The organism is Micromonospora sp. RTP1Z1, from assembly GCF_033804685.1.
GTDB lineage: Bacteria > Actinomycetota > Actinomycetes > Mycobacteriales > Micromonosporaceae > Micromonospora.
The window spans coordinates 1-57,226 of record NZ_JAPFQV010000030.1; the positions used below are offsets into that span (position 1 = coordinate 1).

The window sequence follows — 57,226 nt, forward strand, 5'->3', positions numbered from 1 at the left end:
CGGCGGCGTGGGCGGCGATCGCGGGGCCGGCGATGCCACCGGCGGTGGCGGCGAGGCCGGCAGCGGTCAGGGCGGTCTTACGGATCAGATCGGTACGCATGTTGGCGTGCTCCTCTGCGTTGGGGGACGGGGCGACGTCCGCGGGGGGGTGCGGACGCGCCGCGCACAAAAAAGGGGGGAAAGAAGTTCAAGGGGATCTGCCCGGCGGCGGTGGCCTGCTCGGGTGTCCGAGGGGGTGTAACCATCCGGGCCGGCGACGCATTCCATCCGGCGTCCGGGGGGCGCGACCCGGGGGGGTCTGCGCTGGGGGGTGTAACCATCCTCGGCGGGCCGGTGTTCCCACGGCCCGGGGGGCGGGCGGGGGCACCGGGCACGGGTTCCTCGGTGGTATGCCATGTTCAACGACCCGACCCCGGCCGGCATTCCACCCCCGGGGTGGCCCTACCCACTGGACGGCACGTCACAGACCGGACAATCTGCCCGCCGGGGCGCATCCCGATCCGGACACCCGGCACGCCACCGGCCGGGCGGCGAACGGCCTCACGGACGGCGCGCAGTGCGAACGTCGGGATCTCTCAGCCCGCAGCGGTCGTGGCCTCGGGGTTTGACGCACCCCGTACGCGCGGGATTTCCCACGCCGGGGGCGCGCCACGGACGGTAACTTGAGGCGGCGCATCCCCTCCAGTTCAGCCGAGGAACCGGGCTTCCTCGGCCGCTCAGGAAGTCGGGGACGTCCGGGTGCTGTCGTCCAGGGCGGCCAGGATCGCCTCGGCGGTCCGCTTGCCGACCCCGGGGACCTCGGTGATCTCCTCGACCGTGGCGGCGGAGAGCCGCTTGAGCGAGCCGAAGTGCCGCAGCAGCGCCTTGCGCCGTACGTCGCCCAGCCCGGGGACGTTGTCCAGCGCCGACTCGGTCATCCGCTTCGAGCGCCGCTGGCGGTGGAAGGTGATGGCGAAGCGGTGCGCCTCGTCGCGGACCCGTTGCAGCAGGTAGAGCCCCTCGGAGGTGCGCGGCAGGATGACCGGGAACTCGTCGTCGGGCAGCCAGACCTCCTCCAGTCGCTTCGCCAGCCCGCATAGCGCCACGTCGTCGATGCCCAGCTCGGCGAGGGCCTGCGCGGCGGCGGCGACCTGCGGCGCGCCGCCGTCGACCACCACCAGCTGCGGCGGGTACGCGAACTTGCGCGGCCGACCGGTGGTCGGGTCGATGCCGGGGCGGTCCGGGTCGCCGGCGGTCTCCTCGCCGATCTCCCCGGTCTCGGCGCGGACGTCCAGGTAGCGGGCGAAGCGCCGGCGCAGCACCTCGGACATGGCGGACAGGTCGTCCGTGGCGCCCCGCACGATGAACCGACGGTATTCGTTCTTGCGGGGCAGCCCGTCCTCGAAGACGACCATGCTGGCCACCACGTCGGTGCCCTGGATCTGGGAGACGTCGAAGCACTCGATGCGCAGCGGCGACGTCCGCATGCCGAGCGCGTCGCTGATCTCGTCGAGCGCCTTGCTGCGCGTGGTCAGGTCGCCGGCCCGCTTGAGCTTGTGCCGGGTGAGGGCGTCCTTCGCGTTGCGCTCCACGGTCTCCAGCAGCGACTTCTTGTCGCCGCGCTGGGGCACCCGCAGCGACACCCGGCTGCCCCGATGGCTGGAGAGCCAGTCGGCGAGCGCGTCGGCGTCGGCGGGCAGTTCGGGCACGAGCAGCTCGCGGGGCACGTCGCCCTCGCCCTGCTCTCCGCCGTAGACCTGGGTGCAGAAGTGATGCACCAGGTCGCCTGCGCTCAGCTCCTCGGTCTTCTCCACCACCCAGCCGCGCTGTCCGCGGACCCGGCCGTCCCGGACGTGGAAGACCTGGACGGCGGCTTCGAGCGGATCGTCGGCGAAGGCCACCACATCGGCGTCGGTGCCGTCGCCGAGCACCACGGTCTGCTTCTCCATCGCCCGCCGCAGGGCGGCGACGTCGTCGCGCAGCCGGGCGGCCCGCTCGAACTCCAACTGCTCGCTGGCCTCGGTCATCTCCCGTTCGAGCCGTCGGACCATGGTGTCGGTGCGGCCGGCCATGAAGTCGCAGAACCCGTTGACGATGTCGCGGTGCTGCTCGGCGGAGACACTGCCGACACACGGCGCCGAGCACTTGCCGATGTAGCCCAGCAGGCAGGGACGACCCACCTGGCCGGCCCGCTTGAACACCCCGGACGAGCAGGTCCGCGCCGGGAAGACCCGGAGCAGCAGGTCGAGCGTCTCGCGGATCGCCCAGGCGTGCGAGTACGGCCCGAAGTAGCGCACCCCCTTGCGCTTGGCGCCCCGCATCACCTGGAGCCGCGGGTACTCCTCGTCGAGGGTGACGGCCAGGTAGGGGTAGGACTTGTCGTCGCGGTAGCGGACGTTGAACCGCGGGTCGTACTGCTTGATCCAGGTGTATTCGAGCTGGAGCGCCTCGACCTCGGTGCCGACGGTGACCCAGTCGACCGACTCGGCGGTGGTGACCATCTGTTGGGTGCGCTGGTGCAGGCCCCACAGGTCGGCGAAGTAGGAGTTGAGCCGGCTGCGCAGGTTCTTCGCCTTGCCGACGTAGATGACCCGGCCGGTGCCGTCGCGGAAGCGGTAGACCCCTGGCGACTCCGGGATGGTGCCGGGCGCGGGACGGTAGGTCGAGGGGTCAGCCACGCCAGCAAGCCTAGTCCGCACCCCCGACACCCGGCTCCGTCGCCACACGCGCCTCCAGCCTCGGCCGTCCGGCGATGTCGATCATGGAGCTGGCGGCGGTCGATCAGGTCGACGACGCCCGCCAGCGCCCATGACCGACGGTCAGGCGAGGGAGATCTGTTCGCCGTTGACCTTGACGTTCTTGGCGGCCAGCGGGCGGGTGGCCGGGCCCTGCTTCACCGAGCCGTCGCTGATCGAGAACCTGCTGCCGTGGCAGGTGCAGTTGATGGTGCCACCGTCGACGTTCGACACCGGGCAACCCTGGTGGGTGCAGATCGGGTCGAAGCCCTTGAACGTCCCCGGCTCGGGCTGGGTGATCACCACGCCCTTGCTGGCGTACACCGCGCCACCCCCGACCGGGATGTCCGTGGTCCGGGCCAGCGGTCCGGAGGTGTCCCGGTTGCCGCCCTCGGCGTCGCCGGCCCCGGTCGCCCCCGGGCCGCCGCTGGTCGGGGCGGAGGTCCCGTCCCCCGAGCCGTCGTCGCTGCCGCAGGCCGCCAGCACGACCGACACGCCTACCGCGCCGGCGCCCGCGAGCAGGGCCCGGCGCGTCTGCGTACCCGGCCCGGTCAGCACCTGATCGTCACTCATGTTCGCCCTCTCTGTCGGCCGCCGCCGTCGTGATCTGCGGCCACGTTCCTGGACACGGATCACTGTGCCGCACGGTTCATACCGGCGCGTCACTAAATGGATATCGGAACGGGCGGACCGGTTTCCCGACCCGCCCGCGTCGTACCGTCGGCTCAGCGCGCCGCCGCCGCCACCTTGCGGGTACGCGACTTGGTCGCCACGCCGTTGGCCTTCGCCGCCCGCGACGTGGCCGCCCTGGCCCCCTTGGCCTCGCCGTCGAGCTTGAGCACCTGGCGCAGGAACTGGCCGGTGTGGCTCTCGGTCACCTCGGCGACCTCCTCCGGGGTGCCGGTGGCGAGCACCATGCCGCCCCGGTGGCCGCCCTCCGGCCCCATGTCGATGAGCCAGTCGGCGGTCTTGATCACGTCGAGGTTGTGCTCGATGGTGATCACGGTGTTGCCCTTGTCCACCAGGCCCTCGAGCACCATCAGCAGCTTGCGGATGTCCTCGAAGTGCAGGCCCGTGGTCGGCTCGTCGAGCACGTAGACCGTCCGGCCGGTGGAGCGCTTCTGCAGCTCGGACGCGAGCTTGACGCGCTGCGCCTCACCGCCGGAGAGGGTCGGCGCGGGCTGACCGAGGCGGACGTAGCCGAGGCCCACGTCGACCAGCGTCTTGAGGTGCCGGTGGATGGCCGGGATGGCGGAGAAGAACTCGGCCGCCTCCTCGATCGGCATTTCCAGCACGTCGGAGACGGTCTTGCCCTTGTAGTGCACCTCCAGGGTCTCCCGGTTGTACCGGGCGCCCTTGCAGACCTCGCAGGGGACGTAGACGTCCGGGAGGAAGTTCATCTCGATCTTGATGGTGCCGTCGCCGGAGCACGCCTCGCAGCGGCCACCCTTGACGTTGAAGGAGAACCGGCCCGGGCCGTACCCCCGGACCTTGGCCTCGGTGGTCTCGGCGAAGAGCTTGCGGACGTGGTCCCAGACCCCGGTGTAGGTGGCCGGGTTGGAGCGCGGGGTGCGCCCGATCGGCGACTGGTCGACCCCGACGACCTTGTCGACGTGCTCCAGCCCGGTGACCCGGGTGTGCCGGCCGGGGACCAGTCGGGCGCCGTTGATCTGGTTGGCCAGCACGGCGTACAGGATGTCGTTGACCAGCGTCGACTTGCCGGAGCCGCTGACCCCGGTGACCGCGATCAGCTGGCCGAGCGGGAACGAGACGGTGAGGTTGCGCAGGTTGTGCTCGCGCGCCCCGTGCACCATCAGCTCCCGGTCGGGGGTCTGCGGACGCCGCTGCTTCGGCGTCGGGATCGACCTGCGCCCCGACAGGTACGCCCCGGTGATCGACTCGGGGTTTTCCAGCAGGGCCGGCACCGAGCCGCTGTGCACGATGTTGCCGCCGTGCTCGCCCGCCCCCGGGCCGATGTCGACGATCCAGTCGGCGACCCGGATGGTGTCCTCGTCGTGCTCGACCACGATCAGCGTGTTGCCCAGCCCGCGCAGCCGGATCAGGGTCTCGATCAGCCGGTGGTTGTCCCGCTGGTGCAGGCCGATGGACGGCTCGTCCAGCACGTAGAGCACGCCGACCAGGCCGGAGCCGATCTGGGTGGCGAGCCGGATGCGCTGCGCCTCGCCGCCGGAGAGGGTGCCGGCCCCACGGTCAAGGGAGATGTAGTCCAGGCCGACGTCGAGCAGGAACTTCAGCCGGGCGTTGATCTCCTTGAGCACCCGCTCGGCGATCATCTTCTGCCGGTCGGTCAGCTCGATGCCGGCGAGCAGCTCCGCCGCCTCGCCCACCGACAGGTTGCAGACCTCGGCGATGCTCCGGCCGGCCAGGGTGACCGCGAGCACCTCGGGCTTGAGCCGGGTGCCGCCGCAGGCCGCGCAGGGCACGTCCCGCATGTAGCCCTCGTACTTGTCCCGCGACCACTCCGACTCGGTGTCGGTGTGCCGGCGCTCGATCCACTGCACCACGCCCTCGAAGCCGGTGTAGTAGGAGCGCTCGCGGCCGTACTTGTTGCGGTAGCGAACGTGCACCTGGTCGTCGGAGCCGTGCAGGATCATCTTCTGCGCCCGGGACGGCAGCGCCCGCCACGGCGTGTCGACGTCGAAGTGCTGGCTCTCGCCGAGCGCCTCCAGCAGGCGCAGGAAGTATTCCAGGTTGTGCCCGGTCGCCCAGGGCTGGATCGCGCCCTCGCGCAGGCTGCGCTCCGGGTCGGGCACGACCAGCTCGGGGTCGATCTCCTTCTTGGTGCCCAGACCGGTGCACTCCGGGCAGGCGCCGTACGGCGCGTTGAAGGAGAAGACCCGCGGCTCCAGGTCCTCGATCGCCAGGGGGTGGTCGTTGGGGCAGGCCAGGTGCTCGGAGTAGCGGCGCTCGCGGTCCGGGTCGTCCTCGGGCACGTCGACGAAGTCGAGCAGCACCAGACCGCCGGAGAGGCCGAGCGTCGCCTCCACCGAGTCGGTCAGCCGCTGCTTGGCGCTGGCCTTGACGCTGAGCCGGTCGATGACCACCTCGATGGTGTGCTTTTCCTGCTTCTTGAGCTTCGGCGGATCGGTCAGCGGGTGCACCACGCCGTCGACCCGGGCCCGGGCGTAGCCCTTGGCCTGGAGCTCGGAGAAGAGGTCGACGTACTCGCCCTTGCGGCCACGGACGACCGGCGCGAGCACCATGAACCGGGTGCCCTCGTCCATCGCCAGGACCCGGTCGACGATCTGCTGCGGGCTCTGCTTGGAGATCCGCTCGCCACAGACCGGGCAGTGCGGCTCGCCGATGCGGGCGAATAGCAGGCGCAGGTAGTCGTAGACCTCGGTGATGGTGCCGACGGTGGAGCGCGGGTTGCGCGAGGTGGACTTCTGGTCGATGGAGACCGCGGGACTGAGACCCTCGATGAAGTCGACGTCGGGCTTGTCCATCTGGCCGAGGAACTGCCGGGCGTACGACGACAGCGACTCGACGTAGCGCCGCTGGCCCTCGGCGAAGATGGTGTCGAAGGCCAGGCTCGACTTGCCCGAACCGGAGAGCCCGGTGAAGACGATCAGGGCGTCCCGGGGCAGGTCGAGACTGACGTCACGCAGGTTGTGCTCGCGCGCGCCACGGATGATCAGTCGGTCGGCCACGGTCCGTGTACTCCCGGAAGAAGAATGTGAGGCGGATCTGTCCGCTCCGAGCGGAGTCTGAGCGGTTTGCGGGCGCAGAAGAGACGCCTCGGCAACTTTAGCCCCGAGGTACGACAACATTCCGCGCCCGCACATTCCCCCAGCTCACACCGGTCACGCCGACCCGTCCGTGGTCGACGCGCGCCGCTGGTCGGCTCAGAATCCGCCCGGGGACGGCGGCGCCGTCGGACGGGCCGTCCGACGGCGTCCGCCGCGCCAGCCACCGCGACGGTCGGCGGCCAGCCGAACCTCCCGGCGGCGGCTCTCGAAGGCCACCTCCCGCTGCAGCCGGCGCCAGCTCTCCCAGCGCCGCGTCGACAGCTCCCCGCTCTCCAGCGCCTCCCGCACGGCGCAGGCGGGCTCGCCGTCGTGCGCGCAGTCGGCGTACCGGCAGCCGGTGGCCAGCTCGACGATGTCGGCGAAGGCCCGGTCCAGACCGGCCGAGCCGTCCAGCAGACCCACCGCCCGGACACCCGGGGTGTCCACCACCGCGCCCCCGAGGGGGATCGGCACCAGGGCCCGCCAGGTGGTGGTGTGCCGGCCCTTGCCGTCGACCCGACGGATCGCCTGGGTCGGCATGACGACGGCGCCGGCGAGGGCGTTGACCAGGCTCGACTTGCCGGCGCCGGAGGGTCCGAGCAGGCCGAGCGTCCGCCCGGGGGCGACGAACGGCCGCAGCGGCTCGAGCCCGACGCCGTGTTCGGCGCTGACCGGCAGCACCGGCACCCCGGGCGCGACGACGGCGAGTTGGCGGGCGAGCGCGGCCGGGTCGGCGGCCAGGTCGACCTTGGTCAGCACGATCAGGGGCCGGGCCCCCGACTCGTGGACCAGGGACAGCGCCCGCTCGATCCGGCCGACGTCCGGCGCCGGGTGCACGGGCTCGACGACCGCGGCGGCGTCGAGGTTGGCGGCGAGCACCTGCCCGCTGGCGTCCTTGCCGGCGGTCCGGCGGACCAGCGCGGTGCGCCGGGGCAGCACGGCCTCGACGGTCCTCCGCCGGTCCGGCCAGGTGCCGACCATCACCCAGTCGCCCGCGCTGGGCAGCGCGGTCAGATCCCGGGCGGCGGCGGCCACCACCCCGCCGCCCAGGCTGGCCCGGACCGGGCCGTCGGCGCAGAGCACGGTGCAGACCCCACGGTCGACCCGGGCCACCCGGCCCGGACGGTGGTCGCTGCCCCGTCGTACGTGTGCCGCCCATCCGGCATCCCAGCCGAGGGCGGTCAGATCGATGGTCATGGCATCCTCATCGGTGTCGAGGCGGAACATGGCGGAACACGCGTGCTACGACCGGCATGATCACCACCTCCACTCCGTCGTTCCGGTGCCGCGTTCGAAACCGACGGTAGGGCCCGGGCCGACGCGCCGAAAGCGATTTCCCCGGCGACGCGCGGGCGGCGGACCGCTAGGGTCGACGGGTGACCAGCGATCCCCTGTTGCTGACCGGCGAGCTGGACGACGCCACGGCCCGCCTGCTGCGTACCGTGGCCGCCTTCGACGCCGCGGACGTCGCCGCCGCTTCCCTGCTCCCCGGCTGGACCCGGGGGCACGTGCTGAGCCACCTGGCCCGCAACGCCGACGGGTTCGTCAACCTGCTCACCGCCGCCCGCACCGGCGAGCGGATCCCGATGTACGCCAGCGCGGACGCCCGTACCGCGGACATCGAGGCCGGCGCCGGTCGCCCGCCCGCCGCCCACCTGGACGACCTGCGTCGCAGCTCGGAGCGGTTCACCGAGGCGGTCGACGCGATGCCGGTCGAGGCGTGGGCGGCGACCGTCGAGACGCGGCGCGGCCCGTGGCCGGCGGCCTTGCTGGTCTGGGGCCGGCTCCGCGAGATCGAGGTGCACCACGTGGACCTGGCCGCCGGCTACCGGCCGGCCGACTGGCCGGAGGCGTTCGGCCAGCGGCTGCTGCACGAGGTGGCCACCGGGCTGGCCGGTCGGCCCGACGCGCCGGCCATGGTGCTGCGCTTCGACGGCGTCCGCCGCGAACTCGTCGTGGGCGACCCCGACGGCGCGCCCACGATCACCGCCCCCGCACCCGAACTCGCCGCCTGGCTGATCGGCCGGAGCGCGGGTGAGGTGCTCACCATCACCCCCGACGGTCCCCTGCCGACCCCACCGGAATGGATATAGCAGACCCATGACCTACAGCGGAGACGTCACGCCCGGCGGCACGCCGGCCGTACGCGAGCTCGACGGGCTCACCATCACCAAGGTGTCGGTGGGCCCGATGGACAACAACGCTTACCTGCTGCGCTGCCGGGACACCGGCGAGCAGGTGCTGATCGACGCCGCCAACGAGGCGCCCCGGCTCCTCGAACTGGTCGGCGACGGAGGGCTGGCCGCGGTGGTCACCACCCACCAGCACATGGACCACTGGGTGGCTCTGGAGGAGGTGGTCGCCAAGACCGGCGCCCGCCCGCTGGTGCACGCCGACGACGCCCTCGGGCTGCCGATCGACGCGGAGCCGCTCACCGAGGGCGACACCGTCGCGGTCGGCGACTGCGCCCTGGAGGTCATCCACCTCAAGGGGCACACCCCCGGCTCGATCGCACTGCTCTACCGCGACCCGGCCGGCATCCCGCACCTGTTCACCGGCGACAGTCTCTTCCCCGGTGGGGTCGGCAACACCGACCAGGACCCCGAGCGGTTCGGGCAGCTCGTCGACGACGTCGAGCACAAGCTCTTCGACCGGCTGCCGGACGAGACCTGGTTCTACCCGGGCCACGGCAAGGACAGCACCCTCGGCGCGGAGCGTGCCTCGCTGCCGCAGTGGCGCACCCGCGGCTGGTGAGTCCCCCGCCGGTGCGGCCGGTCAGGCGGACGCGCCGACCCCGGCCAGCGCCCGGAGCCGGCGCCGGGTGGCGAGCAGCACCGGGCCGGCGAGCAGCAGGCCGACCGCCATGGTCAGCACCGTCGGGTTCGGCGCCCCGGGCAGCAGCCCGGTCAACGCCCGGGCCGCGGTGCCGAGCAGCACATAGAGGCCCGCCCAGGCCGTCGCGCCGAGCGCGGCACAGGCCGCGAATCGCCGGTACGACATCCGCAGCCCGCCCGCGGCCAGCGGCAGCAGCGCGTTGAACACCGGCAGGAACGGCGCGACCAGCACCATCCGGCCGCCGCCGCGGCGCAGGATCACCTCGGCCGCCGCCCACCGCGACTCGCCGATCCAGCCGCCCAACCGGCTGCGCCGCAGCCGGTCGCCCCAGCGTCGCCCGGCGAGGAAGCTGAGCGCCCAGCCGGCGAGGCAGCCGGCCACCACCGCCGCCACGGTCGCCAGCCCGGTCGCGGGCCGACCGGCGCCGACCGCGGCGAGGACCGCGGCGTCGCCGGGCACCAGCACCCCGAGCAGCGGTACGGCGTCGGCGAGCATGACCATGCCGAGCGTGCTCATCAGCACGGCGGTGGGCAGCTCACCGAACTGGGCCAGCAGATCCGTCATGCCCGTACGCTATGGCCGCCGCACCGCGCGCACATCGGGTCCGATCCCCCACCGGCCCCTGATCCCGGCTCGGGGTGGACCCCGACGAGCCAACCCGGTCAGCTCGGTCGAAGCACCTGCACCCGGCGCACCGGGGAGTCCACGGACGGCTCGGTGGTGGGCACCAGATAGCTGGCCACCACCTCCAGCCGTCCCGGGGGCAGGTGTCCCCGGTCGGGGTCGCCGACCAGCACCTCGGCGCCGTCGGCGGCGGCCCGCTGCAGGAACGGCAGCACCCGTTCGGCCAGCGCGGCGTCGTAGAGGATGTCGCCGGCCACCAGCAGGTCCGCGGTCACCGTGGAGTCCAGCAGGTCGTCGGCGGTGGCGGCGACCAGCACCCCGTTGGCGCGCGCGTTGACGGCGACCGCCGCGACGGCGTACGGGTCGATGTCGTTGGCGACCACCTGGTCGGCGCCGGCGAGCGCGGCGGCGATGGCCACCAGACCCGACCCGGCCGCGAAGTCGAGCACCCGGCGGCCCGCGACCAGCTCGGGGTGGTCGAGCAGGTAGCGGGCCAGGGCCTGCCCGCCGGCCCAGGCGGAGGCCCAGTACGGCGCCGGCAGGGGATGACCCGCCGCGGCCTCCATCCGGGCCCACCAGACGATCGCGTCCTCGGCCAGGTGCAGCCGCACCTCGGGCACGAACGGGGTCTCCACCAGCCGGAGCCGGTCCAGACCGGAGCCGGGCAGGGCGATCTCCCCTTCCAGGTCGGCCAGCGCCGCGCGATCCCTCACCGGGGCAAGCATGCCCCGGGTCGGTCCCGGCCGGGTGGCTTTTCGCGCTCCGCGCAGATTCAGAGAGGGATCGCCGGCACATCCGGCAGCGGATCGCGCTCCGGGCGGCTACTGTCGTGGGGGTACAGGGCGATCATCGGCCGCGCGGTCGGTGCTCACCCGCATTGAACAGATGGAGAGATTGCATGGCAACCGGCACGGTCAAGTGGTTCAACTCGGAAAAGGGCTTCGGCTTCATCGAGCAGGACGGCGGAGGCCCGGACGTGTTCGTCCACTATTCGGCCATCGCGAGTAGCGGTTACCGGGAACTCAACGAAGGCCAGAAGGTCGAGTTCGACGTGACCCAGGGGCAGAAGGGGCCGCAGGCGGACAACGTCCGTCCGATCTAGCTCCGTGCCGGTGGCGGCGGTCGGCTTTCCGACCGCCGCCGCAGCGCATCTCAGGCCGGTTCCGGCGCCGCCGGCAGGTCGCGTCGCCGCCGCAGCGGCCCGACCAGCAGGATCAGCGGGGTCACCGCCAGCCAACCGGTCATCACCCAGATCGCTCGACCAGGCCCGTACGCGGCGCCGATCGCCCCGGCCAGCACCGCCGACAGCGGGATCATCCCGTAGTTGAGCAGTTGCATGCTGACGGTCACCCGACCGAGCAGCGCCTGCGGGGTGTACGTCTGCCGGAAGCTGCCCTTGACGACGTTGCCAACGGCGACGGCGAGGCTGACCACGACTCCGCCGAGGAGCAGCCAGGCCACCCTGAGCCCGGGCCCGGCGAGCGGGATGAGCAGGGCGGGCGGCCCGGCGCCCAGGGCGGCCAGCAGCATCGCGCGGGCGGTGCCGAACCGGCGGGCGACGGCCGCCGCGATGGCCGCGCCGACGATCCCGCCCAGGCTTGCCAGGCCGATCAGCAGCCCGACCAGACCCGGTGACAGCCCCGCCGAGCGGATCAGGAAGACCACCAGGACCGCCTGGTAGCCGGTGAGCCCGATGTTGCTGGCGGCCCCGAAGACGGTCATCACCCGCAGGTACGGGTCGCCGCTGACGAAGCGGATCCCGGCCGCCACCTCCCGGCGCAGCGACGGCGGCCCGTCGACGCGGGGTGGCCGGTGCTCGACCGCGCGGATTCGCCCCAGGCAGGCCGCGGAGACGAGGAAGCTCAGCGCGTCGAGCAGCAGGGCGGTGACCGCCCCGGCGAGCTGGGCGATCAGGCCGGCCAGCCCCGGACCGACGACGTAGCTCGCCGTCTGCGTGGCCTGCAGCTTCGCGTTCCCCTCCGGCACCTCCCCCGGATTTAGCAGGGTCGGCAGGTACGCCTGGTCGGCGGTCTCGAAGAAGACCCGGGCCAGGCCGGCGCCGAGCGCGACGGCCAGCAACTGGGCGATGGTGAGCACCCCGAGCGCGGCGGCCACGGGGACGCTGAGGAACAGCAGGGCCGACACCAGGTCGCAGACGATCATCACCGGGCGGCGGCGCAGTCGGTCGACCCAGGCCCCGGCCGGCAGACCGACCAGCAGCCAGGGCAGCCACGCCGCGGCGGTGAGGACCGCGACCTGGAAGGTGGTCGCGTCCAGCACGGCCAGGGCGACCAGCGGCAGCGCCACCGTGGTGACGTTGCTGCCGATGCTGCTCACCGCCTGCCCGGTCCAGAGCAGCCGGAAGTCCCGGTGCCGGAACAGTCCGCCCCGTCGCCGTGCGCGGGTGGGGGCCGGGGTGCGGCTCGTGGTGGGCGCGCTCACGGCTGCGCCGGGACGCCGTACGCGAACAGGAAGACCGGTTCCCGTCGCCGCCCGTCGTCGGGCACCTCACGATCGCCCCACCGGGCGAGCAGGTCGATCACCTCGCGCCCCAGCTCGGCCAGCTCGTCGGGGGTGAGGTGCAGCCAGCGGTCGGTGGAGAACGGCCCGTCGCTCCAGGCGGCCTGCGCCTCGTCGGTGGCGGCGTGCCAGGCGCGGGCGAGGGCCACCTGCCGGTCGAGGTTGAGCGAGGTGGCGGCGTCGGCGACGGCCCGGGCGGCGGGGTCGGCGTCGAAGTCGGCGTTGGACCAGCGCACGCCCCGGCTCTGCAGCTGCCACCATCGCTCCCGGCGGTCCCGGGCCAGCTCGGGAGCCTCGGTGACGAGTTCGGCGGTTGCCAGCACCTTGAGGTGGTGGCTGACGTTCGCCGACGCCTGGCCGGTCCGCTCGGCGAGCAGGCCGACCGTCGACGGGCCGTGCACCTTGAGCACGTCCATCAGGCGACGGCGGAGCGGGTGGGCGAGCGCGGCGAGGACAAGGGAGTCGGTCACCTGTCGGACATTCGGGTTCGGCATGCACCCACCCTGACACCGGCAACGGTAGTTCCGCAATAGTTATTGCGGAACTACCGTTGCATAACTGGGAGCAGACTGTGGACCGACGTCGACGAGCGGCAGGACGAGCGCCGACGGGTGCTCCGGATCGTGCAGGATCTCCCGCCTCCCGGCACGCAGTGTGACGGCCGTGCCGAGCGGCTCGCTTGTGCCCGGGTTGCGCGCGTACCGCGGGTGGGCGCCGCCGGAGACCTGGACCCGCAACCGGTGCCCGGCGGTGAACCGGTGCGCGGTCGGCCAGAGGGTCACCGGCACCCGCACCACGCCGGACGGACCGGTCGGGAAGCGGCCCGGCGCGACCCGGACCAGACCGTCGCAGACGTTCCAGGAGCGCCCCCGGCGGTCCACGTCGCACAGCCGCACGAAGACGTCCAGGTAGGACAGTTCGCTGCGGACGTGGATCTCGGCGTGGACCGGGCCGACCACTTCGACCGGCGCGTCGAGCGGCGCGCTGGTGTAGGTCAGCACGTCCGGCCGGGCCTCCACGGGCCGGTTGTCCACCGCGCCGGCCCGTTGGGCGACCAGGAGCGGACCGCCGAGCGACGGCGTGGGATCGGCGGGGTCGTACCAGATCGGGTCCGGCGCCGACGGGGTCGGCGGGTCCGGCGCGAGGGCGCCCGCCGGGTGCAGGTGCCACCGGGTCGCCACGGCCGGCGGGGGCCAGTCGGACAGGTCCCGCCAGCCGCCGCCCGCTCCCCCGACATGCACCCGCACCGGCGCGGTACGCGCCACCGGGTGACCCGCCAGGTGCTCGTCCAGCCAGTCGAGGCCGTCCCGCAGGGCGGCTACGAAGAGCCCGGGGCTGCCGTGGGTCCAGGGTCCGATGGTCAGCCGCGGGTCGGCCCCGGCGGCCCGCAGCGCGGCGTAGTCGTCGAGCTGGGCGGGGAGGAAGATGTCGTGCCAGCCGCTGATCATCGCCACCGGGGCGCGCACCTCGGCGATCCGGTCGCCGAAGATCCGGGGCCGCCAGTAGTCGGCGTCCGGGGTGTGGTGGCGCAGCCACTCCTGGAAGAAGGGCACGGTGGCGCCGGTGGCGATCCGGTCGGCCTCGGCCAACGGCAGGTGGGCCAGCGCGGCGGTCAGCCGGGGCTGCCCCCGCTTGAGTTCCCACTGCCGGGCCAGCCACGGCACGGTCTGCGCCTGGAGCAGCTCCGCCCAGGTCAGCACCGTGTCCAGGGCGAACGACTCGCCGGCGTACGTCGAGTCACGGGTGCCCGAGGCCGTCACCACCGCGACCATCGCCCTCAGCTCGTCGGCCGCCTCGGCGGCCACGGCCCACTGCACGAAGCCCTGGTAGCTGGCGCCGAACATGCCGAACGCCCCGGACCACCAGCGCTGCCGGCGCAGCCACTCGACGGTGTCCAGGCCGTCGTCGCGCTCGTGCACCAGCGGCGCGAACTCCCCGCCCGAGCCGTACGTGCCCCGGCAGGACTGGATGACCACGTGGAAGCCGCGTTCGGCGGCGAGCCGGCCCAGCAGCCGTACCGGCCCACCCCGCCCGTAGGGCGTACGGATCAGCACGGTGGGCGCGCCGGGCAGGTCCGGGGCGTAGTGGTCGGTGCGGAGCGTGACCCCGTCGCGGACCCGGACCGGGATGTTCCGGGTCACCGTGACCCGCCGGCTCCGGGCGGCGGGCAGCCGCAGCACCGCGGTGGCGAGTCGGGCGGCGAGCCGGGCGAACATGTCGGTCAGTCCGTGGTCCGGCGTGGCGACTCCGGGCGGGCCGCCCGCACCGCGTCGCGATGTTCGCGCACTGAGGCGCTCATCTCGGCCATGAACCGGTGGACCACCGCCAGCTCGTCGTCGCTGAACCGGGCCATCACCTGGTCGGTCCGCGAGCCGAGCGGCTGGAAGAACTCCATCGCCAGGGCGGCGCCCCGGTCGGCGCAGTGCAGGAAGACCTTGCGCCGGTCGGCGGTGTCCCGGTCACGCCGGATGTGCCCGGCCCGCTCCAGCCGGTCGACCAGGGCGGTGACCGAGCCGGAGGAGAGGTTGAGCTGCTCCCCGAGCCGCCCGGGGGTGATCGGGTCGCCGGCCAGTTCGGCATCCATCACGGCGATCAGCGCGTGCAGGTCGGTGGCGTTGAGCCCGTGCAGTGCGGCGAAGGCGTGGCCGACGTGTTGCGCGTCCACCGAGTAGCGCCGCAGGTCGTTGGTGATGTCCGAGGCCATCCGCCCGCGGGGGTCGTCCCGCCGCCGATACATGCCGTGCGATGCCACGGTCGATTCCCCCTGTCGAACAGGCCGGGTCAGCAGCATAGAACGCTGCCGACAATCTCGCCGGTCAAGATGCTTTGATTTCGAGTTGCCGGGCTGGACCCGTCGTCGGCACGACGTGCTGCTCGACACCATGCTGGTGGGCCGAGCCGGCCGTCGCGCGGGACTGATCGGCTCCGGGCACGAAGGAACCGCGGCGAGGTGCTCGCCGCGGCCCCTGCTGAGGCGTCAGTAGGTCAGGCAGACGCACTCGGTCATCAGCGCGCGCACGTTGCGCACGTACTGCGGGTTGGGGATGGTCAGCGGCTCGCCCTCCCGGGCCACCGCGTTGTGCCCGTAGTTGTATGCCGAGATGACGGCGTTGAGCAGGCAGGAGTTCAGCTCGCCCGTGCAGAGCGAGGCGTCCAGCCGGTAGTCGGCCTCGAAGTACATGTCGCCGATGTACTTGGTCAGCCAGGCGAGGTAGTTGGCGCCCAGGTAGGCGTTGTCCCGGTAGTCGGCGATGTCGTACGACTGGCCGAAACGCTGGTTCATCCAGTCCGCGGTGGCCGGCATGGTCTGCATCAGCCCGATCCCGCCGTCGCAGGCCACGATGTTGGACTGCCAGCCGCTCTCCTGCCAGGCGGTCGCCTTGAGCAGATCGAGCGGGATGGCGATGTCCGGCGCGGAGGTCGGCCAGTAGGTTCGGGCGGCGGCGTCACCGAGTGCCGACTTGACCTGGCTACGGGTCGCCTGGGTGCCCTTGTAGGTGGGCTGGCAGCCGCTCGGCGCCGGCTTCGGCGGGGGCGGCGGGACCCGCGTCTCGGTCGGCGGCTTCGGGGTGGACAGCGGTCCCGCCGCCGTCCTGCTGGGCTTCGGCTTCGGCTTCACCGTCGGCTTGCCGCTCGGGCTGGCCTTCACGCTGGGCGCCAGGCCCATCGCCTCGACCGCCGGCGGCGCCTCGCTCGGCCGGTCGGCGGGCGCCCCGACGGACGCTTCCGTCGGCAGCGCGACGGGGGCGGCCACCTCCCGGGGCACGGATTCCGCTCCACCGCACCCGGTGATCCCGCCGGCCAGCATCAGGCCGGCCACCACCGTGGCACCCACCCGACCCATCCCTCGACGCATCTGAATCCTCCCGTGGCTGTGCGCCGGACCATAGCAAGGAGCGGCCGGGTCGCGGGGACCCCGAAGTCGTTCACCATCCTGGCCGCCGACGCCCGTCCAACCTCGGCGCGCCGGCCCCCGGCGGCTCCCCTGCCGGCTGTTCCTACCGTGCGTGCTGGTCGGGAGCCGCGATCGGCTCGTCGCCGGTCGGCCCGGCCGCCGACCGTCCGTCGCCGACCGCCCGGTCCCGGGTCGCCCAGGCGACCATGAACACCGCCGTCCAGGCCATGCCGAGCAGGACGGCTGTGGCAGTGCCGCTGGCCGTGCTCCAACCGAGATAGAGCCGGGCGCCGCCGATCGCCACCACACCCGCGACGGCGACGGTCCAGGCGGCCACCGTCGCCGGCCACGGCGCTCCCCGGGAGAACAGCCAGGCCAGCGTGCCGAGGCTCGCCGTCACCACCGCGTTCTGGGTCGGAAACAGGACAGCGGCGTCGCCCGACCCGCCCGGTCCGGTCAGGTCGGCCACCACGGCCAGCACCACCAGCGGCACGAACGCCCCCGCCGTGCCGACGACGCTGAGCAGGTCGGCCCGCCAGGGCCGGTGCCGCCAGGCCAGCACGGCGGCGACCAGCGCGACCACGGCGATCAGGAACGACCCGCGCAGCACCGAGGCCGCGGTCGACGCGGCGTGGACCACCCCGGGGGTACGCCGGTCGGCGAACCAGTCGGCGAGGAGGCCGTCGACCACCGCGAGCCCGCTGTACCGCACCCCTGCCTCCAGCGCGAAGGCGATGGCCAGCCCGGCGGTGAAGAGCAGCAGCAGGCCGGCGGCGAGATTGAGCAGCAGCGTCCAGGCCGGTCCGATCCGCGTGGTGAGCAGGAAGAACAGCACCCCGTAGCGGGCCCGCAGCCAGCGCAGCGGCGGCAGCGCCGCGGCCCGCGCCGCCAGGGCCCGCGCCGGGTCGGGGTTGCGGCCCAGCCACCGGCCGGCCAGCACCACGGCCACCAGGCAGAGCAGCAGCACCAGGACCGCGCCGGTGGCCTGGCCGAGCAGGTGGGAGACCCGCTCGTACGACTCGCCGGCGAGGTAGCCGAGCAGGACGGAGGCGCCCACCCAGGTGATCACCCCGCCGAGGCTCCACGGTGCGAACCGCCGGTACGGCAGGCCCGCCGCGCCGGCCAGCCGGGGCGCCAGGGTGCGGGCGAAGGCCACCCAGCGGGCGGCGAGGAAGCCCCGCCCGCCGAGCCGGGCGAGCAGCGCGTCGGCCCGGCGCCAGCGCTCGGGACCGATCCGGGCCCCGAGGCCGGAGGCACGCAGCCGGGGGCCGTACCGGCGGCCGGCGCGGTAGGCCAGTGTGTCGCCTATCACGGCAGCGCCCGTCATCACCAGCAGCGCCGGAATAATCCGCAGCGTCCCCGCGTACGCTAAGAAGCCGACCAGCAACAGGGTCGCCTCTCCCGGCACCAGCAAGCCGAAGATCACCGCCGTCTCACCTGCGACGATCGTCGCGGCGACCAGGTAGATCAGCAGGGACGGTAGGCCCTGCAGCGACATCAGCAGGTCAGGCATCCGGTCCCCAGCAGCACGGGGGCCAGCATGCCAGCCGCTGGAACGGTCGGAACAGCAGTTTCGGCATAGATCCGGGCGATCTCGGGGTGACCCCGACGCGCGTCCCGGCAACCGTAGACAGGAGTATGGAGGGTATGCAGCTTCGCACCGACCTCCGCAACGTCGCCATCATCGCCCACGTCGACCACGGCAAGACGACCCTGGTCGACGCCATGTTGCGGCAGGCCGGCGCCTACGGCGCCCGCGGCGAGACGACCGAGCGGGTGATGGACTCGGGGGACCTGGAGCGGGAAAAGGGCATCACCATCCTGGCCAAGAACACCGGCGTGCACTACCTGCCGGCGGACGGGTCCGATCCGGTCACCATCAACATCATCGACACTCCCGGCCACGCCGACTTCGGCGGCGAGGTCGAGCGGGGCCTGACCATGGTCGACGGAGTGATCCTGCTGGTCGACGCCAGCGAGGGCCCGCTGCCGCAGACCCGGTTCGTGCTGCGCAAGGCCCTCAAGGCCCGACTGCCGATCATCTTGGTGATCAACAAGGTGGACCGGCCGGACGCCCGGATCAAGGAGGTCGTGGACGACACCTACGAGCTCTTCCTCGACCTGGACGCCGACGAGGAGCAGATCGACTTCCCGATCGTCTACGCCTGCGCCCGCGACGGCATCGCCTCGCTCACCGAGCCCGCCGACGGCTCGGTGCCGAACGACAGCACCTCGCTCGAGCCGCTGTTCCGCACCCTGCTCGACACCATCCCGCCGCCCGCGTACGACGATGGCGCGCCGCTGCAGGCGCACGTCACCAACCTCGACGCCTCGCCGTTCCTCGGCCGCCTCGCGCTGTGCCGGGTCCGCCAGGGCACCATCCGCAAGGGCGCGACCGTGGCCTGGTGCCGCACCGACGGCAGCACCCAGCGGGTGCGCATCTCCGAGCTGCTGATGACCGAGGGCCTGGAGCGCAAGTCGGCCGACTCGGCCGGTCCGGGCGACATCATCGCGGTCGCCGGCATCCCGGAGATCATGATCGGTGAGACCCTGGCCGACGCGGAGAACCCGATCCCGCTGCCGCTGATCACCGTCGACGAGCCGGCGATCTCGATGACCATCGGCACCAACACCTCGCCGCTGGTCGGCCGGGTCAAGGGCGCCAAGGTCACCGCCCGGATGGTCAAGGACCGGCTCGACAAGGAGCTGGTCGGCAACGTCTCGCTGCGGGTGCTGACGACCGAGCGGCCGGACGCCTGGGAGGTGCAGGGTCGTGGCGAGCTGGCGCTGGCCATCCTGGTCGAGCAGATGCGCCGGGAGGGCTTCGAGCTGACCGTCGGCAAGCCGCAGGTGGTCACCCGGGAGATCGACGGGAAGACCTGCGAGCCGGTGGAGCGGCTGACCATCGACGCCCCGGAGGAGTACCTCGGCGCGATCACCCAGCTGCTGGCCACCCGCAAGGGCCGGATGGAGCAGCTGGTCAACCACGGCACCGGCTGGATCCGGATGGAGTGGCTGGTCCCGGCCCGCGGCCTGATCGGCTTCCGCACCGAGTTCCTCACCGACACCCGGGGCACCGGCATCCTGCACCACGTCTTCGAGTCGTACGAGCCGTGGTTCGGCGAGCTGCGCACCCGCCAGAACGGCTCCCTGGTCGCCGACCGGACCGGCGTGGTGACCCCGTTCGCCATGATCAACCTGCAGGAGCGCGGCCAGCTCTTCGTCGAGCCGACCACCGAGGTGTACGAGGGCATGATCGTCGGGGAGAACTCCCGCTCCGACGACATGGACGTCAACATCACCAAGGAGAAGAAGCTCACCAACATGCGGGCGTCGAGCTCCGACGAGACCGAGAAGCTGATCCCGCCGCGCAAGCTGTCGCTGGAGCAGGCCCTCGAGTTCTGCCGCGAGGACGAGTGCGTCGAGGTGACCCCGGTCGCGGTGCGCATCCGCAAGGTGGTGCTCGACCAGGCCCTCCGCGGCCGCGCCGCCGCCCGCCGCAAGCACGCCGGCTGACCCACCCGCACCACCTCCGGAGCCCGGACCGCCCCAGGCGGCCCGGGCTCCGCCGTCTCCCGACCCGCCCCCTCGCCTCCAACCCGGCCGGGCCGGGGTGCCCGACGGGGGTCAGCTGGGTTTGGTGGCGAGGAGGGCGAGGACGTCGGGGACCGGGCCGGAGCCGGACTCCGACACCCGGGTCAGGGTGAGGCCGGCGTCGGTCACCGCGTTGAGCAGGTCGGCGAGCGGGACGTGCCAGGCGCCCACCCTTGCCCGGACACCGTGCGGCGACCAGGCGCGGAAGCTGCGGCGACGCTCGGCGTACCCGCCGTCGATCACGATCCGCTCCGGGTCGGAACGGTCGGCGAACGCCCCGGTGAAGCAGGGGTGCACCCCCACATGGACGAAGCGCCCGCCCGGGGCGAGCACCCGGGCCGTCTCGGCGATCACCGCGGGGTAGTCGGGCAGGTCGGTGTGGCCCAGCACGCAGGTGACGGCGGGCACGGTGGCAGCGGCGACCGGCAGCGCCGCGACGTCGCCGCGGGCCACCGGCAACCGGCGCCGCGCGTGGCGTAGCTGGCCGGCCGACAGGTCGACCCCGAGCGGGTCCCAACCGAGCCGGCGCAGCTCGGCGGTGTGCACGCCGGTGCCGCAGCAGAGGTCGAGGCACCGGCCGGGGCCCGGTCCGAGCAGGTCGGCGAGCTGGCGACGGACCCGGTTCATGTAGTCGGCGGAGGTGTCGGTGGCGAACTGCTCGTACCAGTCGGCGATGGCGTCGTACGCGGCGGTCATGTCCGCACGCTAGGACTTGCGGGCGGTGTACCGCTGCCCCGTGGGGCCTGATGATCGGCTACGGTCACCGGCATGATCTGGGACGACCTCGACGCCCACCTGGACAAGGCGCCCGGAACCGTCTCCGCGTACGTGGGGCGGCTGGACGCCAGGCCGACGTGGACCCGGCTGCCCGACGCCACCCACTACGCGGCCAGCACCATGAAGGTCGCCGTGCTGGTGGCGTTGCACCGGGCCGCCGAGGCGGGTCTCCTCGACCTGGACACCCCGATCCCGGTACGCAACGAGTTCGACTCCGCCCAGCCGGGCGCGCCGCGGTTCTCCTGCGCGCAGCACTACGACAACGACGACGCGGTCTGGGAGCGGGTCGGCGGCACGGCCCCGCTGCGCTGGCTCGCCGAGCGGATGATCGTGCGGTCCAGCAACCTGGCCACCAACATCGTGCTCGGGCAGGTCGGGCTGCCGGCGGTCGCCGAGGCGTGGGCGCTCGCCGGGGCCCGGCACAGCGTCACCGGCCGGGGCATCGAGGACTTCGCCGCCCGGGAGGGCGGCATCACCAACCTGGTCACCGCCGGTGACCTCGCCGCCCTGCTCGGGGGGCTGGCGGTCGGCGCCGAGCTCCCGGGCCCGCTCGCCGCCCCGGCGGGCTGCGGCGCGATGCTGGACGTGCTTTTCGCCCAGGAGCATCGGGAGGACCTCGCCTCCGGGCTTCCCGAGGGCACCCGGATCGCGCACAAGAACGGCTGGGTACGCGGGGTGCGGCACGGCGCCGGGGTGGTCTTCCCGGCCGACGCCCCGCCGTACGCGATCGTCGTCTGCACCACCACCGACCTGGCCGACGGCGGGCCGGGCGGCGAGGAGATCGAGGACGACGCCTGCCGCCTGATCGCCACCGTCTCGGCGCGTGTCTGGGGCGCCCGCCACGCCCTGGCCGGCTGACCCCTCGCCGGCGGTACCTCAGTCGAGCAGGTTGTCGCGCAGCGCGGCGACCACTTCGTCGGTCACGCCCAACCCGTCGCGCAGGTACGCCCCGAAGGAGCCGTGCACCCGCCGCACCTCGTCGTACGCGGCGTCCAGGTAGTCCGGTCGCACTTCCAGCAGCGGCCGGGCCGCCGCCGGGTCGAGCTCCGGCTGCCGCCGGGTCATCGCGGCCAGCAGCACCTCACGCAGGCTCTCGGTCAGCTCGTTGTGCCGCAGGTAGTCCGCCCGGATCGCCGCCTCGTCCACCCCCAGCGCGGTGAGCAGCACGACGGCCAGCCAGCCGGTCCGGTCCTTGCCCGCAGAGCAGTGGAACAGCAGCGGCAGGTTGCGCTCCTCGGCGGCGAGCCGCACCGCCGCCCCGAACCCGGCCCGCGCCGACTCCCCGGTGACGAACCACCGGTAGATCTTCGCCATCGCCGCCGGCATGCCCTCCCGGGCCAGTTCGTCGTACGCGTTCAGGTCGTGGCCGAGCACCACCGCCGAGACGTACGTGAAGACCGGGTGCGCCGGGTCGTACACCGGCAGGTGCACCACCCGGGGTTCGCCCACCAGGCGGTCCGGCGGGGCGACCTCCTGCTCGGCGGCGTCCCGCAGATCCACCACGCAGGTAGGCCCCAGCTTGCCCAGCACCGGCAGGTCCTCGTCGGTCAACCGGCCCAGCGCGGCGGTCCGGATCAGCCGGCCGGCCCGCACCCGCCGCCCGTCCGTCGCGGGCAGACCGCCCAGGTCACGGGCGTTTGGCGCGCCCACCAGTTCCCAGTCCCGCGGCACCATCCGGTCTCCCCTGTTCGCGCCTGCCTACGTATAGGGTGCCGCACATGACGATCGCCGCGGTACGCACCCACCGGCTTTCCGCGCCCTTACACACCCCGTTCGTCACCGCGCTACGCCGGACCACCACCGTGGACACCCTGGTCGTCGAGCTGATCGACGACGACGGGCGGTCCGGTTTCGGCGAGGCGCCGCAGGTCTGGCAGGTGACCGGCGCGTCCATCGCCGGTGCGGAGGCCTGCGTCCGGGAGATCATCGCCCCGGCCCTCGCCGGGCGGGACGCCGACGACCTGGTCGCCCGGTGCGGCGAGGTGCAGCGGACGGTGGCCGGCAACGAGTCCGCCAAGGGCGCCGTCGACACCGCGCTGCACGACCTGGCCGCCCGGCGGCTCGGCGTACCGCTGGTCCGGCTGCTCGGCGGGACCACCCTGCGGGTCCCAACGGACGTCACCCTGGCCGCCGGCGACGCGGTCGACCTGGCCGCGGCGGCCAAGCAGCGCCGGGCCGACGGGTTCAACGTGCTCAAGCTGAAGGTCGGCACCGACGCCGGCGGGGACCTGGAGCGGGTACGCGCGGTCCGCTCCGCGGTCGGGCCGGGGGTGCGGATCCGGCTGGACGCGAACCAGGGCTGGACGCCGCGCGAGGCGGTCCGGGTCATCCGTGGCATTGAGGACGCCGGGCTCGACATCGAGCTGGTCGAGCAGCCCGTCGCCCGCTGGGACCTGGACGGGCTGGCCTGGGTCAGCGACCGGGTCGAGCTGCCGATCCTCGCCGACGAGTCGGTCTTCGGCGTGCGCGACCTGGTCGAGGTGATCCGCCGCCGGGCGGCCGACATGGTCAACGTCAAGCTCGCCAAGTGCGGCGGCCTGCACCCGGCCCGCACCCTGCTCGACCTGGCCGCCGCGCATGGCGTCGGCACTATCGTCGGCTCGATGATGGAGAGTCAGATCGGCGTGGGCGCCGCGGCCAGCCTGGTCGCGGCCTACGGCACCACCGCTGTGTCCGACCTCGACGCGGCCTGGTGGCTGGCCTGGTCACCGGTGCGGGGCGGGATCCGGTACGACGGCGCGACGGTCGTGCTGCCGGACGCCCCCGGGCTCGGTGTCACCTCGGTTGCTGAAGCAAAGATGCAGACTCGTGGTTGATGGTCGTTGGAATCTTTCATAGGGTCGCGGGAGACAGCGGCGCGAGGTGGGGGTGGACGTGGAGCTGCAACCAGGCCGCGAGGCCGTCGTCCGGGTCCCGGTGGCGACCCTCTGGGCCTCCCCCGACGCGGTCCGGCCGGTCGACCGCCCCGCCCTGGCCGACGACCCGGACGTACCGACCTGGATCGCCGGCCTGGACCACGACCAGCAGGTCGGCGACTGCGTGCTCAGCCAGCTGCTGCTCGGTGAGCGGGTCCTCGTCACGGAACTGCGCGCCGACGGCTGGGCGCACGTGGTCGCCGTCGAGCAGCCGGCGACGAAGCTCGACCCGCGCGGCTACCCCGGTTGGCTGCCCACGGCCCAGCTGGCACCGCTCCTGCCCCAGCGGCAGCGGTCGCCGCAGTTCGTGGTCGACGCCCTCACCACCGACCTGCACGCCACGCCCGGTGGTCCGCCGGCGCTTCCCGGGGTGGTGCTCGGCACGCGGCTGTACCGGGCCGGTCCGCTCTTCGACGGCTGGCTGCCGTGCCACGTTCCCGGGCACACCGAACAGCTCTGGGTTCCCGAGACCGACGTGGTCCCCCTTCCCGCCGAGCGGCCGGAGGCCAAGGAGGTCCTCGCCGTCGCCGACCGGCTCCGCGGCCTCGTCTACATCTGGGGCGGTCTCTCCAGCCTCGGCATCGACTGCTCCGGCCTGGTGCACCTGGCCTGGCGCCGGTTCGGGGTGACGCTCCCCCGGGACGCCGACGACCAGGCCGAGGCGACCAGCCCGCTGTCGCTCGGCGAGGAACTCCCCGGCGACCTCTACTTCTTCGCCCGGCCCGGGCGGCGGATCCACCACGTCGGCATCGTCACCACCGAGCCGCACGGCGAGGAGCGGCGGATGCTGCACGCCTGCTACCGGCAGCGCCGGTTGGTCGAGGAGCAGCTGCCCGCCGACCGGCTGGCCACCCTGGTGGGCGCGCACCGGGTCTGACCCCGTACGCGAGGAAAGGGCGCTCCCGACGACGGGAGCGCCCTTTCTCGACGGGTCGGTCAGCGCCGGGCCTCGGCCAGCTCGCGGCGCCGGTCGCGGGACGACTTGACCAGGCTCGCCGCGGTGGCCACGGCCAGGGTGCCGAGGATGACCGTCAGGGAGAGCCAGATCGGGATGTGCGGGGCCCAGCCGACGTGCTGGCCGCCGTTGATGAACGGCAGGCTGTTGTCGGCGAGGGCCTCGAGGACCAGCTTCACCCCGATGAAGCCGAGCACCGCGGCCAGGCCGTAGCTGAGGTAGATCAGCCGGTCCAGCAGCCCGCCGAGCAGGAAGTAGAGCTGCCGCAGCCCCATCAGCGCGAAGACGTTCGCGGTGAAGACCAGGTACGGCTCCTGGGTGATGCCGAAGATCGCCGGGATCGAGTCGAGGGCGAAGATCAGGTCGGTGGTGCCGATCGCGATCATCACGATCAGCATCGGGGTGAAGAGCCGCCGGGCGTTCTCGTGGGTGGTCATCTTCGCGCCGTCGAAGTCACGGGAGATCGGCAGCGCCTTGCGGCTCCACCGGATCAGCAGGTTCTCGCTGAACTCGTCCTCGTCCGGCTCGCCCTGCCGGGCCAGGTTGACCGCGGTGTAGATCAGGAACGCGCCGAAGATGTAGAAGACCCAGGAGAACTGGGAGATCAGCGCGGCGCCGGCGGCGATGAAGCCACCGCGCATGACCAGCGCCAGCACGATGCCGACGAGCAGCACCTTCTGCTGGTACCGCCGGGGCACCCCGAACCGGCCCATGATGATCACGAAGACGAAGAGGTTGTCCACCGAGAGGCTGTACTCGGTGAGCCACCCGGTGTAGAACTGGCCGGCCACGCTCGGGCCGGAGGTGAGCCAGAGGCCGACACCGAAGAGCAGGGCCAACCCGACGTAGAAGCCGACCCAGAGGCTCGACTCCCGGACACTTGGCTCGTGCGGGCGACGACCGATGATGAAGAGGTCGATGAGAAGGACCGCCGTCATCGCGACGAGAGTCCCAGCCCACACCCATCCGGACACGTTCAATTTCTATCCTCCGGCAGACACGCAGCGTCGGGCACACCGTACGCCGAGTGAGGGGCGGGGGTGCGTCGACGCTGACTCTGGTGACTGTCGGAGGTCTCTTCCGCCACCGACCCGGGTGATGGGCCGCTGACCGACGGAGCCGGGTCGTGCCGCCAGGGGTCGGCGGCCGTCCGTGCTGACGACTCCGTCGCGGGGGAATACTCCCCTCCTCGGCCGCCATTGTTCACCATCCAGGGTCGTCGGCGCATCTCCAGCCGCCCTGATTGCCGATGGGATCACTTTTCTGCCCTGGCGACGGGCTCACGCCGGGCGTCGCGAAGGACTCACGGCCTATAGCATCCTAGGAGGCTAGGTGTGCTGCTCAGCACGTTCCCGGCGCGGACGGCGGCCGGCCCACGCCCGGCGATCAGACGGCCCGGTCCCGGCGGACCGGCCTCAGGAGACGGGCAGCAGGGGGTCGGCGAGCGACCAGCCGGCCGCCAGCAGCGCGTCACAGGCCGCCACCGCCGTGGCCAGCCGCTCGGGGTGCGGGCCGCGCAGCCCAACCACCGGCACCGCGCAGTCGGCCAGCTCGGCCCGGAACCGCCCGGTCATCCAGGCCCGCAGGTGCTCCCCGTCGCGCAGGCCGTCGTCGTCGAACGGGACACCCTCGTGGTCGGTGAGCAGGTACAGCGCCGGCCGGCGGGCCGCCGCCCGAACCGGCAGCGACGAGGAGCCGAGGTACCGCTCCTCCCAGACCGCGGTGGCCCGGGCGTCGGTGTCGCAGAACAGCAGCGGGCCGCTGGTCAAGGCCGCCGCGTCCTCGGCGGCCTGCTGCGCCCGTACCACCTCGACGAAGTCGTCCCGGTCCCAGGTGACGTCGAAGACCGTCGCCTCCGGACGCCGCGACCGCAGGTCGGCCAGCTTGCGGGCGGTCAGCTCCCGGCCGTACTCGGGGACCCAGGCGGTGCGGTAGTGGGCGGCGAGCGCCGCGGCTATCGTCGTCGTGCCGGTGGACTCCGCGCCGACCACCACGACCCGACGCGCGAACCACGCCCGCACCGGCGGCCTCAGCCAGCGCCAGTGCGCCACCGGGTCCGCGCGCACCGCCGTGCCGGAGATCGGGACGGCACGCCGGTCGGAGTCCACGCAGACCGACACGGCGTCGAAGCGGCGGGCCAGCTCCGCGCCGTACGCCTCGGAGGAGAAGACCGCGTCGACCGGTTCCGCCCCGACCGCCTCCCGGAACACCGCGCAGTGCGCGTCCCAGACCGCCGGGTCGGCGTAGTCCACCGGGTGGTCGTCGTACCGGCCGACCACCCGTACCCACGGGGTGGCGGCATGCGCCTCCCGCAGCCAGGCCACCCGGTCGTCCAGCGGAATGGACTCCCGCCGGGACGGCGCGACCACCACGGTGACCGCCGCGCAGCGGGCCGCGGCGGCCCCGATCAACGCGTGGTGCCCGGCGTGCGGCGGGTAGAACCTCCCCACCACCAGGCCGTGCCGGAACTCGGGCTCCCCGCCGCCGGGGGCGGTCACGCTGCCACCGGGGCCGGGCCCGGCGGCACCGCGGTCGCCACCGACCGCTCACGCAGGTCGGCCCGCCAGGCCCGCAACCCCACCACGCAGAGGGCCAGGAAGATCAGGTAGAGCCCGCCGGTCAGCCAGAGCCCCTTGTACGCGTAGAGCGGGATGTAGATCAGATCGGCGACGATCCACAGCCACCAGCTCTCCACCAACTTGCGGGTCTGCCCGTACGTGGCGAGCAGCGACAGCGCGGTGGTGACCGCGTCGGCCAGCGGCACCGTCGAGTCGGTGACCCGGTCCAGCACCGCCCAGAGCCCGACGGTGAGCAGCAGCCCGGCGACCCCGAGGCCCCACCACTCCCGGCGCCCGGTGCGGGCCACCGTGAGCCGGCTGCGCCGTTCCCCGCCGAACAGCCAGTGCCACCAGCCGTACGCCCCGAGGACGACGTAGACGACCTGGAGGCCGGCGTCGGCGTACAGACCGGCGGTCCAGAAGAGCAGCATGAGCAGCAACACGTTGGCGATGCCGATCGGCCAGTTCGCGATGTGCTGCCGGACGACCAGCCAGACGTTGACCACGCCGGTGGCGAAGCCGAGCAGCTCCGCCCAGGTGGTGCCGGTCCCCGCCACGCTGAACGCCGTGCTGGTCAACCAGTCGAGCATGTGGTCCTCCCCCGGGTGTCCGCGCGCCCACCCTAGAACGCCGGCCGGTACCGGGAAAGGCCCCTGCCCCCGCGGCGGGCGGGGCGGCGTGCGAGGCTTCGATCATGGTTCTTGAGGTCGCGCTGATCGACGTAACGCCCGGGCACGAGGACGCCTTCGCCGCCGCGTACGCGCAGGCGTATCCGATCATCACCAGCACCGAGGGCTGCCGCTCGGTCCGGATGACCCGGGGTGTCGAGTCCCCCTCCCGGTTCGTGCTGCTGATCGAGTGGGACTCGGTCGAGGCGCACGACGTGAACTTCCGGCAGAGCGAGAAGTTCCAGCAGTGGCGCGCGCTGATCGGCCCGCACTTCGCCGGCCCGCCCCTCGTCGAACACTTCGTGGACGTTCCGGCCTGAGCTGTCGTACCTGCCGGTTAGCGTGCGTGCGACGCGCCGGCCGCCGGTCCCGACGGGCATCGGGGGCGCCGGGCCCGGTGGCCGCGCGCCGACAACCCCTTGCGGGATCAGGCCGAACCCGGTTGGCTGTCGATCATGACGGAACGGGTGGCCCTGGTGACCGGCGTGAGCCGGCGGATCGGCATCGGCGCGGCGGTGGCCCGCGCGCTCCGCGCGGACGGCTGGCGGTTGCTGCTCACCGGCCTGCCCGGCTACGACGACGCCCAGCCCTACGGGGGCGACCCGGCGGGCGTCCCGGCGCTCCTGACCGAGCTGGGCGGCGACACCGGCCATCTCCCCGCCGACCTGCTCGACCCGGCCGTACCGGCGCGTCTGGTCACCGAGGCGATCCACCGGTACGGCCAGCTCGACGCGGTGGTGGCCGTGCACGCCTACTCCACCCACACCCCGCTGGGCGGGCTCGACGCCGCCGAGATCGACCGGCACCTGCTGGTCAACGTCCGGGCGACGCTGCTGCTCGCGGAGGCGTTCGCCGCCGCGTTCCGGGGCGGTCGGGGCGGGCGGCTGGTGCTCTTCTCCAGCGGCCAGCGGCTCGGCCCGATGCCCGGCGAGCTGGCGTACGCGGCCAGCAAGGCCGCCGTGGAGAATCTCGCCCTCCAGCTCTCCCCGCTGCTGATGGCGAACGGCATCACCGTCAACTGCGTCAACCCCGGCCCGACCGACACCGGCTACGCCGACCCGGAACGCCTGGCCGCGGTGGCCCGGCTCTTCCCGGGCGGCCGCTGGGGCACTCCGGAGGACGCCGCCCGGCTGGTCCGGTTCCTGTGCTCCGCCGACGCCGATTGGATCACCGGCCAGGTGATCGACTCAGAGGGCGGCTTCCAGCGCCACCGGTGAGCGCCTCGCTGCCCTCGCGGATTCTGCCGCGATGCAGGCGGCGCATGCCCGGCCGACACCTCGGCCGTCCGGCACCCCGCCCGTCCGGGACCGGGACGGTCGGCGGGCCCGCCCCGCCCGGCCGCAGCGTACGGCCGCCCATCCGGACCTCAGCGACCGTCCCGGCCGGGACTCCGGCGGGCAGGCTCAGCGGGCGGGCTCAGCGGCCGTCCGGGACCGGGACGTCCGGTGCGGCGCGGGGCCGGGGCACCACCGGCGGCTCGGCCCACCGGGCCAGCAGCGCCGCCGTCTCCTCCACCGGCAGCGCGACCGCGAGCAGCCAGTCGACCAGCCGCTCGTACCGGGCCACGTCGGCCTCGGTCATCAGGCGCAGATCGGTGGTGAGTGTCTCCACCAGCACCGTCCGCGGATCGGCCGGGTCCGAGAAGGCGTAGTGCGAGAACCCGGTCAACGGGTGGATGCCGCCGCGCGGCGCCGCGTCCCGCGCCACCAGCCGGATGGTGACGTGCGGCCGGTCGGCGAGGGCCAACAGGTAGCGGAGCTGCTCCCGCCAGACCTCGACCGGCGTGCCGCCGCGATCGCAGGCCCGCTCGTCGAGCAGCGCGGTGTAGTGCGGTGGGTCCGGTCGGCACAGCACCTCCTGTCGCGCGAGCCGGGCCCGCACGTCGGCCTCGACGTCCACCTCGTCGTCGAGCTGCGCGCCGGCGGTCACCCGCAGGCGGGCGTACGCCGGGGTCTGGAGCAGCCCGGGGACCACGGCGGGCTGGTACTCCACGAGCCGGGCGACGCCCGCCTCCAACTCCGCGTAGGCCCGCTGCCGCTCCCCCATCTCGCCCAGCGCCTTCGACCAGCCACGGCCGGTCGCCGCGTCCCGGGCGATGACGATGAGCACCTCCCGCTGGCCCGGCGGCACCGAGTAGACGTCCAGCAGGTCGAGCACGTCGGCCAGGTCCGGCCGGCTCTGGCCAAGCTCGATGCGGGACAACTTGGACGTGGACGCCCAGCCGAGCCGGCCGCAGACCTGCTCCAGGGTGAGCGACTCCCGGTGGCGCAGCCGGCGCAGCTCGGCGCCGAGCCGCACCCGCCGGATGACAGGACTTGCTGACAACGGCATCCCAGCCTCCCACCGAGGGAGAGTACGCACGGCCGTCACACACGGCAATACCTTGCTCGCAGAGTGCGATCAAGAGGCATGGCGGGTCAGGGCCGGTAGGTGCCGAACGACCAGACGTTGCCGGCGAGGTCCCGGGCGGCATAGTCGCGGGAGCCGTAGTCGGTGTCGAAGGGTTCCCCGGACGATCTCGGCGCCCGCCACGCGGGCCCGCGCGCAGTGCGCGTCGACGTCGTCGAGCGCGACGTAGACCGACCAGTCGTCGTCGGCCGGTCGGGGCCCCGACCCGGACCGCTCACCGAGCATGATCATGCCGGTGCCCAGGGTGAGCTGCGGCGGGCCGCCAGCGGTGCCAGCAGGAGCTCCACCCCCGTACCCACCCCGACGGTGCGGGTCAGGCAGTACGCGTCGAACGTGCCGGCCACGAAGGAGTCGACCCGGTACGCCCCGCGTTCGGCGCACCGTGGGTCGACGACGTCCAGCGGCGCGCCCCAGCCGAGAATGACCACCACGAAGGCGCCGGCCACCTCACGGCGGACCAGCGGCATCTCCGCCCGCTCGCGGTAGCCGACGTACCGGTCGACGAACGGGCGCAGCCGGGCGTCGGGTCGGCCGACGACGACCTCGAACCCGCCCATCCCCGGCCTCCGTCCGTCACCTCACGCCGGCGGCGTCCATCCCCCGCAGTTCCTTCTTGAGGTCGGCGACCTCGTCACGGATCCGGGCCGCCAGCTCGAACTGCAGCTCGCGCGCGGCGGCCAGCATCTGGTCGTTGAGCTCCTGGATGAGGTTGGCCAGGTCGGCCCGGGCCATCCCCTCCCGTGAGGGGGCGGTGGCGCCAATCCGGCTGCGGCTGCGGGTCTCCTTGACCGGCGCCTTGCCCCGAGAGAGCTGCCGCGCCGCGCCGCCGACCCGGCTGTTCTCGGTGTCCTCGGCCTCGCGGTAGATGTCGTCGAGGATGTCGTGGATCTTCTTGCGCAGCGGCTCGGGGCTGATCCCGTGAGCCTCGTTGTGCGCGATCTGCTTGGCCCGCCGGCGGTCGGTCTCGTCGATCGCGCTCGCCATCGACGGGGTGATCTTGTCGGCGTACATGTGCACCTGGCCGCTGACGTTACGCGCGGCGCGGCCGATGGTCTGGATCAGCGACCGGCCACTGCGCAGGAAGCCTTCCTTGTCCGCATCGAGGATCGCGACCAGGGAGACCTCAGGCAGGTCGAGACCCTCCCGCAGCAGGTTGATGCCGACCAGCACGTCGTACTCGCCCTTGCGCAGCTCGCGCAGCAGCTCCACCCGGCGCAGCGTGTCGACCTCCGAGTGCAGGTAACGCACCCGGATGCCGTTCTCCAGCAGGTAGTCCGACAGATCCTCGGCCATCTTCTTGGTCAGCGTGGTGACCAGCACCCGCTCGTCCCGCTCCGTACGCAGCTTGATCTCGTGCATCAGGTCGTCGATCTGACCCTTGGTGGGCTTGACGATGACCTGCGGGTCGATCAGGCCGGTCGGGCGGATCACCTGCTCGACGAACTCACCCTGGGCCTGCCCCAGCTCCCAGGGGCCGGGGGTGGCGGAGAGGTAGACCATCTGGCCGACCCGCTCCAGGAACTCGTCGAAGCGCAGCGGCCGGTTGTCGGCGGCGCTGGGCAGCCGGAAGCCGTGGTCGATCAGCATCCGCTTGCGGGACGCGTCACCCTCGTACATGCCGCCGATCTGGGAGACCGTCTGGTGCGACTCGTCGATGACGGTGAGGAAGTCGTCCGGGAAGTAGTCCAGCAGGCAGTGCGGCGGGCTGCCCGGCAGCCGGCCGTCGATGTGCATCGAGTAGTTCTCGATGCCGGAGCAGAAGCCGACCTGACGCATCATCTCGATGTCGTAGGTGGTACGCATCCGCAGCCGCTGCGCCTCCAGCAGCTTGCCCTGCCGCTCCAGCTCCGCCAGCCGCTCGCCCAGCTCGGCCTCGATGTCGGTGATCGCCCGTTCCATCCGCTCCGGCCCGGCCGCGTAGTGGGTGGCCGGGAAGATCAGCAGATGGTCGACCTCGCGAACCACGTCGCCGGTGAGCGGGTTGAGGTAGTAGAGCTTCTCCACCTCGTCGCCGAAGAACTCGATCCGCAGCGCCAGCTCCTCGTACGCCGGGATGATCTCCAGCGTGTCGCCGCGGACCCGGAACGTGCCCCGGTTGAACGCCATGTCGTTGCGGGTGTACTGAATGTCCACCAGCCGGCGCAGCAGCTTGTCCCGCTCGATCTCCTGACCGACCCGGATCCGGACGGCCCGGTCGAGGTACTCCTCCGGGGTGCCGAGACCGTAGATCGCCGACACCGTCGCCACCACGACCACGTCCCGCCGGGTGAGCAGCGACATGGTGGCCTTGTGCCGCAGCCGCTCGACCTCCTCGTTGATCGAGGAGTCCTTCTCGATGTAGGTGTCGGTCTGCGGGATGTACGCCTCGGGCTGGTAGTAGTCGTAGTAGGAGACGAAGTACTCCACCGCGTTGTGCGGGAGCAGCTCGCTGAACTCCTTGGCCAGCTGGGCGCAGAGGGTCTTGTTGGGCGCGATCACCAGGGCCGGTCGTTGCAGCCGCTCGACCAGCCACGCCGTGGTGGCGCTCTTGCCGGTGCCGGTCGCGCCGAGGAGCACCGTGTTGCGGTCGCCGCGCCGAACCCGACGCTCAAGGTCGTCGATGGCTGCCGGCTGGTCACCGGCCGGCTGGAAGTCGCTGACGACCTGGAAGCGGCCGTCGAGCCGGGGAATGTCGAGCGCCATGAACTCAACGGTACGCCGCAGGTCTGACACTCCCGGGCCGACCACGGAGGGCGCGTGATCGGCTTCGATATTCCCATTGTGTGCCCCATCTCACCCGGCTAGGCTTTCGATGTAGGCCGCTCGCGGCGGCCGACCGGGCCGGCGGCCCCCCTCAGGGGACGGCCGCCCCCGGCACCGAGGGTCGCAGCACCCGGACATCACCGGCGTGCGCATCCGACGTGGTCGCGCTGGAGGCGCTGACCGGCCGCCGCGAGCGCCCCTGCTCGTCACCCGAATCCGGCAGCCGCGTTCTCCACTTGTGGAGACCTCTCCCGGGCGGCCGCCCCGCCCCACCCCCGCACCCGCCACCCCCCACACCCCACCCCGGCGGAACTCCCCCGCACCGGCCGCCAGCCCCGCCGAACCGCCGTCGGACACCGCACCTCCGTTGGGACCCGCCGCGCCACCCCCAGGACCCGCCGCGCCACCCACAGCGCCAGCCGCCGACACTCCGCCCAGGCACCGATCCCGCGACGCCGCGACGCCCACCGGCCCCCGCGGCCGACGCCGGCGGGCCGCCGCACCGCCCGCCGGGGCGACCGCACCCCGTACCGGATCCGCGCCGGCCGACCGCGCACCGGAACCCGGCCGTGGGGCCGACGCGGACGGCGCGGGGCACCGGCCCGAGCGGCCGGGCCGGCGCCGGAGCACCCTGCTCGCGCTCGGGGTGGCGGCGACGGCCTCCGCCGCGGCCCTGGTCGCCGGGCTGTTGAGCTGGGCGCCCGAGCCGGCCGACCCGACCCGCCCGCTGAGCGCGGCCGAGGCGGAACGGCTCGCGGCGATGCGGGTGACCGCCTACCGGGACGTCCGCTCCGGAGTGCACGTCACCCTCGGCGGCGCGCCGGCCCGGACCGAACTGGTCGGCTGGGTCGACTGGGCGCGGCCGCTGGTCTACCTGGACGTCAGCGGTCCGGGGGCCGGCGCGGACCGGGGCCTGGTCCAGGCCACCCGGGCGGCACTGGTGGCCCGACCGCACCCGACCGCGGCGCCCACCCCCGCCCCGCCACCACTGGTGCCCCCGGCCGACCGCTGGCAGCTGCGGGAACGTCCCCCCGGGCGCGGCCTGACCGCCGTGCTCGACCTGCTCCTCGCCCTGGGCGGAGAACGACCCGACCCGGTCGCCGCCGAGGCGCGCTGGCTCGGCCAGGAGGCCACCGCCGGCACGCCGGTCGAGGTCCTGCAGGCGCCGCTCCCCGCCGACCCGACCACCGCGACCCCGGCGACGCCGGCACCGGCCCGCCAGTTCCGCCTCTGGCTGGACCGGGACGCCCGGCTGCACCGGCTGACCGGGCGGCTCCCCGACGACACGCCGGTCACCGTGGAGCTGCAACGCAGCGACCGGCCGACCCTGCGACCGGTCGACGCCCTGGGTGGTCGTCCCGGTCTGCCGCGGGCGCTCACCGACGCCGAGGCCGACCGGTTGACCCGGCTGCCGGCCCGGCTACGGGCCGCCGGTGGGGCCGCGCTGACCGGAACCGCCCCGCTCGGCCCGACCGCGAACCTGCGCGCCGCCGGCTGGCTGAGCTGGGCGGGTTCCTCGGCCTACCTGGCGGCCGGAGAGGTCGGCAACCCCGGACGCCGGACGCTGCTGCGCTACCAGGCGGGCCGGGTCGCCCGGGTGGAGGTGCCGGTCACCGACGGCACGGCCGAGCTGCCGGCCCCACCTCCGCTGCCGCCGGCCGGCGTCTCCGGGCCGCCCGCCGCGCCCGGCACCGACGACCTGGATTGGCTGGTCGACGCCGCGCTGCGGGCGGCCGGCACGCCGGTCGCCGTTCGATCGGCGGTCCGGCTGCGCGGCGACCGGCTGGCCGGCCGCACCGTCGACGTCGTCGAGCTGCGGGCCAGCCGGACGCCGCAGCTTCGCTACTGGATCGACCGGGCCGGGCTGCTGCGCCGGGTCGAGCTGCGGACCGGTCGTGGCGTGTGGGCGCAGCTCGACCTCACCCCGGGACGGGTCCCGGCGCTGCCGACCGTGACCCCTCCGCCGGCGCCCCGGCCCACCCATCGGTAGCGGCCACGCTGCGCCGATCGACTGCCCGCGGGGCCGGCCGGGACGGCGTCCGACCGGTCAGGGCCCCCAACCGGTATGCGCGGCCCACTCCTCGGCCCGGAGGCGCTCCTCGTCGAACCAGGGGTCCTTCAGCGTGCCGCAGGTCGCGCTGTCCGGTGCCGCCGCCGCAAGTTCCCGCTTGAGCTGCAGGTAGGCGGCCCGCTGATCCGGGTCGGCGCGCAGGTGGTCGCGCATCAGCAGGGCGTACCGCCAGCCGGGTGAACCGGTCACCCGCAGGTGCAGGTGCACCGGACGACCGGGGTCGGCGCTGCCGTGCAACCGCTTCACCCACCGTCCGCCGCCGGCGGGACGAGGGCTGTCCCACCATTCGCCGGGCAGCCGGGGGAAGCCGGCGTCGGCGAGCCGCTCGGCCAGCGGCCCGTCCGCCTGCGCCAGCGACGGCACGCCGAGCTGGACGTCGATGACGTCCTTCGTGGCGAGCCCGGGCACGGCGGTCGAGCCGATGTGGTCGATGCGCAGGTCGGCGGGGGCGACCGCGTGCCGGATCCGGGCGGCCAGCCGGGCGTACTGCTGCGGCCAGGTCGGGTCGGGTTGCACCACCTGCTCCGGCCGGACCGCTCGCCGCGCCCGGAGGTTCTCCTCGTACGGGATGAGCCGGTCGCGCCACAGCCCGTCCACCGCCGCGTGCAGTTCCGCCAGGTCACCGTCGTTGCTCAGCACCACGTCGGCCGACGCCCGCCGGCGGGCGTCGTCGGCTTGGGCGGCGATCCGCCGCTCGGCCTCCGCGCGGTCCATGCCGCGGTCGCGGGTCAACCGCTCCAGCCGGGTGGCCACCGCCGTCTGCACGACCACCACCAGGTGGTACGTCGGCGCGAGCCCCACCTCCACCAGCAGCGGTACGTCGTTGACCACGACGGCGTGCGGCGGCGCCGCGGCGACCAGCTCGGCGGTACGCGCCCGGACCCGGGGATGGGTGATCGCCTCCAACCGGCGGCGGGCCGCCTCGTCGGCGAAGACGACCGCCCCCAGCGCCGCCCGGTCGAGCGCGCCGTGGGCGTCGAGCACCCGCTCGGAGAAGGTCGCGACGATCTCGGCCAGCCCGGCACTTCCCGAGGCGACCACCTCGCGGGCGACCTGGTCAGCGTCGATCACCACCGCACCGAGCGCGGCCAGCCGGGCCGCCACGGCGCTCTTGCCGGACCCGATCCCGCCGGTCAGTCCCACCATCAGCACCGAACCAGTCAACCTGATCATCCCGCCGCTGCCAAACCGGGCTGCCTCCCCCGCAGCCGCGCCTCGCAGCCCGCCACGGGGCGGGATGCCAGCGCGCACGGGCACATGGAGGCGCCGGGCGCGGAACGGCGCGGAAGGCGGGGCGCGGGATGGCGTGGGGTAAGGCGAGGGCCCCGCCCCCGACGACCCGGTGAAACCGGATCGCGGGGACGGGGCCCGTCGTTGTCAGCGGGTCACTTACCGCCGGCGAGCTTCTCCCGCAGAGCGGCGAGCGCCTCGTCGGTGGCCAGCGTGCCGGCCGGCTCCTCGGCCTGCCGGCTCGGGGCCGTGGTGGTCGTGGTGGTGGTGCCACCAGCGGCCGGGACAGCCGGAGTCGGGTTGGCAGCGGCCTCGGCGTCGGCGGCCCGAGAGGTCTGCACCTGCTTGGTGTGGGCCTCCCAGCGCAGACGCGCCTCGGCGTACTGGCTCTCCCAGGTCTCGCGCTGCTTGTCGTACCCCTCGAGCCACTCGCCCGTCTCCGGGTCGAAGCCGTCCGGGTAGATGTAGTTGCCCTCGGCGTCGTACGTCGCGGCCATGCCGTAGAGGGTCGGGTCGAAGTGCTCCTCGCCCTCGACGAAGCCCTCGTTGGCCTGCTTGAGCGACAGCGAGATCCGGCGGCGCTCCAGGTCGATGTCGATGACCTTGACCATGACCTCGGAGCCGACCTGGACGACCTGCTCCGGGATCTCCACGTGGCGCTCGGCCAGCTCGGAGATGTGGACCAGGCCCTCGATGCCGTCGTCCACCCGGACGAAGGCGCCGAACGGCACCAGCTTGGTGACCTTACCCGGCACGATCTGCTGGATCGCGTGGGTGCGGGCGAACTGCCGCCATGGGTCCTCCTGGGTCGCCTTCAGCGACAGCGAGACCCGCTCGCGGTCCAGGTCGACGTCCAGGACCTCGACCTCGACCTCCTGGCCGACCTCGACGACCTCGGACGGGTGGTCGATGTGCTTCCAAGAGAGCTCGGAGACGTGCACCAGGCCGTCCACGCCGCCCAGGTCGACGAACGCGCCGAAGTTGACGATCGAGGACACGACGCCCTTGCGGACCTGGCCCTTCTGCAGCTTGTTGAGGAACTCGGTGCGCACCTCGGACTGCGTCTGCTCCAGCCAGGCCCGGCGGGACAGGACCACGTTGTTGCGGTTCTTGTCCAGCTCGATGATCTTGGCTTCGAGCTCGCGGCCGACGTACGGCTGCAGGTCGCGCACCCGCCGCATCTCGACCAGGGAGGCGGGCAGGAAGCCGCGCAGCCCGATGTCGAGGATGAGGCCACCCTTGACCACCTCGATGACCGAACCGCGGACGACGCCGTCCTCTTCCTTGATCTTCTCGATCGTGCCCCAGGCCCGCTCGTACTGCGCCCGCTTCTTGGAGAGGATCAGACGACCCTCCTTGTCCTCCTTCTGGAGGACCAGGGCTTCGATGTGGTCACCCACCGAGACGACCTCGGCGGGGTCCACGTCGTGCTTGATCGACAACTCACGAGAGGGGATGACACCCTCGGTCTTGTAGCCGATGTCGAGCAGGACCTCGTCCCGATCGACCTTGACGACGGTGCCTTCGACAATGTCGCCGTCGTTGAAGTACTTGATGGTCTCGTCGATCGCGGCGAGGAAAGCCTCCTCGGAACCGAGATCGTCGTGGGTGACCCGGGTGGCGCTCGAGGGGGCCTCGATGCTGCTCGTCATGTGGGCGGTTGCTCCGGTCGGATGGGTTGTCACAGCAGGCGTGTTGTCGCAGTGACCTGTTCGCGCCAGCGGATCCGTCGCCGGGCACACCGAACGATCGCCAAGTGAAGATCATTAGTGGCTCCGGTGACCGCGCACCTGCTCCCTGCCGAGGCACACGATCCGCGAGCGCATCGTCTAGCCTACCCGCTGCATTACCACAGCGTGCAAGGCCTCCCGTCTCCTCGCGACCTCGCCAGCTGCGAAAGCGGAGATTTCGAACGGTACGGTGCCACCGCTGTCTCATCCGTCACATCCGCACCACCTGCCCCACCCGGTCGGCGCGTCCCGGGCGGTCGGCGACGGGAGCGAGGCCTAGCGTGAGCGAGTGGATGACGACAGGGTGACCCGACGCCGGGTCGGCGACGCGGAGGTCCGCCGAGCCAACCGGGGCTGGTGGGACACCGACGCCGACGACTACCAGGCGGAGCACGGCGGGTTCCTGGGCGACGTGGACTTCGTCTGGTCTCCCGAAGGGCTGCGCGAGGCCGACGCCCGGCTGCTCGGCGACCTGACCGGCCGCCGGGTGCTGGAACTCGGCTCCGGCGCCGCGGCGGCCGCCCGGTGGCTGGCCACCCAGGGCGCCCGGCCGGTCGCCCTGGACCTCTCCGCCGGCATGCTGCGGCACGCCGCGATCGCCGCCGCCACCACCGGGGTACGCGTCCCGCTGGTGCAGGCCGACGCCCTCGCCCTGCCCTTCGCCGACGCGGCGTTCGACACCGCCTGCACGGCGTTCGGGGCGATCCCGTTCGTGGACGACTCGGCGGCCGTGATGCGGGAGGTCTTCCGGGTGCTGCGCCCGGGCGGCCGCTGGGTCTTCTCGGTGACCCACCCGATGCGCTGGATCTTCCTGGACGATCCGGGCGAGGGCGGGCTGACCGCCGTGCACTCGTACTTCGACCGCTCCCCGTACGTGGAGCAGGACGAGCACGGCGTGGCCACGTACGTCGAGCAGCACCGCACCCTCGGTGACCGGATCCGGGAGATCGTCGGCGCCGGCTTCCGCTTCCTGGACCTGGTGGAACCGGAGTGGCGCGAGGGGCACGAGGGGATCTGGGGGCAGTGGAGCCCGCTGCGCGGCCGCCTCTTCCCCGGCACCGCCATCTTCGTCGCGGAGAAGCCGGCCGAGGGGTAGCCGTCGTTTCCGCCCGCCGGCCCCGGGTACCCGGCGGGCATGGCTGAGAAGGAGTTCCGCAGGGGCGACCACGTCTCCTGGGCCAGCCACAGCGGGCGGGCGCACGGCGTGGTCAAGGAGAAGCTCATCGACCGGACGCACATCCGCGGGCATCCCGTGAACGCGTCCGCCGAGGAACCGCAGTACCGGATCCGCAACGACGACTCGGGCCGGGACGTCGCCCACCGACCGGAGGCGCTGCGCCATGAGCCGAAGTGATGACCCCGAACAGACGTACCGGGAGTTCACCGAAACGGTGAACATGAAGCCCGGCGAGCTGTCCGGGTGGCTGGAGACCGACGAGTCGAAGCACGTCGGCTGGCGGAAGAAGGGCACCAAGGGCGGCGACTCGGTCGGCCACGAATCCGGCCGGAAGATCATCGACCTGCTGCGCCGCAAGCGCGCGGACCTCGGCGCCGGCGACTACAAGCACATGCGCAAGGTCATCGGGTACGTGCACCGACACATGGCACAGCGCCCCTCCGGCGACATCCGGAACACCAGGTGGCGCTGGTCGCTGATGAACTGGGGCCACGACCCGCTGAAGGGCTGAGCGGTGCCGGCCGACGCTGACGCTGATGACGAACCTCATCACGCCGTCGATGTCCAGCTCGCTGCTGACCCGGCCGGCGCGCTGGGCGTCCGAGATCAACGAGCCGCCGGTGGCGTAGAGCGCGTCGCGGGCGGCCGGAAACGCGCCGGGGTTGAAGGCCAGGCCCTCCACGAGCACGCTCCGATAAACCGGAGGATTATTCGATCTTGTCGGATCTTGAGCTGAATCGAGATGGCCGTGCCAGGTCAACCCGTGTCCTCCCTGCCCACGATCACGCTCGGCGCCGATCTCCAGGTCGGCCGCGTCGGCTTCGGCGCGATGCAGCTCACCGGCAAGCAGGTCTGGGGCCCGTATCCGGACCACGACGGTGGAGTGGCGCTGCTCCGCGCGCTCGTCGACGAGGGGGTGACCTTCATCGACACCGCCGACGTCTACGGCCCGCACACGAACGAACTGCTCATCCGCGAGGCACTGCACCCCTACCCGGAGGGCCTGGTCGTCGCCAGCAAGGGCGGCTTCGTCCGGGGCGGATTCGACTACTCCACCCTCGGCTGGGTGGGCAACCCGAAGTACCTCCGCCAGTCGGCCATGATGAGCCTGCAGCGCCTCGGCCTGGAGCGGTTCGACCTTTACTACCTGCACAGCGGCTACGCCACGGACGCTCCCTTCGAGGACCAGGTCGGCGAGCTGAAGAAGATGCAGGATGAGGGGTACATCAAGCACATCGGCCTGTCCAACGTGACCGCCGCTCAGTTCGAGGTCGCGCGGTCGATCGCCGACGTCTCCGCGGTGACGGCCCTGTACAACATCGGCAACCGCACCGGCGCGGACCTTCTCGCGGCCGCAGAGCAGTCCGGCGCGGTGTTCTCGCCCTGGCACCCCGTCAGCCTCCGCGACGGCGGGGACAACGCCGACCAGGTCGCCGACGCCCTCGCCCCGCTCGCCGCCGGGTACGAGGCGACGCCCCAGCAGATCGCGCTGGCCTGGCTGCTGCACCGGTCCCCCGCGATGCTGCCCATCCCGGGCACGACAAGCCTCACCCACCTGCGGGAGAACATCGCCGCCGCACACATCCGGCTGACCGACGCCGAGGTCGCCGAGCTGACCGCCCTCGTGCCCGAGAACACCGCCCGGACCACCCGGTAGCCACCGAGGTCACGGGCCCGGATGAGCAGCCTCGACGCGCGGCGCGGGCGAGGGGTTGACAGGGTCGCCCCGTCCCCATCAGGGGCGCCCGAACGGGGACGACGGCCGGTCAGTGGTCGGCGCTGTTCCAGTCGCGGCCCTCGCCGACGGAGACCTCCAGCGGCACCGACAGCGGGTACGCCTCGCCCATCTCCTTGCGGACCAGCGCCTCCAGGGTCGCCCGCTCGCCGGGGGCGACCTCGACGACCAGCTCGTCGTGCACCTGGAGCAGGATCCGGGAGCGCAGCCCGGCGTCGCGCAGCGCGCTGTCGACGTGCAGCATGGCGACCTTCATGATGTCGGCCGCGGAGCCCTGGATAGGGGCGTTGAGCGCCATCCGCTCGGCGATCTCGCGGCGCTGGCGGTTGTCGCTGACCAGGTCGGGCAGGTAGCGGCGGCGGCCGAGGATGGTGGAGGTGTAGCCGTCCTGTCGGGCCCGGGCGACCACCTCCTGCAGGTAGTCACGGACCCCGCCGAAGCCGCCGAAGTAGTTCTCCATCAGCCCGCGCGCCTCCTCGGCGCTGATCCCGAGCTGCTGGGAGAGACCGAACGCGCTCAACCCGTACGCCAGGCCGTAGTTCATCGCCTTGATCTTGCGCCGCTGGTCGGGGGTGACCGCGCCGACCTCGACGGAGAACACGGACGAGGCGGTGGCGGCGTGAAAGTCGTGGCCGGAGTTGAACGCCTCGATCAGTGCGTCGTCCGACGACAGGTGTGCCATGATCCGCATCTCGATCTGGCTGTAGTCGGCGGTGAGCAGGCATTCGTACCCCTCCCCCACCACGAAGGCGCGGCGGATCCGCCGGCCCTCCTCGGTGCGGATCGGGATGTTCTGCAGGTTGGGCTCGGTGGAGGAGAGCCGGCCGGTGGCGGCCACCGTCTGGTTGAAGGTGGTGTGGATCCGGCCGTCGTCGGAGACGGACTTGAGCAGCCCGTCGACGGTCGACTTGAGCTTGGCCACGTCCCGGTGGCGCAGCAGGTGCGCCAGCACCGGGTGCGGCTGCTGCGCGTAGAGCCACTGCAGGGCGTCGGCGTCGGTGGTGTAGCCGGTCTTGATCTTCTTGGTCTTCGGCAAGCCCAGCTCGTTGAAGAGGATCTCCTGGAGCTGCTTCGGCGAGCCGAGGTTGAACTCCCGCCCGATCTCGGCGTAGGCGTTCTGCGCGGCGGTCTTGACCTCACCGGCGAAGTGCGCCTCCAACTCGTGGAGGTAGTCATTGTCGGCGGCGATGCCGGTGCGCTCCATGGCGGCGAGCACCCGCATCAGCGGCAACTCCACCCCGGCCATCAGCCGGAGGGACTGCTCACCGTCGCGGGACAGCTCGGCGTCGATCGCGTCGGCCAGGTCGAGGGTGGCCCGGGCCTGGAGCATGAGGTTCTGCTCGGCCTCGCCGTCGTTGCCCAACCCCTCCAGGGTGAGCTGGCCGCTCTCCGGCGCGTCGACCCGCAACTCCCGGTGCAGGTAGCGCAGCGCCAGGTCGGTGAGGTCGTAGGAGCGCTGGTCGGGGCGGGCCAGGTAGGCCGCGATCTGGGTGTCCCGGGCGACGCCGGCCAGCTCCCAGCCGTGCGCCGCGAAGGCCAGCACGGCCGGCTTGCTGTCGTGCAGCACCTTGGGGCGCTCGCCGTCGGCGAGCCAGCCGGCGAGGGCCGAATCGTCGACCGGCTCGAGGGTGGCCGGGTCGAACCAGGCGGCCGCGCCGGCGGCGGTGGCCAGGGCCATCCCGGTCACCGACGCGGTGTGCCGCCGGTTGGGGCCGGTGTCGAGCTTGACCGCCAAACCGACGGGGGCGCCGGCCGGGGCGTGCGTCTCCAGCCAGCCGGCGAGCGCGCCGGGCTCGGTGAGCACCTCGCCGGTCAGGTCGAAGCCGGACTCGGCTTCCGGCTCGACGGCCTCCAGGTACTGGTAGAGCCGGTCGCGCAGGATGCGGAACTGCAGGGTGTCGAAGACCTGGTGGACGGCCTCCCGGTCCCAGCCCTGCCAGCGGGCGTCCTCGGGGCGGACGGGCAGCTCAAGGTCGGAGACCAGGCAGTTGATCTCATAGTTGCGGATCACGTCGGCGAGCCGCTCGCGCAGGCTGTCGCCCGCCTTGCCCTTGATCTCGTCAGCCCGGGCGATGACGCCCTCCACCCCGCCGTACGTGTTGATCCACTTGGCGGCGGTCTTCGGCCCGACGCCGGGGATGCCGGGCAGGTTGTCGCTGGTCTCGCCGACCAGGGCGGCCAGGTCCCGGTAGCGCTCCGGGCCGACGCCGTACTTCGCCTCGATCGCGGCCGGGTCCATCCGGGCCAGGTCGGAGACGCCCTTGCGCGGGTAGAGCACGGTGACCTGGTCGCCGACGAGCTGGAACGCGTCCCGGTCGCCAGTGCTGATCAGCACCTGCATGCCCTGGTCGCGGGCCTGGCAGGCGAGGGTGGCGATGACGTCGTCGGCCTCGTAGCCCGCCATCTCCACCACCGGGATGCGCAGCGCGGCGAGGACCTCCTTGACCAGGCTCACCTGGCCCTTGAAGTCGGTCGGGGTCTCGCTGCGGCCGGCCTTGTACTCGGCGTACCGGTCGGTGCGGAAGGAGTGCCGGGAGACGTCGAACGCGACCACGATGTGGGTGGGCTGCTCGTCGCGGAGCACGTTGATCAGCATCGAGGTGAAGCCGTACACCGCGTTGGTCGGCTGCCCCGTCGTGGTGGAGAAGTTCTCCACCGGCAGGGCGAAGAAGGCCCGGTATGCCAGGGAGTGTCCGTCGACGAGGAGCAGGCGCGGCGTCATAGCTGTCACGGCAGCGACTCTAGTCCGTACGACCGACATCCCCGCCGGTCGGCACTGGGGCGCCGGCGGAAAGCCGGCGCCCGGGCGCGCCCGGCGCGAAAACGCCCACGGCCGGCCACCCCCGCGAGGGGCGGCCGGCCGCGACGGTACGACCTCAGGCCACGCCGAGGTACGCCTCCTTGACCGCCGGGTCGTGCAGCAGGTCCCGGCCGGTGCCCTCCTTGACGATCCGGCCGGTCTCCAGCACGTAGCCCCGGTGGGCGCGGGACAGCGCCTGCTGGGCGTTCTGTTCCACGAGCAGGATGGTGGTGCCCTGCTCGTTGATCCGGGTGATGATCTCGAAGATCTGCTGGATCAGCATCGGGGCGAGCCCCATCGACGGCTCGTCGAGCAGCAGCAGCCGCGGTCGGGCCATCAGCGCCCGACCGACCGCGAGCATCTGCTGCTCGCCGCCGGAGAGCGTGCCGCCGGCCTGCTTGCGCCGCTCGGCCAGCCGGGGGAAGAGGTCCATCACCATCTTCAGGTCCTCGGCGATGCCGGCCCGGTCCCGGCGGGTGTACGCCCCCATCTCCAGGTTCTCCAGGACGGTCATCCCGGGGAAGACGCCCCGGCCCTCGGGCGCCTGCCCGATGCCCCGGACCACCCGCAGGTCGGCGCGCATCCGGGTGATGTCGGTGCCGTCGAAGACGATCGAGCCCTGGGCCACCGGGCGCAGCCCGGAGATGGCCCGCATGGTGGTGGTCTTGCCGGCGCCGTTGGCGCCGATCAGCGCGACCACCTCGCCCTCGTTGACCGCCAGGCTGATCCCGTGCAGTGCCTGGATCCGGCCGTACAGCAGGGTCAGGTCCTTGATCTCAAGCAGCATCGGTGGGCACCCCCAGGTACGCCGCGATCACCCTCGGGTCCTCGCGGACCTCGGCCGGCAGGCCCTCGGCGATCTTCTTGCCGAACTCCAGTACGACGATCCGATCGGTCACGCCCATGACGAGGCGCATGTCGTGCTCGATCAGCAGCACCGTCGTGCCGTTGTCCCGAATCTTACGGATCAGGCCGAGCAGTTCCTCCTTCTCCGCCGGGGTGAAGCCGGCGGCCGGCTCGTCCAGGCAGAGCAGGGTGGGATCGGTCGCCAGCGCCCGGGCGATCTCCAGCCGCCGCTGCTCGCCGTACGACAGGTTGCGCGACAGCTCGCCGGCGCGCCGCTCGATGCCGACGAAGCGCAACAGCTCGTACGCCTTGTCCCGGCCGTGCCGCTCCTCCCGCCAGTGCCGGGGCAGCCGGAACATCGCGGAGATCACGCTGGCCTTGTGGTGGGCGTCCGCGCCCACCATCACGTTCTCCAGCGCGGTCATCTCCGGGAAGAGCCGGATGTTCTGGAACGTCCGGGCGATGCCGGCCTTGGTGATCCAGGACCGGCGCTTGCCGTTGGTCCGCTGCCCCTGGAACCGGATCTCGCCCTGGGTGGGTCGGTAGACGCCGGTCATCGCGTTGAAGCAGGTGGTCTTGCCGGCGCCGTTCGGGCCGATCAGGCCGAGGATCTCCCCCTTGTAGAGGGTGAACGCGACGTCGTCGAGGGCGACCACACCGCCGAACCGGAGGGTGACGTGGTCGACCTCCAGCAGCGGCTCCCGGCCGGCCGGGTCGGCGCTGCCGGGGGTCGGCTCCACCGGGGTGTCCGAGCCCTTCTCCGGCGGTACGCCGACGGTGCTGCGACCGTCGTCGGCGATGTCCCGCTCGCTCGTCTCGTCCCGCTCGCTGTGCATCTGCGGCTCACTCATTGGGCACCGTCTCCTGGGGAACCGCTTCCTTGCGTCGGTCGGCGAACTCGGCCGCCCGGCGCCGGTTCGGCACCAGACCCTGCGGCCGGAAGATCATCATGACGATGACGACCAGACCGAAGACCAGGATCCGGTACTCGGCGGCGTCGAAGTTGACGCCGATGAGGTCACCGATTCCGCGCAGCCACTCGGGCAGGTACCAGGTGATCGCGCCACCGATGATCGCGCCCTTGAGGTTGCCGGCACCGCCGAGGATGACCGCGGCGAGCACCAGGATCGAGTTCTCCAGCAGGAAGCTGTCCGAGTTGATGAACGTCTGCTTGCCGGCGAAGATCGCGCCGGACAGACCGCCGACCGCCGCGCCGATGGCGAACGCCCAGAGCTTGTACTTGAACGTGGGCACGCCCATGATCTCGGCGGCGTCCTCGTCCTCCCGGATGGCGACCCAGGCCCGGCCGACCCGGCTGTTGGCCAGATTCCGCATGGCGAAGATGATCACGATGATCACCGTCAGGATCAGCCAGTAGTAGGGCTTGGAGTCGACCACGCCGAAGAGCGCCTTGCCGTCCGAGCCGGTGCCCGGCGGGTGCGGCACCTGCGGGATACCCCGCTGGCCCTGGGCGATGCCGTTGTTGCGGGCGGCGTAGAGCCGGATCATCTCGGCGAAGCCCAGGGTCACGATGGCCAGGTAATCGCCGCGCAGCCGCAGCGTCGGCCCGCCGAGGATCACCCCGGAAAGCATCGCCACCGCGATCGCCACCGGCACCGCCGCCAGCCACGGCCAGTTCGTACCGAACCGACTCTCCGGCGAGGTCAGCAGCGCCACGGTGTACGCGCCGACGGCGTAGAAGCCGAAGTAACCGAGGTCGAGCAGGCCGGTGAAGCCGACCACGACGTTGAGCCCCACCGCCAGCAGGACGAAGATCGCGGTGTCGAAGAGCACCGCCGCGAAGTCCGACCGGGTGGTGTAAAGGGCGAAGTACTCGCTGCCGATCGGGAAGCCGAGGTACTCGTAGAACCACTTGTTGGGCAGGATGTAGAGGAAGATCACCAGGGCGACGAGGCCGGCCCAGCGGAACTGCTTCGGCATCCCTGCCCAGCGGCTCCTGAACGCGGACATGCGTCCCTTTTCCGAGGTGGCGGTCATGCGCGCGCCCTCCCGAGAGATTCGCCGAGCAGGCCGGTGGGCCGGAACATCAGCAGCACGATCAACAGCACGAAACCGGTGAAGTCCTTCCAGTCTCCTCCGAAGAGGCCGGCGGCGTAGTTCTCCACGACGCCGAGCAGGAGACCGCCGAGGAGCGCGCCGCGCAGGTTGCCGATGCCGCCGAGCACCGCGGCCGAGAAGGCCTTGAGCCCGATCAGGAAGCCCACGTTGAACTTGGTGTAGCCGTACCGGACGTTCCACAGCAGGGCGGCCACGCCGGCCATCAGGCCGCCGAGCACGAAGACCAGCAGGATCACCCGGTTCTTGTTGACGCCCATCAGGGCGGCGGTGTCCGGGTCCTGGGCGACGGCGCGGATGCCCCGGCCGAGCCGGCTGCGGTTCACGAACTGGTCCAGGCTGATCATCATGATCAGCGTCACGCCGAGGATCAGCAGTTGGACGTTGGTCACCGCGGCGCCGAAGACGGTGAAGACCGTTTCCTGCGGGATCAGCGTCGGCATGCCGAACGGGGCCCGGGCGGTGCCGATGCCGAACGACTCGGAGAGCACGAACGACGCGCCGATCGCGGTGATGAGGAAGGCCAGCGGCGGGGCGTTGCGCCGACGCAGCGGGCGGTAGGCCACGAGCTCGACGGTGACCGCGGTGGCCGCCGAGGCGACCATCGCGACGGCGAGGCCGGCGAGGATCGCCACGATCAGCGGGCCGAGGGCCGGCGCCGGGGAGTTCTGGTTGTAGCCGAGGGCCTCCCAGGTCCACAGGGCGGTGAAGGTACCGACCATGAAGACCTCGGAGTGAGCGAAGTTGATCAGGCGCAGCACGCCGTACACCAGGGTGTAACCGAGGGCGACGAGCGCGTAAATCGCGCCCTGTTCCAGTCCAGTTATGGTCAGCGCCGGGAAGTTCCCGAACAGCTCATCGAAGTTCAAGTGGGGCTCCAACTGTGCGGCCAAGCGGTGCGGCCGGGAGGAAGACTCCCGGCCGCACACACCTGGTGTCCCTGGCGGGACCGGACAGAACCGGTCAGGCCTTGGGGATCTCGATGTCGGGGACGACCTTGCCCGCGTTCACCTTGAACGCCCAGACCAGCACCTGGGCCGGGTCCAGCTCACCGTTCGCCTCGAACTTGTAGGTCACGCCGGTGGCGCCACCCGCCTTGTTGTAGGAGCTGATGAAGCTGAGCAGGTCGGCGCGGGTGGCCTTGCCGGCCTTGACGCCCTCGAGCATGATCTTGGTGATGTCGTACGACACGTCGGCGTAGGTGCCCGGCTCGGCCTGCGCGAAGGCCGCCTTGTAGTCGGTCACGAAGGTGCCCTTGGCCGCGGTGGCCGGGGCGCACGGGCAGGTCAGGATGGTGCCCTCGGCGACCTGCTCGCCGGCGACCTTGATGAAGTTGGCGTCGTTGACGCCGTCACCAGCGACCATGGTGCCCTTCCAGCCGGCGCCCTTGAGCTGCTTGAGCAGCAGGCCGGCCTCGGTGTAGTAGCCACCGAAGAAGAGGACGTTGGCGCCGCTGCTCTGGATCTTGGTGACGACGGCGGAGAAGTTGGTCTGCTTGACCTGGACCTTGTCCTCGCCGGCGGCGGTGCCGATGACCTTCTTGACCTCGTCCACCAGGCCGGCGCCGTACGCCGACTGGTCGTCGACGACGTAGACCTTGTCGGCCTTGAGGACGTTCTTGATGTAGCGACCGGCGGCCGGGCCCTGCGAGGTGTCGTTGCCGACGCCCCGGTGGAAGATCTTCCAGTTCTTGGTGCTCAGGCTCGGGCGGGTCGCCGACGGGGTGATGATCGGCAGGCCGGCCGCGTCGAAGATCGGGTCGGCGACCTCGGACTCACCCGAGAACGCCGGGCCGATGATGCCGACGACCTTGCTGTCGCCGACGGCCTGCTGGGCCAGCGGGGCGGCCTTGGCCGGGTCACCCTGCGAGTCGTACTCGGCCAGGTTGACCTTGCAGTCCTTGTTGTCCTTGTTGTACTGGTCGATGGCCAGCTTGGTGCCGTTGCGCATGTGGATACCGAGACCCGCGGCGTCACCGGTCAGCGGGCCGAAGAAGCCGATCTTCAGGTCGCAGGCGGCCTTGTTGCCGCTCGCGTCACTACCACTGTCGGCCTTGCAGGCCGCGCCACTGAAAACGAGCGCGGTGATGGCCACGCCACCAAGCACCCGTGCGAGCTTCTGCCTCACGGCTCGTACCCTCCTCCGTCCGAAGGCCCGGACCACCCAGCGCGAATTGGACCTTGCGAGGTTGGCCGGACCGACCGCGATCCCGGTCTGGGGCGGGACGTTATCCCACCAGCGGGGTATGCCGTAAGACCTAGATAGCGGGGTTGACCTAACCGTTACGTTGAGTGGTCGGATTCACAGATGTGCTGTAACACACGCGCCCGTGTAGTGGGGAAATCGGACATCCGACTCTGACCGGAAACACGCTGGTGGGAGGGTCAGCCGGGGCTCCACGGGCCGCGCGCCAACCAGACCGTGGCCCCTAAGTTGTTGTCCTCCAGCAACAGAACGGCCTCCCCGGCACCGGCCACCGCCACCGTGCGGTCACTGCTCGCCGGCACCGCCACCGGCAGGGCCACCGCGGACCAGGCCGCCCCATCCCGGGAGAACCACCCGGCACCGGTCACCCCGCCCGCGGCCACCGCGAGTGTGCCGTCGCCGACCGCGGCCAGCCCCCACACCCGGCCCGGCCGGTCCGTCCCCGCGCCGCCGAAGCCGCCGCCCGCGCGCCAGCTCCCGCCGTCACCCAGCCAGGCGCCCAGGCCGTCGCCCCGGCGGCCGACGGCCACGGCGCGCTCCCCCACCCGGACCACCCGCTGCAGGTCCGCGTCGGCCCCGCCCGTCGCCAGCACCGGGCGCCGCCAGGCCCGCCCGTCCGGCGAGGTCCACACCGCCGGATCCACGCCGGTACGCCCCGACGGCAGCACCGAGCCCACCATGAGCCACCCCGACGCCGCCGCCGTGCCGTCCGCCGCCCACGGCCGGCCGGCCGCGTCCGCGGCCAGCCCCGGCACCCCGCTGACCAGCCGGAAATCGGTCCCGTCGGCGGAGACCCAGGCCGCCGCCCCGGTGGCCCGGTTACCGGCGATCAGCCAGCCGCGCGGGCCGCCCGCGATGCGGCCCACGTTGACCGCGTCCGGGCCGCCGAACACCTCGAACTCGGCCGGCACCTCCACCAGCGACCCGTCGCCGACCTGCCGCCAGGTGCTGATCCGCGGATTGCCGTGCACGCCGCCGCTCTTGCCGCCCACCGCGGCCAGCCGGCCGTCCCGGCAGCCCGCCGCGCTCAGCACGTTCTCCTCGCCGTACGGGCTGCGCGGCACCGCACGCAGCGCCGTCCAGGCGACGGCGTCGGCGCTGGTCCACGCCGCCGGGCGGGTGCCGCCCGCCGCGTCTGCGACGGCGCCCACCACGAACCACCGGCCCGCGCAGGCCGTCGCGTCCCGCAGCAGCAGCCGCCCGGGCGCGCCGGGCGGCGCCGGCAGGGTCACCGGCTGCCAGGCCGGGCGGGCTGGCTCCGGCGGCGGGTCGGCGTGGCCGGTCGACCGGCAGCCGGCCAGCAGCACGGCCGTCAGGCCGAGCACCGCCAGCGGACGCCGAGCACGCATGGCCGCGATCGTATCGACCAATGACGCGGTACGGGACCCGCAGACGCGCCGGATTCCCGCGCCGCCGATTCCACGCGCGCGGCGCTCGCCACCGGTCCGCGGCGCACGAGGGCGCGCCACCGGTCCGCGGCGGTCGGTTGTGGGCCGACCGCATGGGAGCACGTGGCGATCGCGAGGTGGGGCGGGCGGTCAGGAGGCGGGCTGGGTCACCTCGCCGCCGGCGGTCTCGGCGAGGATCCGCTCGGCGACCTCCTTCATGGTCATCCGGTGGTCCATCGCCGTGCGCTGGATCCACTTGAACGCCTGCGGCTCGGTCATCCCGTACGTGGTCATCAGCGCGCCCTTGGCGCGCTCGACAGTCTTGCGGATCTCCAGCCGGTCGGTGAGGCCGGCGACCTCCGCCTCCAGCGCGGCGACCTCGGAGTATCGGGAGAGGGCGATCTCCACCGCCGGCACCAGGTCGCTCTTCTGGAACGGCTTGACCAGGTACGCCATCGCGCCGGCCGCCCGGGCCCGCTCCACCAGGTCCCGCTGGCTGAACGCGGTCAGGATGATCACCGGGGCGATCCGGGCGCCCGCGATCCGCTCGGCGGCGGCCAGCCCGTCCATGATCGGCATCTTGATGTCGAGGATGACCAGGTCCGGCTTCAGGTCCTCGGCGAGCTTTACGGCGGTCTCGCCGTCACCGGCCTCGCCGACCACCTCGTAACCCTCTTCGACCAGCATCTCGGCCAGGTCCAGCCGGATGAGCGCCTCGTCCTCGGCGATCAGTACCCGCCTGCGCTCAGCGTCCGTCTGCGTCTCGGCCACGAGCCACTCCCACCAGTCTGAGCCCGACACCCGCCGTGCCGGGTGTCGCCGCCCTTAGCGTAGTGGGTAGTCTGTCAAGACCGAATCACGGAAGGCCCCTGTACTCCAACCGGAAGAGAGACGGAGCTCAAACCTCCGACAGTGTGGGTTCGAGTCCCACCGGGGGCACCAAAGTGTCGTACGGGCGTTCGAAAATGGACCCGTGCACTCGCTTGAGATCCGCTCCCGCGCCCGTCAGCTGTACCTGGCCGGCAGCACTGTCGCGGAGGTCGCCCGCCACCTCGGCCTGCCCTACCCGACAGTTCGGCAGTGGTGCAAGGATCGAGCGGAACCGAAGCAACTGGGCAGCCAGGTACGCTGCTTCCGTTGCAGTTCAGTCGTCGACAATCCGACAGACCCGGCGTCCTACGTCTACCTCCTCGGCCTCTACCTGGGCGACGGCCATCTGGTCACTACGGCGCACGTCCCCGTCCTCCGCATCTTCTGCGCGGACGCCTGGCCGAACCTGATCGAACTCTGCGACCGTGCGATGCGGGACGTCATGGCGAGTTCCGTCCAACGGGTCCAGAAGCAGGGGTGCGTAGGAGTGCAGAGCTACGGCGTCCACTGGCCCTGTCTCTTCCCCCAGCACGGGCCCGGCAAGAAGCACGAGCGCCCGATCGTCCTGGCCGACTGGCAGCGAGAGATCGTCGAGCGCCACCCCGGCGACTTCCTGCGCGGCCTCTTCCACTCCGACGGCTGGCGGGGCAGCAATCGGATCACCGTCCGCGGCAAGCGATACGTCTACCCGCGCTACATGTTCATCAACGAGTCCGCCGACATCATGGCCCTCTGCCAATGGGCGCTGGACCTGCTCGGCATCGCCTGGCGGATGAACCGCCGCAACTCGCTCTCCGTCGCCCGCCGCGAGGCGGTCGCCGCCCTCGACCGGCACGTCGGACCGAAGTCCTGAGGGCGAGCGCGCCGGTCAGATCGCGGCGAGGGCCCGTTCCAGGTCTGCGCGCAGGTCCTCCGGGTCCTCCAGCCCGACGGAGACCCGCAGCAGCGCGCCGCACGGCTTGGCCTCCCCGGCAACGGGCCGGTGGGTCAGCGAGGCCGGGTGCTGGATCAGCGTGTCCACCCCGCCGAGCGACACGGCGTGGGTGATCAGCTGGCAGGCCCCGGCGACGGCCGCCGCGGCGGGCGCGCCGCCGCGTACCTCGAAGGCGAGCAGGCTGCCGGTGCCGGACATCTGCCGGCCGACCAGCCCGGCCGGGTCGTGCACCGCCGGGTGGTGGACCCGCTCGACGGCAGGGTGGCCGGCGAGCCAGATGGCCAGCTTCTCGGCGCCGGCCTGCTGGGCGCGGACCCGCAGCGGCAGCGTCTGCAGGCCGCGGTGCAGCAGGTACGCGCCGAGCGGGTGCAGGATCGCCCCGGTGACGGCGCGGACCTGGCGCAGCCGGGTGGCCCAGCCGGCGTCGCAGGCGACCACGCCGGCGAGGACGTCGCCGTGGCCACCGATGCTCTTGGTGGCGCTGTGCAGCACCAGCGCGGCGCCGTGCCGGGCGGGCTGCTGGAGCACGGGCGTGGCGACGGTGTTGTCGACCAGCAGGGGAACGTCGCCGGCGGCGTCGGCCAGGGCGGCGATGTCGACCAGGTCGAGGGTGGGGTTGGCCGGGGTCTCGACGATGACCAGCGCGGTGTCGGGGCGGACGGCGGCGGCGACCTCGTCCGGGCGGGCCCAGGTGACCTCGGTGCCGAGCAGGCCGGTGGCGAGCACGTGGTCGGTGCCGCCGTAGAGGGGGCGGACGGCGACGATGTGACGCTTCCCGTCGCGGGTGGCGGCGAGCAGGGCGGCGGTGAGGGCGGCCATGCCGCTGGCGAAGGCGACGGCTTCGGCGGTGCCTTCGAGTTCGGCGAGCGCGGTCTCGAACCGGGCCACGGTGGGGTTCCAGAGCCGCTGGTAGACGGCGCTGCCGCCGGCCGGGAGCGTGCCGCCGGTGGCGAGGGTCTCGTACGCGTCGCCGCCCTCGTCGACCGAGGGCAGCGGGTTGGTGGTGGAGAGGTCGATGGGCGGCACGTGGACGCCGAGACCGGCGAGGTCGTCGCGCCCGGCGTGCACGGCTCTGGTGTCCACGGCTGTCATGACAGAAGGATCGAACATCAGCCCAGGAAGAGGCAATAGATGCGCACATGATTCTGCTGGCAGCCCTTCCAACGTTGACAGATTCGGTGGAGGATGCTCACATGCCCGTTGCACCGAACGATGTGCGGCCGTACACGGCCCTGGACGACGTCGACCGCGCGATTCTGACCGAGCTGGCCGCCGACGGGCGGCTGCCGAACAACGCCCTCTCGGAGCGGGTGGGGGTGGCGCCCTCGACGTGCCTGACCCGGACCCGGGCACTGCGCGAGTGCGGGGCGATCCGCGGCTTCCACGCCGAGGTTGATCCGGCCGCGGTGGGACTGCCGTTGCAGGCGCTGGTGTCGGTGCGGCTGGCCGCGCACGAGCGGGCGGCGGTGGACGCGTTCCGGGCCCGGTCGGTCCGGCTGCCGGGGGTGGTGTCGGTGTTCCACGTGGCCGGCGCGGAGGACTACGTGCTGCACGTGCGGGCGGCCTCCGGGGACGCGCTGCGGGACTTCGTGCTCGACCACCTGGCGGTGGACCCGGCGGTGCAGCACACCCAGACCAGCCTGATCTTCGAGCAGGCGCGCGGTATGGGCTAGAGCCATCCGGAACAATTCCGGTGCGGGCGGGGTTGCTCAACGAGTGATCGACGTACCGTTGTCTGTTCTTGATCTTGCTCCCGTGGCCCGTGGGGCGACCTCCGGTGAGGCGCTGCGGCACACCACCGAGCTGGCCCGCCGCACCGAGGAGTTGGGCTACCGCCGGTTCTGGGTGGCCGAGCACCACAACATGCCGGCGATCGCCAGCTCGGCGCCGGCGGTGCTGCTCGCCCACCTTGCGGCGAACACCTCGACGATCCGGCTCGGCTCCGGCGGGGTGATGCTGCCCAACCACGCGCCGCTGGTGGTGGCCGAGCAGTTCGGCACCCTGGAGGCGCTGCACCCGGGCCGGATCGACCTGGGCATCGGCCGGGCGCCGGGCACCGACCAGGTGACCGCGCTGGCGCTGCGCCGGACCATGGAAGGGCTGTCGGCCGAGGGTTTCCCCCGGGAACTGGCGGACCTGATGAACTACTTCAGCGGCGAGGAGCCGGGGCCGATCACGGCCACCCCGGGGCGCGGCCAGTCCCCGGTCGTGTGGCTGCTCGGGTCGAGCGGGTTCAGCGCCCAGCTCGCCGGGCTGCTCGGGCTGCCGTTCTCGTTCGCGCACCACTTCAGCGCGCAGAACACCCTGCCCGCGCTGGCGCTGTACCGACAGAGCTTCCGGCCGTCACGCTGGCTGGACCAGCCGTACGCGATGGTCGCGGTCAACGTGGTCTGCGCGGAGACCGACGAGCGGGCGGAGTGGCTGGCCGGGCCGAGCTCGCTGTCGTTCCTGAAGCTGCGCTCGGGCCGCCCCGAGCCCCTGGCCAGCCCGGAGGAAGCGGCGGCGTACCCGTACGACGAGCTGGAGCGCGACTTCGTCCGGCAGCGTCGGGAGGGTCAGGCGATGGGTTCGCCGGAGACGGTGGGCCGCCAGCTGGGCGAGCTGCTGAAGCGCACCGGCGCGGACGAGCTGATGCTCACCACGATGGTGTACGACGTGGCCGACCGGGTGCGCTCGTTCGAGCTGGTCGCCGAGAAGGTGGCCGGCGGACTGCGCCGGAACGGCTGAAACACGCTCTTCATAGCGACGTCACCCCACCGTCGCGGAGCTCCCCTAACTTGGTGACCGGTGGTGGTACGGCATTCCCGGTCGGGACGGGTCGGGGGTGCCGCCCCTTGATCCGGGCCGACCCACCTGATCGACTCCGGGTATGGCTGAGCACATGGACCCCGAGGAGTTCCGGCGCGCCGGGTACGCGGTGGTCGACTGGATCGCGGACTACTGGACGACACTGGGGCGGCGGCCGGTGACCTCACAGGACCCGCCGGGCGCGGTGGCCGCCGCACTGCCGGCCGGCCCGACCGAGGGGGGCGAGCCGGTCGAGGCCGTGCTGGCCGACCTGGACAGCCTGATCGCGCCGCGGTTGACGCACTGGCAGCATCCCGGCTTCTTCGGCTACTTCCCGGCCAACACCTCCGGTCCGAGCGTGCTCGGCGACCTGGTCAGCTCGGGTCTGGGCGTGCAGGGCATGCTCTGGGCCACCGGCCCGGCCTGCACCGAGCTGGAGACGGTGATGCTGGACTGGCTCGCCGGGCTGCTCGACCTGCCGGAGCGGTTCCGCTCCGCCGGCCGGGGCGGCGGGGTCATCCAGGACTCCGCCTCGTCGGCCACGCTGGTCGCCACGCTGGCCGCGCTGCACCGGGCCAGCAAGGGCCGCTGGCGGGTGGACGGGATCGACCGCCGGTACCGGGCCTACACGTCCACCCAGGGGCACTCCTCGATCGAGAAGGCCGCCCGGATCGCGGGGCTCGGCGCCGACGGGGTCCACCCGGTCGAGGTGGACCCGGCGACCCAGGCGATGCGCCCGGCGGCGCTGCGGGCGGCGATCGAGGCGGACCGGGCCGCCGGGGTGACGCCGGCGATCGTGGTGGCGACGATCGGGACCACCTCCACCACCGCCGTCGACCCGCTGCCGGAGATCGGCGCGATCTGCGCGGAGTACGGCGTCTGGCTGCACGTCGACGCCGCGTACGCGGGAGCGGCCGCGGTCTGCCCGGAGCTGCGCTGGTCGCACGCCGGCCTGGAACAGGCGGATTCCTACTGCTTCGACCCGCACAAGTGGCTGCTCACCGGCTTCGACTGCGACGCGTTCTGGGTGGCCGACCGGGGCGAGCTGATCGAGGCGCTGACGGTGATGCCGGAGTTCCTGCGCAACGCGGCCACCGAGTCCGGTGCGGTGATCGACTACCGGGACTGGCAGGTGCCGCTGGGCCGCCGCTTCCGCGCCCTCAAGCTCTGGTTCGTGCTCCGCTGGTACGGCGTCGAGGGGTTGCGGGCGCACATCCGAGCGGGAGTGGCGTTGGCCGATCGCTTCGCCGCGCGGGTGGCGGCCGACGACCGGTTCGAGCTGGCCGCCGCGCATCCGTTCTCGCTGGTCTGCTTCCGGCTGCGGGCCGGTGACGAGCCGAACGCCGAGCTGCTGCGGCGGGTCAACGACACCGGTCGGGTGCACCTGACGCACACCCGGGTGGAGGGGCGGTACACGCTGCGGCTGGCGGTCGGCTCGCCGCTGACCACCGAGGAGCACGTCGACGAGGCGTGGGACCTGCTCGCCGCGGCGGCCGCCGCGCTGCCGGCCGGCTGAGGCTCGGACGAGCGGCACCGGCCGCTCGGCGGCGGCGCGCGGCGGGCGGCGGCGGGCGGCGGCTTGTCGGCAGCGGCGGCTGGCCGGGGGCGGGGTCTCGTGGACATCCTTTGCTCTGCTTCACCGGAGGCAACAGTGACGCATCGTGCCGGGATCCGCCGGGCCGCCACCAGACGCGGGACGACGACGGCGCTGGTCAACGGGGTGTTGCGTTGGTTGAAGCAGAGCAAAGGGACCAGGGAGGGGAGGCCGGCCGGCGCGGGGCCGCAACCGTCGGTGACAGACGTCGGGCTCGCCCGCGACAACCACGTCGGTTGTCGCGGACGTCCGGCGGCCGGCGCTGGCCCCCGACGCCGCCGGCCCGACCTGCGAGGCAGCTCGGGCGGGCCAGGCGCGGCGCGCGGTGACATGACCGGGAGTGCCCGCCCGGCGGGGGCGGCCAGCACCGAGAGCGGATCAGCCCTCGACGGCCGCGGCCAGCTGACGGGACCGGTCCGCGCCGCCGGTCGCGGGCTCCACTGAGGTCGCAGCCGTGTCCCGTGCCGGCGTCGCCGGTACCGCCCCGGCCGCGTCGGCGGCGAGCGCCGCGTCGGCGAGGGCCCGGGCCCGGCGGGTACGCCGCAGCGCGCGCACCGACAGGACCAGCGCGACCAGCCAGCCGGCGGCGAGCAGGACGTAGACCAGGGACGGGAACGGCCCGCCCAGCTCGCCGGCGCGGATCAGCGTCCGGGCGTTGCTCAGCACGATCACCCCGCCGATGGTGGCGCCGAGCAGCTGGGCCGGGACGATCCGGACCAGCCAGGCGGCGATCGGCGCGGCGATCAGGCCGCCGACCAGCAGCGCCGCCACGGTAGGCAGCAGGAAGCCCTCGGTGCCGAGGCCGATCAGGAAACCGGCGCTGGCCGC

General features: G+C 72.7%; 49 protein-coding genes, 1 tRNA gene and 1 pseudogene (1 of these 51 cut by a window edge). 19 read left to right on the top strand and 32 right to left on the bottom strand.

Annotated elements, in window-relative coordinates; translation table 11 throughout:
* Positions 1-716: 716 nt before the first annotated feature.
* The 4 genes from uvrC to rsgA form a co-directional block, all read right to left on the bottom strand.
* The gene (uvrC, locus tag SLP03_RS16565) at positions 717-2,657 is read right to left on the bottom strand and encodes an excinuclease ABC subunit UvrC (protein WP_319461494.1); all 1,941 of its coding nucleotides are present in this window, start codon (positions 2,655-2,657) and stop codon (positions 717-719) included.
* Between the two features lie 141 nt (positions 2,658-2,798).
* Positions 2,799-3,287 carry a Rieske (2Fe-2S) protein gene (locus SLP03_RS16570; RefSeq protein WP_319461495.1) on the bottom strand — a complete coding sequence of 163 codons (489 nt, stop codon included), beginning with the start codon at positions 3,285-3,287 and terminating at the stop codon, positions 2,799-2,801.
* 152 nt (positions 3,288-3,439) lie between these two features.
* Complete coding sequence (gene uvrA / locus SLP03_RS16575) at positions 3,440-6,385, bottom strand: excinuclease ABC subunit UvrA (protein WP_319461496.1); 2,946 nt, start codon at positions 6,383-6,385, stop codon at positions 3,440-3,442.
* Between the two features lie 195 nt (positions 6,386-6,580).
* Positions 6,581-7,660 (bottom strand): ribosome small subunit-dependent GTPase A, encoded by a 1,080-nt coding sequence (gene rsgA / locus SLP03_RS16580; protein WP_319461497.1) that lies wholly within the window; start codon positions 7,658-7,660, stop codon positions 6,581-6,583.
* Positions 7,661-7,839: 179 nt separating this feature from the next.
* Here rsgA and SLP03_RS16585 point away from each other — a divergent pair, with 179 nt between their 5' ends.
* Both SLP03_RS16585 and SLP03_RS16590 read left to right on the top strand, forming a co-directional pair.
* Positions 7,840-8,556, top strand: coding sequence for a maleylpyruvate isomerase family mycothiol-dependent enzyme (locus SLP03_RS16585; protein ID WP_319461498.1), 717 nt, complete (start codon positions 7,840-7,842; stop codon positions 8,554-8,556).
* A 7-nt stretch (positions 8,557-8,563) separates the two neighbouring features.
* A complete protein-coding gene (locus SLP03_RS16590) occupies positions 8,564-9,217 on the top strand; it encodes an MBL fold metallo-hydrolase (RefSeq protein ID WP_319461499.1) in 654 nt (217 codons plus the stop codon).
* 21 nt (positions 9,218-9,238) lie between these two features.
* On the opposite strand, the gene SLP03_RS16595 is transcribed toward SLP03_RS16590, so the two are convergent.
* Both SLP03_RS16595 and SLP03_RS16600 read right to left on the bottom strand, forming a co-directional pair.
* Positions 9,239-9,862 (bottom strand): DedA family protein, encoded by a 624-nt coding sequence (locus SLP03_RS16595; protein ID WP_319461500.1) that lies wholly within the window; start codon positions 9,860-9,862, stop codon positions 9,239-9,241.
* Between the two features lie 98 nt (positions 9,863-9,960).
* Positions 9,961-10,647 (bottom strand): class I SAM-dependent methyltransferase, encoded by a 687-nt coding sequence (locus SLP03_RS16600; RefSeq protein WP_319461501.1) that lies wholly within the window; start codon positions 10,645-10,647, stop codon positions 9,961-9,963.
* Positions 10,648-10,820: 173 nt separating this feature from the next.
* Here SLP03_RS16600 and SLP03_RS16605 point away from each other — a divergent pair, with 173 nt between their 5' ends.
* The gene (locus tag SLP03_RS16605; RefSeq protein WP_161690055.1) at positions 10,821-11,024 is read left to right on the top strand and encodes a cold-shock protein; all 204 of its coding nucleotides are present in this window, start codon (positions 10,821-10,823) and stop codon (positions 11,022-11,024) included.
* A 50-nt stretch (positions 11,025-11,074) separates the two neighbouring features.
* Here the strand turns inward: SLP03_RS16605 and SLP03_RS16610 are convergent, their stop codons facing one another.
* The 6 genes from SLP03_RS16610 to SLP03_RS16635 form a co-directional block, all read right to left on the bottom strand.
* Complete coding sequence (locus SLP03_RS16610) at positions 11,075-12,364, bottom strand: MFS transporter (protein WP_319461502.1); 1,290 nt, start codon at positions 12,362-12,364, stop codon at positions 11,075-11,077.
* Complete coding sequence (locus SLP03_RS16615; protein ID WP_319461503.1) at positions 12,361-12,936, bottom strand: metalloregulator ArsR/SmtB family transcription factor; 576 nt, start codon at positions 12,934-12,936, stop codon at positions 12,361-12,363. The genes SLP03_RS16610 and SLP03_RS16615 overlap by 4 nt, the downstream gene beginning before the upstream one ends.
* Positions 12,937-12,975: 39 nt before the next feature.
* Positions 12,976-14,658, bottom strand: a complete 1,683-nt coding sequence (locus SLP03_RS16620) for a CocE/NonD family hydrolase (protein WP_319461504.1) — start codon at positions 14,656-14,658, stop codon at positions 12,976-12,978.
* A gap of 5 nt (positions 14,659-14,663) precedes the next feature.
* Positions 14,664-15,179 (bottom strand): MarR family winged helix-turn-helix transcriptional regulator, encoded by a 516-nt coding sequence (locus tag SLP03_RS16625; protein ID WP_319461554.1) that lies wholly within the window; start codon positions 15,177-15,179, stop codon positions 14,664-14,666.
* Positions 15,180-15,419: 240 nt separating this feature from the next.
* Positions 15,420-16,298, bottom strand: a complete 879-nt coding sequence (locus SLP03_RS16630; protein ID WP_319461505.1) for a lytic transglycosylase domain-containing protein — start codon at positions 16,296-16,298, stop codon at positions 15,420-15,422.
* Positions 16,299-16,440: 142 nt separating this feature from the next.
* Positions 16,441-17,850, bottom strand: coding sequence for a DedA family protein (locus SLP03_RS16635; RefSeq protein ID WP_319461506.1), 1,410 nt, complete (start codon positions 17,848-17,850; stop codon positions 16,441-16,443).
* Positions 17,851-17,984: 134 nt separating this feature from the next.
* Between SLP03_RS16635 and typA the strand changes: the two genes are divergently transcribed.
* A complete protein-coding gene (typA, locus tag SLP03_RS16640) occupies positions 17,985-19,853 on the top strand; it encodes a translational GTPase TypA (protein WP_319461507.1) in 1,869 nt (622 codons plus the stop codon).
* A gap of 111 nt (positions 19,854-19,964) precedes the next feature.
* Here typA and SLP03_RS16645 read toward each other — a convergent pair whose 3' ends face one another.
* Positions 19,965-20,627, bottom strand: a complete 663-nt coding sequence (locus SLP03_RS16645) for a class I SAM-dependent methyltransferase (RefSeq protein WP_319461508.1) — start codon at positions 20,625-20,627, stop codon at positions 19,965-19,967.
* A gap of 72 nt (positions 20,628-20,699) precedes the next feature.
* Between SLP03_RS16645 and SLP03_RS16650 the strand changes: the two genes are divergently transcribed.
* Positions 20,700-21,566, top strand: a complete 867-nt coding sequence (locus tag SLP03_RS16650; RefSeq protein ID WP_319461509.1) for a serine hydrolase — start codon at positions 20,700-20,702, stop codon at positions 21,564-21,566.
* A gap of 18 nt (positions 21,567-21,584) precedes the next feature.
* On the opposite strand, the gene SLP03_RS16655 is transcribed toward SLP03_RS16650, so the two are convergent.
* Positions 21,585-22,382, bottom strand: a complete 798-nt coding sequence (locus tag SLP03_RS16655) for a tyrosine-protein phosphatase (RefSeq protein ID WP_319461510.1) — start codon at positions 22,380-22,382, stop codon at positions 21,585-21,587.
* A 44-nt stretch (positions 22,383-22,426) separates the two neighbouring features.
* Between SLP03_RS16655 and SLP03_RS16660 the strand changes: the two genes are divergently transcribed.
* Together SLP03_RS16660 and SLP03_RS16665 are read left to right on the top strand one after the other, a co-directional pair.
* Positions 22,427-23,524, top strand: coding sequence for a dipeptide epimerase (locus SLP03_RS16660; protein WP_319461511.1), 1,098 nt, complete (start codon positions 22,427-22,429; stop codon positions 23,522-23,524).
* Positions 23,525-23,582: 58 nt separating this feature from the next.
* Complete coding sequence (locus SLP03_RS16665; protein ID WP_319461512.1) at positions 23,583-24,500, top strand: C40 family peptidase; 918 nt, start codon at positions 23,583-23,585, stop codon at positions 24,498-24,500.
* Positions 24,501-24,559: 59 nt separating this feature from the next.
* Here the strand turns inward: SLP03_RS16665 and SLP03_RS16670 are convergent, their stop codons facing one another.
* The 3 genes from SLP03_RS16670 to pnuC form a co-directional block, all read right to left on the bottom strand.
* Entirely contained in the window at positions 24,560-25,558 is a 999-nt protein-coding gene (locus SLP03_RS16670) for a TerC family protein (protein ID WP_319461513.1), read from the bottom strand.
* A 435-nt stretch (positions 25,559-25,993) separates the two neighbouring features.
* Positions 25,994-27,076 carry an AAA family ATPase gene (locus SLP03_RS16675; protein ID WP_319461514.1) on the bottom strand — a complete coding sequence of 361 codons (1,083 nt, stop codon included), beginning with the start codon at positions 27,074-27,076 and terminating at the stop codon, positions 25,994-25,996.
* On the bottom strand, positions 27,073-27,726 hold the full coding sequence (pnuC, locus tag SLP03_RS16680; RefSeq protein WP_319461515.1) for a nicotinamide riboside transporter PnuC: 654 nt from the start codon (positions 27,724-27,726) through the stop codon (positions 27,073-27,075). Before pnuC ends, SLP03_RS16675 begins: the two co-directional genes overlap by 4 nt.
* A gap of 104 nt (positions 27,727-27,830) precedes the next feature.
* On the opposite strand from pnuC, the gene SLP03_RS16685 reads away from it, so the two are divergent.
* On the top strand, positions 27,831-28,124 hold the full coding sequence (locus tag SLP03_RS16685; RefSeq protein ID WP_319461516.1) for an antibiotic biosynthesis monooxygenase: 294 nt from the start codon (positions 27,831-27,833) through the stop codon (positions 28,122-28,124).
* Between the two features lie 135 nt (positions 28,125-28,259).
* Positions 28,260-29,021, top strand: a complete 762-nt coding sequence (locus SLP03_RS16690) for an SDR family oxidoreductase (RefSeq protein ID WP_319461517.1) — start codon at positions 28,260-28,262, stop codon at positions 29,019-29,021.
* A gap of 199 nt (positions 29,022-29,220) precedes the next feature.
* Here SLP03_RS16690 and SLP03_RS16695 read toward each other — a convergent pair whose 3' ends face one another.
* From SLP03_RS16695 to uvrB, 3 genes are all read right to left on the bottom strand, one after another.
* Positions 29,221-30,135 carry a helix-turn-helix transcriptional regulator gene (locus SLP03_RS16695; protein WP_319461518.1) on the bottom strand — a complete coding sequence of 305 codons (915 nt, stop codon included), beginning with the start codon at positions 30,133-30,135 and terminating at the stop codon, positions 29,221-29,223.
* Between the two features lie 305 nt (positions 30,136-30,440).
* The gene (locus SLP03_RS16700) at positions 30,441-30,770 is read right to left on the bottom strand and encodes a hypothetical protein (RefSeq protein ID WP_319461519.1); all 330 of its coding nucleotides are present in this window, start codon (positions 30,768-30,770) and stop codon (positions 30,441-30,443) included.
* 16 nt (positions 30,771-30,786) lie between these two features.
* Positions 30,787-32,895: an excinuclease ABC subunit UvrB gene (uvrB, locus tag SLP03_RS16705; RefSeq protein WP_319461520.1), complete on the bottom strand. Its 2,109-nt coding sequence runs from the start codon at positions 32,893-32,895 to the stop codon at positions 30,787-30,789.
* Positions 32,896-33,601: 706 nt separating this feature from the next.
* Here uvrB and SLP03_RS16710 point away from each other — a divergent pair.
* Positions 33,602-34,945, top strand: coding sequence for a hypothetical protein (locus SLP03_RS16710; RefSeq protein ID WP_319461521.1), 1,344 nt, complete (start codon positions 33,602-33,604; stop codon positions 34,943-34,945).
* Positions 34,946-35,002: 57 nt separating this feature from the next.
* Here the strand turns inward: SLP03_RS16710 and coaE are convergent, their stop codons facing one another.
* Positions 35,003-36,178 carry a dephospho-CoA kinase gene (gene coaE / locus SLP03_RS16715; protein ID WP_319461522.1) on the bottom strand — a complete coding sequence of 392 codons (1,176 nt, stop codon included), beginning with the start codon at positions 36,176-36,178 and terminating at the stop codon, positions 35,003-35,005.
* A 233-nt stretch (positions 36,179-36,411) separates the two neighbouring features.
* Positions 36,412-37,908 (bottom strand): 30S ribosomal protein S1, encoded by a 1,497-nt coding sequence (gene rpsA / locus SLP03_RS16720; RefSeq protein ID WP_319461523.1) that lies wholly within the window; start codon positions 37,906-37,908, stop codon positions 36,412-36,414.
* Between the two features lie 367 nt (positions 37,909-38,275).
* Between rpsA and SLP03_RS16725 the strand changes: the two genes are divergently transcribed.
* The 4 genes and pseudogenes from SLP03_RS16725 to SLP03_RS16740 all read left to right on the top strand — a co-directional run bounded on the left by SLP03_RS16725 (position 38,276) and on the right by SLP03_RS16740 (position 40,820).
* Complete coding sequence (locus SLP03_RS16725) at positions 38,276-39,082, top strand: class I SAM-dependent methyltransferase (protein ID WP_319461524.1); 807 nt, start codon at positions 38,276-38,278, stop codon at positions 39,080-39,082.
* 39 nt (positions 39,083-39,121) lie between these two features.
* Positions 39,122-39,340 carry a DUF2945 domain-containing protein gene (locus SLP03_RS16730; protein WP_319461525.1) on the top strand — a complete coding sequence of 73 codons (219 nt, stop codon included), beginning with the start codon at positions 39,122-39,124 and terminating at the stop codon, positions 39,338-39,340.
* A pseudogene (locus SLP03_RS16735) lies at positions 39,327-39,671 on the top strand (DUF3140 domain-containing protein); the annotation flags it as partial. The gene SLP03_RS16730 and the pseudogene SLP03_RS16735, both read left to right, overlap by 14 nt.
* A gap of 234 nt (positions 39,672-39,905) precedes the next feature.
* The gene (locus tag SLP03_RS16740; protein WP_319461526.1) at positions 39,906-40,820 is read left to right on the top strand and encodes an aldo/keto reductase; all 915 of its coding nucleotides are present in this window, start codon (positions 39,906-39,908) and stop codon (positions 40,818-40,820) included.
* A gap of 109 nt (positions 40,821-40,929) precedes the next feature.
* On the opposite strand, the gene polA is transcribed toward SLP03_RS16740, so the two are convergent.
* The 8 genes from polA to SLP03_RS16780 form a co-directional block, all read right to left on the bottom strand.
* Positions 40,930-43,629, bottom strand: a complete 2,700-nt coding sequence (gene polA / locus SLP03_RS16745) for a DNA polymerase I (RefSeq protein ID WP_319461527.1) — start codon at positions 43,627-43,629, stop codon at positions 40,930-40,932.
* Positions 43,630-43,774: 145 nt separating this feature from the next.
* Positions 43,775-44,485, bottom strand: a complete 711-nt coding sequence (locus SLP03_RS16750) for an ABC transporter ATP-binding protein (protein WP_319461528.1) — start codon at positions 44,483-44,485, stop codon at positions 43,775-43,777.
* Positions 44,475-45,395, bottom strand: coding sequence for an ABC transporter ATP-binding protein (locus SLP03_RS16755; RefSeq protein WP_319461529.1), 921 nt, complete (start codon positions 45,393-45,395; stop codon positions 44,475-44,477). The genes SLP03_RS16750 and SLP03_RS16755 overlap by 11 nt, the downstream gene beginning before the upstream one ends.
* Positions 45,388-46,485, bottom strand: coding sequence for a branched-chain amino acid ABC transporter permease (locus tag SLP03_RS16760; protein WP_319461530.1), 1,098 nt, complete (start codon positions 46,483-46,485; stop codon positions 45,388-45,390). The genes SLP03_RS16755 and SLP03_RS16760 overlap by 8 nt, the downstream gene beginning before the upstream one ends.
* A 53-nt stretch (positions 46,486-46,538) precedes the next feature.
* Positions 46,539-47,489 carry a branched-chain amino acid ABC transporter permease gene (locus SLP03_RS16765; RefSeq protein ID WP_319461531.1) on the bottom strand — a complete coding sequence of 317 codons (951 nt, stop codon included), beginning with the start codon at positions 47,487-47,489 and terminating at the stop codon, positions 46,539-46,541.
* Positions 47,490-47,583: 94 nt separating this feature from the next.
* The gene (locus SLP03_RS16770; RefSeq protein ID WP_319461532.1) at positions 47,584-48,747 is read right to left on the bottom strand and encodes a branched-chain amino acid ABC transporter substrate-binding protein; all 1,164 of its coding nucleotides are present in this window, start codon (positions 48,745-48,747) and stop codon (positions 47,584-47,586) included.
* A gap of 257 nt (positions 48,748-49,004) precedes the next feature.
* Positions 49,005-50,174: a hypothetical protein gene (locus tag SLP03_RS16775; RefSeq protein WP_319461533.1), complete on the bottom strand. Its 1,170-nt coding sequence runs from the start codon at positions 50,172-50,174 to the stop codon at positions 49,005-49,007.
* Positions 50,175-50,363: 189 nt separating this feature from the next.
* Complete coding sequence (locus SLP03_RS16780; RefSeq protein ID WP_319461534.1) at positions 50,364-50,984, bottom strand: ANTAR domain-containing response regulator; 621 nt, start codon at positions 50,982-50,984, stop codon at positions 50,364-50,366.
* 94 nt (positions 50,985-51,078) lie between these two features.
* On the opposite strand from SLP03_RS16780, the gene SLP03_RS16785 reads away from it, so the two are divergent.
* Both SLP03_RS16785 and SLP03_RS16790 read left to right on the top strand, forming a co-directional pair.
* Positions 51,079-51,155 (top strand) — tRNA-Leu (locus SLP03_RS16785).
* 31 nt (positions 51,156-51,186) lie between these two features.
* Complete coding sequence (locus SLP03_RS16790) at positions 51,187-51,936, top strand: terminase gpP N-terminus-related DNA-binding protein (RefSeq protein ID WP_319461535.1); 750 nt, start codon at positions 51,187-51,189, stop codon at positions 51,934-51,936.
* A 15-nt stretch (positions 51,937-51,951) separates the two neighbouring features.
* On the opposite strand, the gene SLP03_RS16795 is transcribed toward SLP03_RS16790, so the two are convergent.
* Positions 51,952-53,127, bottom strand: a complete 1,176-nt coding sequence (locus tag SLP03_RS16795) for a trans-sulfuration enzyme family protein (protein WP_319461536.1) — start codon at positions 53,125-53,127, stop codon at positions 51,952-51,954.
* A gap of 83 nt (positions 53,128-53,210) precedes the next feature.
* Between SLP03_RS16795 and SLP03_RS16800 the strand changes: the two genes are divergently transcribed.
* The 3 genes from SLP03_RS16800 to SLP03_RS16810 all read left to right on the top strand — a co-directional run bounded on the left by SLP03_RS16800 (position 53,211) and on the right by SLP03_RS16810 (position 56,320).
* Entirely contained in the window at positions 53,211-53,690 is a 480-nt protein-coding gene (locus tag SLP03_RS16800; RefSeq protein WP_319461537.1) for an Lrp/AsnC family transcriptional regulator, read from the top strand.
* Positions 53,691-53,733: 43 nt separating this feature from the next.
* Positions 53,734-54,744, top strand: coding sequence for an LLM class flavin-dependent oxidoreductase (locus SLP03_RS16805; RefSeq protein WP_319461538.1), 1,011 nt, complete (start codon positions 53,734-53,736; stop codon positions 54,742-54,744).
* Between the two features lie 142 nt (positions 54,745-54,886).
* Complete coding sequence (locus SLP03_RS16810) at positions 54,887-56,320, top strand: pyridoxal-dependent decarboxylase (RefSeq protein ID WP_319461539.1); 1,434 nt, start codon at positions 54,887-54,889, stop codon at positions 56,318-56,320.
* A 456-nt stretch (positions 56,321-56,776) separates the two neighbouring features.
* On the opposite strand, the gene SLP03_RS16815 is transcribed toward SLP03_RS16810, so the two are convergent.
* Positions 56,777-57,226, bottom strand: partial view of a sulfite exporter TauE/SafE family protein gene (locus tag SLP03_RS16815; RefSeq protein ID WP_319461540.1) — the end only. The gene runs 558 nt beyond the window's last position; 450 of the gene's 1,008 nt are visible here — the last part of the coding sequence; the start codon falls outside the window, past its right edge — the gene reads right to left on this strand; it ends in the stop codon at positions 56,777-56,779.

Coding starts and splice junctions, on each gene's coding strand:
- SLP03_RS16700 (WP_319461519.1), bottom strand. CDS start 30,770: ATGGGCGGGTTCGAGGTCGTCGTCGGCCGACCCGACGCCCGGCTGCGC.
- typA (WP_319461507.1), top strand. CDS start 17,985: ATGCAGCTTCGCACCGACCTCCGCAACGTCGCCATCATCGCCCACGTC.
- SLP03_RS16645 (WP_319461508.1), bottom strand. CDS start 20,627: ATGACCGCCGCGTACGACGCCATCGCCGACTGGTACGAGCAGTTCGCC.
- SLP03_RS16810 (WP_319461539.1), top strand. CDS start 54,887: ATGGCTGAGCACATGGACCCCGAGGAGTTCCGGCGCGCCGGGTACGCG.
- SLP03_RS16685 (WP_319461516.1), top strand. CDS start 27,831: ATGGTTCTTGAGGTCGCGCTGATCGACGTAACGCCCGGGCACGAGGAC.
- SLP03_RS16730 (WP_319461525.1), top strand. CDS start 39,122: ATGGCTGAGAAGGAGTTCCGCAGGGGCGACCACGTCTCCTGGGCCAGC.
- SLP03_RS16795 (WP_319461536.1), bottom strand. CDS start 53,127: ATGTTCGATCCTTCTGTCATGACAGCCGTGGACACCAGAGCCGTGCAC.
- SLP03_RS16755 (WP_319461529.1), bottom strand. CDS start 45,395: ATGAGTGAGCCGCAGATGCACAGCGAGCGGGACGAGACGAGCGAGCGG.
- SLP03_RS16630 (WP_319461505.1), bottom strand. CDS start 16,298: ATGCGTCGAGGGATGGGTCGGGTGGGTGCCACGGTGGTGGCCGGCCTG.
- SLP03_RS16620 (WP_319461504.1), bottom strand. CDS start 14,658: ATGTTCGCCCGGCTCGCCGCCCGACTCGCCACCGCGGTGCTGCGGCTG.
- SLP03_RS16590 (WP_319461499.1), top strand. CDS start 8,564: ATGACCTACAGCGGAGACGTCACGCCCGGCGGCACGCCGGCCGTACGC.
- SLP03_RS16690 (WP_319461517.1), top strand. CDS start 28,260: ATGACGGAACGGGTGGCCCTGGTGACCGGCGTGAGCCGGCGGATCGGC.
- pnuC (WP_319461515.1), bottom strand. CDS start 27,726: ATGCTCGACTGGTTGACCAGCACGGCGTTCAGCGTGGCGGGGACCGGC.
- SLP03_RS16740 (WP_319461526.1), top strand. CDS start 39,906: ATGGCCGTGCCAGGTCAACCCGTGTCCTCCCTGCCCACGATCACGCTC.
- rpsA (WP_319461523.1), bottom strand. CDS start 37,908: ATGACGAGCAGCATCGAGGCCCCCTCGAGCGCCACCCGGGTCACCCAC.
- SLP03_RS16625 (WP_319461554.1), bottom strand. CDS start 15,179: ATGTATCGGCGGCGGGACGACCCCCGCGGGCGGATGGCCTCGGACATC.
- uvrB (WP_319461520.1), bottom strand. CDS start 32,895: ATGGCGCTCGACATTCCCCGGCTCGACGGCCGCTTCCAGGTCGTCAGC.
- SLP03_RS16660 (WP_319461511.1), top strand. CDS start 22,427: ATGACGATCGCCGCGGTACGCACCCACCGGCTTTCCGCGCCCTTACAC.
- SLP03_RS16595 (WP_319461500.1), bottom strand. CDS start 9,862: ATGACGGATCTGCTGGCCCAGTTCGGTGAGCTGCCCACCGCCGTGCTG.
- SLP03_RS16605 (WP_161690055.1), top strand. CDS start 10,821: ATGGCAACCGGCACGGTCAAGTGGTTCAACTCGGAAAAGGGCTTCGGC.
- SLP03_RS16650 (WP_319461509.1), top strand. CDS start 20,700: ATGATCTGGGACGACCTCGACGCCCACCTGGACAAGGCGCCCGGAACC.
- SLP03_RS16695 (WP_319461518.1), bottom strand. CDS start 30,135: ATGCCGTTGTCAGCAAGTCCTGTCATCCGGCGGGTGCGGCTCGGCGCC.
- rsgA (WP_319461497.1), bottom strand. CDS start 7,660: ATGACCATCGATCTGACCGCCCTCGGCTGGGATGCCGGATGGGCGGCA.
- SLP03_RS16600 (WP_319461501.1), bottom strand. CDS start 10,647: ATGCTTGCCCCGGTGAGGGATCGCGCGGCGCTGGCCGACCTGGAAGGG.
- SLP03_RS16570 (WP_319461495.1), bottom strand. CDS start 3,287: ATGAGTGACGATCAGGTGCTGACCGGGCCGGGTACGCAGACGCGCCGG.
- SLP03_RS16800 (WP_319461537.1), top strand. CDS start 53,211: ATGCCCGTTGCACCGAACGATGTGCGGCCGTACACGGCCCTGGACGAC.
- SLP03_RS16775 (WP_319461533.1), bottom strand. CDS start 50,174: ATGCGTGCTCGGCGTCCGCTGGCGGTGCTCGGCCTGACGGCCGTGCTG.
- SLP03_RS16750 (WP_319461528.1), bottom strand. CDS start 44,485: ATGCTGCTTGAGATCAAGGACCTGACCCTGCTGTACGGCCGGATCCAG.
- SLP03_RS16635 (WP_319461506.1), bottom strand. CDS start 17,850: ATGCCTGACCTGCTGATGTCGCTGCAGGGCCTACCGTCCCTGCTGATC.
- SLP03_RS16615 (WP_319461503.1), bottom strand. CDS start 12,936: ATGCCGAACCCGAATGTCCGACAGGTGACCGACTCCCTTGTCCTCGCC.
- SLP03_RS16760 (WP_319461530.1), bottom strand. CDS start 46,485: ATGCCGAAGCAGTTCCGCTGGGCCGGCCTCGTCGCCCTGGTGATCTTC.
- SLP03_RS16655 (WP_319461510.1), bottom strand. CDS start 22,382: ATGGTGCCGCGGGACTGGGAACTGGTGGGCGCGCCAAACGCCCGTGAC.